This window comes from Candidatus Nitrosocosmicus oleophilus, from assembly GCF_000802205.1.
In the GTDB taxonomy this organism is placed as follows: Archaea; Thermoproteota; Nitrososphaeria; order Nitrososphaerales; family Nitrososphaeraceae; genus Nitrosocosmicus; species Nitrosocosmicus oleophilus.
The window spans coordinates 2,537,546-2,595,216 of the sequence record NZ_CP012850.1; the positions used below are offsets into that span (position 1 = coordinate 2,537,546).

General features: G+C 33.9%; 48 protein-coding genes and 2 pseudogenes (2 of these 50 running past the window's edge). 26 read left to right on the forward strand and 24 right to left on the reverse strand.

All coding sequences use genetic code 11. The features are described 5' to 3' along the window. Positions 1-758: the 5' portion of a hypothetical protein gene (locus NMY3_RS12220; protein WP_196816127.1), read on the reverse strand. It extends 772 nt beyond the left edge of the window; 758 of the gene's 1,530 nt are visible here — the first part of the coding sequence; it begins with the start codon at positions 756-758; its stop codon lies off the left edge, out of view. A 521-nt stretch (positions 759-1,279) separates the two neighbouring features. Beyond that, positions 1,280-1,669: a VOC family protein gene (locus NMY3_RS12225; protein WP_196816128.1), complete on the reverse strand. Its 390-nt coding sequence runs from the start codon at positions 1,667-1,669 to the stop codon at positions 1,280-1,282. 265 nt (positions 1,670-1,934) lie between these two features. Here NMY3_RS12225 and NMY3_RS12230 point away from each other — a divergent pair, with 265 nt between their 5' ends. Both NMY3_RS12230 and NMY3_RS12235 read left to right on the forward strand, forming a co-directional pair. After that, a complete protein-coding gene (locus tag NMY3_RS12230) occupies positions 1,935-4,982 on the forward strand; it encodes a sensor histidine kinase (RefSeq protein ID WP_196816129.1) in 3,048 nt (1,015 codons plus the stop codon). Positions 4,983-5,001: 19 nt separating this feature from the next. Further along, on the forward strand, positions 5,002-5,376 hold the full coding sequence (locus tag NMY3_RS12235) for a response regulator (protein WP_196816130.1): 375 nt from the start codon (positions 5,002-5,004) through the stop codon (positions 5,374-5,376). 265 nt (positions 5,377-5,641) lie between these two features. Here the strand turns inward: NMY3_RS12235 and NMY3_RS12240 are convergent, their stop codons facing one another. After that, positions 5,642-6,097 carry a cupredoxin domain-containing protein gene (locus NMY3_RS12240; RefSeq protein ID WP_196816131.1) on the reverse strand — a complete coding sequence of 152 codons (456 nt, stop codon included), beginning with the start codon at positions 6,095-6,097 and terminating at the stop codon, positions 5,642-5,644. A gap of 321 nt (positions 6,098-6,418) precedes the next feature. Here NMY3_RS12240 and NMY3_RS12245 point away from each other — a divergent pair, with 321 nt between their 5' ends. After that, entirely contained in the window at positions 6,419-7,417 is a 999-nt protein-coding gene (locus NMY3_RS12245) for an EamA family transporter (protein WP_196816132.1), read from the forward strand. Positions 7,418-8,068: 651 nt separating this feature from the next. Next, positions 8,069-8,446 carry a hypothetical protein gene (locus tag NMY3_RS12250; protein WP_231100051.1) on the forward strand — a complete coding sequence of 126 codons (378 nt, stop codon included), beginning with the start codon at positions 8,069-8,071 and terminating at the stop codon, positions 8,444-8,446. A gap of 619 nt (positions 8,447-9,065) precedes the next feature. Here the strand turns inward: NMY3_RS12250 and NMY3_RS12255 are convergent. Together NMY3_RS12255 and NMY3_RS12260 are read right to left on the reverse strand one after the other, a co-directional pair. Then, entirely contained in the window at positions 9,066-9,551 is a 486-nt protein-coding gene (locus NMY3_RS12255; RefSeq protein ID WP_196816134.1) for a hypothetical protein, read from the reverse strand. A gap of 1,675 nt (positions 9,552-11,226) precedes the next feature. Continuing rightward, positions 11,227-11,799 carry a hypothetical protein gene (locus NMY3_RS12260; protein WP_231100052.1) on the reverse strand — a complete coding sequence of 191 codons (573 nt, stop codon included), beginning with the start codon at positions 11,797-11,799 and terminating at the stop codon, positions 11,227-11,229. 215 nt (positions 11,800-12,014) lie between these two features. On the opposite strand from NMY3_RS12260, the gene NMY3_RS12265 reads away from it, so the two are divergent. Further along, on the forward strand, positions 12,015-12,773 hold the full coding sequence (locus NMY3_RS12265; protein ID WP_196816136.1) for an SDR family NAD(P)-dependent oxidoreductase: 759 nt from the start codon (positions 12,015-12,017) through the stop codon (positions 12,771-12,773). 326 nt (positions 12,774-13,099) lie between these two features. Then, the gene (locus NMY3_RS12270; RefSeq protein WP_196816137.1) at positions 13,100-13,696 is read left to right on the forward strand and encodes a hemerythrin domain-containing protein; all 597 of its coding nucleotides are present in this window, start codon (positions 13,100-13,102) and stop codon (positions 13,694-13,696) included. Between the two features lie 239 nt (positions 13,697-13,935). Here NMY3_RS12270 and NMY3_RS12275 read toward each other — a convergent pair whose 3' ends face one another. Both NMY3_RS12275 and NMY3_RS12280 read right to left on the reverse strand, forming a co-directional pair. Continuing rightward, entirely contained in the window at positions 13,936-14,130 is a 195-nt protein-coding gene (locus NMY3_RS12275) for a hypothetical protein (protein ID WP_196816138.1), read from the reverse strand. Then, the gene (locus tag NMY3_RS12280) at positions 14,100-14,825 is read right to left on the reverse strand and encodes a hypothetical protein (RefSeq protein WP_196816139.1); all 726 of its coding nucleotides are present in this window, start codon (positions 14,823-14,825) and stop codon (positions 14,100-14,102) included. The genes NMY3_RS12275 and NMY3_RS12280 overlap by 31 nt, the downstream gene beginning before the upstream one ends. A gap of 299 nt (positions 14,826-15,124) precedes the next feature. Here NMY3_RS12280 and NMY3_RS12285 point away from each other — a divergent pair, with 299 nt between their 5' ends. Beyond that, on the forward strand, positions 15,125-15,373 hold the full coding sequence (locus NMY3_RS12285; protein ID WP_196816140.1) for a hypothetical protein: 249 nt from the start codon (positions 15,125-15,127) through the stop codon (positions 15,371-15,373). Between the two features lie 1,191 nt (positions 15,374-16,564). Continuing rightward, on the forward strand, positions 16,565-17,029 hold the full coding sequence (locus tag NMY3_RS12290) for a hypothetical protein (RefSeq protein ID WP_196816141.1): 465 nt from the start codon (positions 16,565-16,567) through the stop codon (positions 17,027-17,029). 221 nt (positions 17,030-17,250) lie between these two features. On the opposite strand, the gene NMY3_RS12295 is transcribed toward NMY3_RS12290, so the two are convergent. From NMY3_RS12295 to NMY3_RS12305, 3 genes are all read right to left on the reverse strand, one after another. After that, the gene (locus NMY3_RS12295) at positions 17,251-17,550 is read right to left on the reverse strand and encodes a hypothetical protein (protein ID WP_196816142.1); all 300 of its coding nucleotides are present in this window, start codon (positions 17,548-17,550) and stop codon (positions 17,251-17,253) included. A 355-nt stretch (positions 17,551-17,905) separates the two neighbouring features. Continuing rightward, on the reverse strand, positions 17,906-18,313 hold the full coding sequence (locus NMY3_RS12300) for an NADPH-dependent FMN reductase (RefSeq protein WP_196816143.1): 408 nt from the start codon (positions 18,311-18,313) through the stop codon (positions 17,906-17,908). 362 nt (positions 18,314-18,675) lie between these two features. Further along, positions 18,676-19,569 carry an IS5-like element ISThar1 family transposase gene (locus NMY3_RS12305; RefSeq protein WP_196815659.1) on the reverse strand — a complete coding sequence of 298 codons (894 nt, stop codon included), beginning with the start codon at positions 19,567-19,569 and terminating at the stop codon, positions 18,676-18,678. A gap of 276 nt (positions 19,570-19,845) precedes the next feature. Here NMY3_RS12305 and NMY3_RS12310 point away from each other — a divergent pair, with 276 nt between their 5' ends. Further along, positions 19,846-20,109, forward strand: a complete 264-nt coding sequence (locus NMY3_RS12310; protein ID WP_196816144.1) for a zf-TFIIB domain-containing protein — start codon at positions 19,846-19,848, stop codon at positions 20,107-20,109. An 873-nt stretch (positions 20,110-20,982) separates the two neighbouring features. Beyond that, complete coding sequence (locus NMY3_RS12315) at positions 20,983-21,183, forward strand: hypothetical protein (protein WP_196816145.1); 201 nt, start codon at positions 20,983-20,985, stop codon at positions 21,181-21,183. 740 nt (positions 21,184-21,923) lie between these two features. On the opposite strand, the gene NMY3_RS12320 is transcribed toward NMY3_RS12315, so the two are convergent. Both NMY3_RS12320 and NMY3_RS12325 read right to left on the reverse strand, forming a co-directional pair. Further along, a complete protein-coding gene (locus NMY3_RS12320; protein WP_196816146.1) occupies positions 21,924-22,250 on the reverse strand; it encodes a hypothetical protein in 327 nt (108 codons plus the stop codon). 571 nt (positions 22,251-22,821) lie between these two features. Continuing rightward, complete coding sequence (locus NMY3_RS12325) at positions 22,822-23,049, reverse strand: hypothetical protein (RefSeq protein ID WP_196816147.1); 228 nt, start codon at positions 23,047-23,049, stop codon at positions 22,822-22,824. 137 nt (positions 23,050-23,186) lie between these two features. On the opposite strand from NMY3_RS12325, the gene NMY3_RS12330 reads away from it, so the two are divergent. The 3 genes and pseudogenes from NMY3_RS12330 (at position 23,187) to NMY3_RS12345 (ending at position 25,736) form a co-directional block, all read left to right on the forward strand. Further along, entirely contained in the window at positions 23,187-23,672 is a 486-nt protein-coding gene (locus tag NMY3_RS12330) for a hypothetical protein (protein ID WP_196816148.1), read from the forward strand. A gap of 160 nt (positions 23,673-23,832) precedes the next feature. Further along, positions 23,833-24,441: pseudogene (locus tag NMY3_RS16720) on the forward strand (Coq4 family protein). Positions 24,442-25,184: 743 nt separating this feature from the next. Then, entirely contained in the window at positions 25,185-25,736 is a 552-nt protein-coding gene (locus tag NMY3_RS12345) for a hypothetical protein (protein ID WP_196816151.1), read from the forward strand. A 578-nt stretch (positions 25,737-26,314) separates the two neighbouring features. On the opposite strand, the gene NMY3_RS12350 is transcribed toward NMY3_RS12345, so the two are convergent. Continuing rightward, a complete protein-coding gene (locus NMY3_RS12350; protein ID WP_196816152.1) occupies positions 26,315-26,602 on the reverse strand; it encodes a hypothetical protein in 288 nt (95 codons plus the stop codon). Positions 26,603-27,754: 1,152 nt separating this feature from the next. Between NMY3_RS12350 and NMY3_RS12355 the strand changes: the two genes are divergently transcribed. Further along, positions 27,755-28,201, forward strand: coding sequence for an NUDIX domain-containing protein (locus NMY3_RS12355; protein WP_196816153.1), 447 nt, complete (start codon positions 27,755-27,757; stop codon positions 28,199-28,201). 411 nt (positions 28,202-28,612) lie between these two features. Here NMY3_RS12355 and NMY3_RS12360 read toward each other — a convergent pair whose 3' ends face one another. Next, positions 28,613-30,997, reverse strand: a complete 2,385-nt coding sequence (locus NMY3_RS12360; protein ID WP_196816154.1) for a DNA polymerase domain-containing protein — start codon at positions 30,995-30,997, stop codon at positions 28,613-28,615. Positions 30,998-31,903: 906 nt separating this feature from the next. Continuing rightward, a complete protein-coding gene (locus tag NMY3_RS12365) occupies positions 31,904-32,245 on the reverse strand; it encodes a hypothetical protein (protein WP_196816155.1) in 342 nt (113 codons plus the stop codon). A 799-nt stretch (positions 32,246-33,044) separates the two neighbouring features. On the opposite strand from NMY3_RS12365, the gene NMY3_RS12370 reads away from it, so the two are divergent. Together NMY3_RS12370 and NMY3_RS12375 are read left to right on the forward strand one after the other, a co-directional pair. Next, positions 33,045-33,272, forward strand: coding sequence for a hypothetical protein (locus tag NMY3_RS12370; RefSeq protein WP_196816156.1), 228 nt, complete (start codon positions 33,045-33,047; stop codon positions 33,270-33,272). Positions 33,273-33,861: 589 nt separating this feature from the next. Next, on the forward strand, positions 33,862-34,128 hold the full coding sequence (locus tag NMY3_RS12375) for a hypothetical protein (protein WP_196816157.1): 267 nt from the start codon (positions 33,862-33,864) through the stop codon (positions 34,126-34,128). A gap of 732 nt (positions 34,129-34,860) precedes the next feature. Here NMY3_RS12375 and NMY3_RS12380 read toward each other — a convergent pair. Further along, positions 34,861-35,412 (reverse strand): hypothetical protein, encoded by a 552-nt coding sequence (locus NMY3_RS12380; RefSeq protein ID WP_196816158.1) that lies wholly within the window; start codon positions 35,410-35,412, stop codon positions 34,861-34,863. Between the two features lie 565 nt (positions 35,413-35,977). Next, entirely contained in the window at positions 35,978-36,427 is a 450-nt protein-coding gene (locus NMY3_RS12385) for a hypothetical protein (RefSeq protein WP_231100053.1), read from the reverse strand. 971 nt (positions 36,428-37,398) lie between these two features. Here NMY3_RS12385 and NMY3_RS12390 point away from each other — a divergent pair. From NMY3_RS12390 to NMY3_RS12400, 3 genes are all read left to right on the forward strand, one after another. Beyond that, positions 37,399-37,923 carry a hypothetical protein gene (locus NMY3_RS12390; RefSeq protein WP_196816160.1) on the forward strand — a complete coding sequence of 175 codons (525 nt, stop codon included), beginning with the start codon at positions 37,399-37,401 and terminating at the stop codon, positions 37,921-37,923. A gap of 728 nt (positions 37,924-38,651) precedes the next feature. After that, the gene (locus NMY3_RS12395; RefSeq protein ID WP_196816161.1) at positions 38,652-39,515 is read left to right on the forward strand and encodes an SDR family oxidoreductase; all 864 of its coding nucleotides are present in this window, start codon (positions 38,652-38,654) and stop codon (positions 39,513-39,515) included. Between the two features lie 571 nt (positions 39,516-40,086). Further along, a complete protein-coding gene (locus NMY3_RS12400; protein WP_196816162.1) occupies positions 40,087-41,556 on the forward strand; it encodes a patatin-like phospholipase family protein in 1,470 nt (489 codons plus the stop codon). 495 nt (positions 41,557-42,051) lie between these two features. On the opposite strand, the gene NMY3_RS12405 is transcribed toward NMY3_RS12400, so the two are convergent. Then, a complete protein-coding gene (locus NMY3_RS12405) occupies positions 42,052-42,657 on the reverse strand; it encodes a mechanosensitive ion channel family protein (protein WP_196816163.1) in 606 nt (201 codons plus the stop codon). A 1,010-nt stretch (positions 42,658-43,667) separates the two neighbouring features. Continuing rightward, entirely contained in the window at positions 43,668-43,832 is a 165-nt protein-coding gene (locus NMY3_RS12410) for a hypothetical protein (RefSeq protein WP_196816164.1), read from the reverse strand. A gap of 757 nt (positions 43,833-44,589) precedes the next feature. Between NMY3_RS12410 and NMY3_RS12415 the strand changes: the two genes are divergently transcribed. Both NMY3_RS12415 and NMY3_RS12420 read left to right on the forward strand, forming a co-directional pair. Next, complete coding sequence (locus NMY3_RS12415; RefSeq protein WP_196816165.1) at positions 44,590-44,736, forward strand: hypothetical protein; 147 nt, start codon at positions 44,590-44,592, stop codon at positions 44,734-44,736. Positions 44,737-44,799: 63 nt separating this feature from the next. Next, positions 44,800-45,096: a hypothetical protein gene (locus NMY3_RS12420; protein WP_196816166.1), complete on the forward strand. Its 297-nt coding sequence runs from the start codon at positions 44,800-44,802 to the stop codon at positions 45,094-45,096. Positions 45,097-45,665: 569 nt separating this feature from the next. On the opposite strand, the gene NMY3_RS12425 is transcribed toward NMY3_RS12420, so the two are convergent. Further along, positions 45,666-46,502, reverse strand: a complete 837-nt coding sequence (locus NMY3_RS12425; RefSeq protein WP_196816167.1) for a hypothetical protein — start codon at positions 46,500-46,502, stop codon at positions 45,666-45,668. A gap of 486 nt (positions 46,503-46,988) precedes the next feature. On the opposite strand from NMY3_RS12425, the gene NMY3_RS12430 reads away from it, so the two are divergent. Continuing rightward, entirely contained in the window at positions 46,989-47,291 is a 303-nt protein-coding gene (locus NMY3_RS12430; RefSeq protein WP_196816168.1) for a SemiSWEET family sugar transporter, read from the forward strand. A gap of 1,420 nt (positions 47,292-48,711) precedes the next feature. On the opposite strand, the pseudogene NMY3_RS12435 reads toward NMY3_RS12430, so the two are convergent. Next, positions 48,712-49,605 (reverse strand): annotated as a pseudogene (locus NMY3_RS12435) (IS5-like element ISThar1 family transposase). A 38-nt stretch (positions 49,606-49,643) separates the two neighbouring features. After that, a complete protein-coding gene (locus tag NMY3_RS12440; protein ID WP_196816169.1) occupies positions 49,644-49,850 on the reverse strand; it encodes a hypothetical protein in 207 nt (68 codons plus the stop codon). Positions 49,851-50,119: 269 nt separating this feature from the next. On the opposite strand from NMY3_RS12440, the gene NMY3_RS12445 reads away from it, so the two are divergent. Further along, complete coding sequence (locus tag NMY3_RS12445) at positions 50,120-50,686, forward strand: potassium channel family protein (RefSeq protein ID WP_196816170.1); 567 nt, start codon at positions 50,120-50,122, stop codon at positions 50,684-50,686. Between the two features lie 671 nt (positions 50,687-51,357). On the opposite strand, the gene NMY3_RS12450 is transcribed toward NMY3_RS12445, so the two are convergent. Further along, on the reverse strand, positions 51,358-52,197 hold the full coding sequence (locus NMY3_RS12450; RefSeq protein ID WP_196816171.1) for a hypothetical protein: 840 nt from the start codon (positions 52,195-52,197) through the stop codon (positions 51,358-51,360). Between the two features lie 872 nt (positions 52,198-53,069). Between NMY3_RS12450 and NMY3_RS12455 the strand changes: the two genes are divergently transcribed. From NMY3_RS12455 to NMY3_RS12470, 3 genes are all read left to right on the forward strand, one after another. After that, entirely contained in the window at positions 53,070-54,245 is a 1,176-nt protein-coding gene (locus NMY3_RS12455) for an ArsA family ATPase (RefSeq protein ID WP_196816172.1), read from the forward strand. Between the two features lie 766 nt (positions 54,246-55,011). Further along, positions 55,012-55,290 (forward strand): hypothetical protein, encoded by a 279-nt coding sequence (locus tag NMY3_RS12465; protein ID WP_196816173.1) that lies wholly within the window; start codon positions 55,012-55,014, stop codon positions 55,288-55,290. A gap of 588 nt (positions 55,291-55,878) precedes the next feature. Then, on the forward strand, positions 55,879-56,451 hold the full coding sequence (locus tag NMY3_RS12470; protein ID WP_196816174.1) for a flavin reductase family protein: 573 nt from the start codon (positions 55,879-55,881) through the stop codon (positions 56,449-56,451). 436 nt (positions 56,452-56,887) lie between these two features. On the opposite strand, the gene NMY3_RS12475 is transcribed toward NMY3_RS12470, so the two are convergent. After that, positions 56,888-57,671, reverse strand: the 3' portion of a protein-coding gene (locus NMY3_RS12475) for a CAP family protein (protein ID WP_196816175.1). Its footprint extends 5 nt past the window's final position; 784 of the gene's 789 nt are visible here — the last part of the coding sequence; its start codon lies beyond the right edge, outside the window — the gene reads right to left on this strand; it ends in the stop codon at positions 56,888-56,890.

Below are 57,671 nucleotides of genomic sequence, written 5' to 3' on the forward strand. Positions count from 1 at the left end.
CTAGCGTGTTCATAATTTCCCAACGCGTATCCAGCTATTCGCTCCGACACTGAAAGAAACCATCCTAAACTTCGAAAACGTTCTCTTGTCTTGAGATCACTAGTGGAAATTCCAGCTTCAACGAATAATTCATCAATCTTCTGATTCGCATATTGCTCAATTTCTCCTTTGAATGGATAAGCCGTCCTATGAATCAGGATCATTACTAAGTCTATATTTAGATTTGCCTTTGCGATAAATTCTCTAATTTTAGGATCATGTCTAATGAAAAATTCAACTGAATCCTCATTAGGTTTATCAAATTCCTTAAGTGGATCATAGTCATGAAATAACGCAGCTACAAATAAATAAGTAGTTTCTTCCTGAGATATTTTGAAATTTTCTATTTTGTTAATCCCAGAAATCGATAATAGCGTAAAGTAAACAGCTTCTAGTTCGTGTTGAATATTATGATAACCATAATAATCGGTGCCCAAGCCCTTTTTTGAAAATTCAGAAATGGTGTGACGCAGGATATCTTTTATCCATCTATCCTCAAAGCCCAAGGATTTGCCCAAGTCTATAATATTATTCTTGAGGTTTGATTCGGCCGTTTGTCCTTTGTGAAATTGTAGCCACCAAGGAAATAATTTTATTCTATTATAGAATTCAAACCCAATTAGGGTTAACCTACCAGGCAACCTATCTGTCGTCAACCCATTATTATTGTTTAGATCATCCTTTTCACTATCAGACGTATATTTCGATGATCTAACCACATTTCTAGAATTAGAAATCCGCGATATAAAATTTGCTTTTATGAGTACTGATCTTTATAATTAATCAAATAAATCATGGTTTTAGGCTCAAAGTATGAAATATTTTATTCGTAAGCGCAAAAATTAATATCTATCATATGGCCACCCCCAAGTATTTTATCACCGGAGATATAGAGTCTTAGGTGTATCGATATAACAGAAAAATAAACTCGATTTGACTGGTAGCTTTATTATCAGAATATTCTTCCCTACGACCAATCAATCATAGCGGATTTGTTGAGAAGATGATCAATAATACGAGAAAGTAAATTATATGTATGTAAAGTAATCAAATCCGGGATTTTCGCCTAAAGGATTCACCTTCGTGTGCTATGCTTATTCTTATATTATGTTTTCTCCCAATCAAAACACCCAACAAGAACAGCTTAGATATTTACCTATCCTTAATATCAGTAAAGATCTTGAATAATCAGACAAGGCGGAGGGATCTTAGCTCCAATAATCTATAATCACAAAATTTTTTAAATATTGGAATTAAATGTTGCAACTAGCCAAGTAATTCCAAACGGGTCCAATATTTTAGCCACTTTATCCACCTCGTATTTGTGTGTTGGTGTTTGAATTGATTTGCAACCTGCTTTCAATGCTTTATCATAAGTAACGTCAACATCTTTAACATAGATCCACAAGGAAAGTAAACTAGGGTGACTACTCTTCCGATTTTCCTCCAACATAATACAAGTATCACCGATTTTAACTTCCGCATAAAATCCTTTTTCTTCTTCAATTCGTTTAACAACAACTGCATTAAAGACCAATTCTGAAAATTTGATAAATTCCGATATATCTCCAATTACTAGATATGGATTTATCGTATGGTAACCCGGAGGGAATGGGTCTAATTCTCTCATGGTATTGTCATTAAATTGACCAAATATTTTAGTATATCGACTAGAACCATATTACCAATAATTTGAACATATCAATATTCTTACCTCAATTAACCAGATTACAGTAAATTGATGCTTTTTCCTATAGAATAATAATGCTGTTGCATGGTAAAAATTGGAAAAATCGTTACGTTTATTAGCATTTTTTACAACATTTCGGCATATACCAAATAATTAGAAAGTCAAAAGATAAAGGCCTAATACGATCTTCTTCTTAGCACGAATATTGAACCTCAGGATAGCCAATGTTATTAGTGAACCACTAGCTAATAGCAAGATTCCCATTGCAATGGGAATATCGATAATAGTGATTGTAATTATTTCGCTGTTGATGACTCGCCAATTATTGGACTACAATCACATAACTGGGAATATCATGTTCATTACGACTATTGTCGTATGTTATGGAATCGGCTCTTTTGTTCTCCTGAGCTTCGCTCACAGGGTAAGCAAAGAATTGAGGAGTAAATCACGTCTAAGCAACATTATGCACTGGACAGTGATTATTGTACAATTCGGAATTTTGATAACTTTGGTATTCATGTTAGTTTTCGGTAATCCAGAATATGTTTTATCAAAGTCGATATTTGCAGCCACTTCAATACTTGCCACGGTGATCATGTTGGTAATAACTTTTAAATTTTTTTCATGGTACAGGGCCAGTAAGTACAAGAATCCCATAGTTTTGTTCTATGCTCTTGCTGCATTAACCCTTGCTTGTTCTATTTTTGAAGACGCCAGTACAAAATTACTAATGGTCCAAATCATTTATGATGAATCTATACCAGATAATCAGATAATAGGATCATCATTTCAATACAAGGGGTCAGAGAAATATGATGGACAAGTCGTATTTGTCGAAACAAAGACGGATGAAACGGCCCTATTCATAATCCCTCAATCATATTTAGATTTATACAATTATCTTAACTCTATAATTCTGCCAGTGGGATTTATTTTCAGATGGATAGCCTCTACAATGCTATTACGGAATGTTTATAAGAAAATTGGCCCATTTCCAGTATATCTTTGGATTATAATATCTCTACCCCTTGTGCTCTATTTGATTGGTAAGATGCCAGGCTTCTTTTCAGGTGAAAGTCTTGCCGGGATTGACGAGGCATATCGATACTATTTTCGAATATTATTTAGAGTGGGAACGATAGCTGGGAACATATTATTTGGTTTAGCGTTCTTCATCGTTGCGAAGAAATTGAAATCGTCAAAGGTTAGAGATTATCTTATCTTAGCTGGTCTTGGTGATACAATAGTTGGGATTGCTCTATCTACTTCAGCAATAGAACCAACTTTCGGCGTTGCTGCACATTCATTAGTTCTTCTATCCACATATCTATTTACACTTGGTTTGTATGCTTCAGCTATTACGGTTTCCCAGGAAATGAAGTTACGACAATCAATAAGAGACTCGGCCATTGAAGAATCAAAACTTTTATCTAGTATAGGATCTGCACAAATGCTACAAGAAATAGAAAAAAAAGTTTTTGCAGTCGTAGAAAAGGAAAAAGCAGAATTTACAAGACATACGGGATTACAACCGTCGTTTACTGACCTAGACACTAGAGAGTATTTGGATACAGTACTCAAAGAGATAAAAATAATTCAAAATATTGACGATATTATTTCAAAAAGCAAAAATATCCTATCTGATTCTAAGGAATTTATTCTGTGCACTAGACCTTCTGGTTTAAGATTAGCATTTAATAACTATTTTGAAATTTATCAGCAGATCAGTGGAAATAGAAAAAACCACCCACACAATGGAATCAAGATCATAACATCAATTACAAATAGTAACGATATCGAAATAGTAAACAAGTTTTTGGATTTAGGAATAAGTATGAAACATGTAAAAAATCTACCCCCTATCAACTTTGCTGCATCAGAAAATGAAATGATTGCAACGATACAAAAAACAGAAGGGGGACAAATCCTTCAAAATCTGCTTACAACTAATGAACCAGCATATATTGAGCATTTTAATTCAATTTTTGATGAATTATGGGAAAATGGAATTGATATTAAAAATAGGATTAATGATATCGAGACGGGAGTAGACAATGAAGGGATAGAAATAATTCAAAATCCCGAAACGTTTGAAAATTTATTCTACAGTCTAATCATATCCGCAAAGGAAGATATTGTTGGAATATTTTCAACACCAAATGCATTTAGACGTCAAAAGCATGCTGGGACCCTTGATTTGATAAGAGAAAGACTAGAAACAAAATCCTTAAATGTAAGAATTCTGGTCCCTGAGGACAAATTGATTTATCAGACCATAAACGAATTTGAAGATCAAGGTATTTCAGACAGAATTAAAATTAGACTAATGGAACCAAGCATGCAAACCAAAGTGTCAATAGTGGTAATTGATAAGAAATACTCACTTGCAGTAGAACTAAAAGATGACTCTAAGGATACCGTAGCTGAGGCTATTGGATTAGTAACATATTCTAATAGTAAATCAACGGTGTTATCTTATTATTCGATCTTTGAAAGCTTGTGGAAACAAACAGAACTATACAAACAGTTGAAATTAAACGAGAGAATGCATAAGGAATTTATCAACACAGCTGCACATGAACTGAGGACACCAATTCAGCCAATCCTTGGGGCGGCAGATATTCTTAAAAATAACACACCTAGTTCCAGGGAAAAAGAGCTTGTAGAAATCGTAAGTCGTAATGCTAGAAGATTGAAAAAACTCGCTGAGGACATACTTGATGTAACCAAAATGGAAGGATACGCCTTAAACCTAAATATGGAAAAATTTAGAATTAGAGATATCATACTCGAAGATATTCACAATTGTGAAGCAAATTTTGAAAAAAGTAAGATAGAAATCAAGTATGATGAAATAGACGACTTACAGATTTTTGCAGACAAGGAGGGCATTAGTCGAGTTATCTCTAATTTGATTAACAATTCAACAAAGTTCTTGCCCAGCACGGGAGGTATTATCTTAATCACGGTTAAACTGATAAAGTTCCAAAATGATGACAAATCCCTTGATATGGTGCAAATAAGCATAACTGACAACGGAAGTGGTATAGATAATGAAATGTTACCAAAGCTGTTCACAAAATTTGCAACTAAATCATTTCACGGAATTGGCCTTGGATTGTTTATTTCAAAGAGCATAATAGAGGCGCATGGCGGGAAGATATGGGCCGAGAATAATCAGAAAGGACAAGGGGCAACATTTTCATTTGTATTACCATTTGACAATTCTGAACAGGGTAACAGCAAATAAGCGTAGTTGGGTTTGCGTATTGACCAAAAGAAAAATATTAATAGTTGATGACGAATTTGACATCACTTTTGTCTTTAAAATTATACTCGAAGAAAGAGGCTTTGCTACTGATATTTACAATGACCCAACCATTGCTTTATCGACGTATAAGCCATACTATTATGATTTAGTAATGGTTGATCTAAAGTTACCTGGAATGACGGGTTTTGAGTTATATAATCAAATCAGGATGATTGATAATAAGACCAAAATATGCTTTTTGACTTCTAGTGAGCAGTTTCACCAGCAATATCGTAGCAATGAATTTCAAGATTTCGACCCAGATCTTTTCATTCAAAAGCCAGTTGAGAATGAAGTATTGATCAATAAAATCAACAGAATTATTGAAATGTGATCTACTGAAAGGATATTCACTTAAATTCTACGATTAAGCCGCAATCTTTTATTCCTAATAATATGCATAGAATCAGACATAATTCCTATATTTTGATAACTGTTTATCATTCCCCCAAGTCAGCAAGCAATGGTTGTATAGTATCGACTCTTACTGACTTGATTACTCCGCTATTTGGTTCTAACAAATACAATAGATTTTAACCAATGACACCCCTCAGGTAATGAAATTTTATGAAATACAGGATCTAAAGGGGTGATTATGTTTAAATAACAATCACTTTTCCCACCATGCCCGGATGTAATATACAATAATATGGATATTCACCTGCTATTTCAAATTTGTATTCGTAACTTTTACCGGTACTAGATAGTGCTGTTGGACCTGCCAACCCGGAATCGAATATCTGAGATGCATCAGCGTTTCCCAAGCCCCCTGAAGTAACAGTATGAAATGAAAAATCGTCATTTGTCCACAGAACAGTCTGGCCAACGTTTACCATTATAGGATTTGGATTATAAGCAGTGTCTGTTAGAAATGTCGCTCCAGGTACAATTGATACTAATGTTTTATCTGTATTGGGTATTGTGACATTCCTGGGCACCGGGGATATCATATCACCTACTTTTTGAGCATTTACATATTGAAAATGTACTTGAAGGGAAACTAGAACTGCAGCCAGGGTTAACACAACCATAAAAGTAAGTGGGATTATTTTCATCAGTGGATATAAGTAAATTGATCCTTAATATTTCATATTAAATCATATTTGAGTCAAGTGCATTTTCGTAACATTCACTCACAATGTTCAGATTATTTTGATTTAGGGATTCTCGGACTAATCGAGGCACTTGCGCTCATTATTTCTTCCATAAAATCAAGCATGATTCGCAGATCTTTAGGTACGAGGCTGATTGAATATCTGTTTCGGTTTATAATTATTATACAATTATTTAAATAAACATTTATTTCCTCACCTCTAGCTTTCAGTAAATATCAAAAGAAAATGAATTTGAATCACCAAACCAAAATATGGTTAATTTTGATTTCCCTTTGGGTAATTAATGGTTCCAGCTTCCTTGCAATTAAAGTGGCCATCGATACGATCCCTCCTCTTTTGAGTGCCGGTTTGCGTTTTAGTATAGCTGGCGCAATATTATTCACAATTTATTTCCTTCAAGTAAATAGACGTAGATTGTGGGAACACCACGACCTAGATCATTCACAGAAAATACCTGAAGTAGGACAAAATATACGAGCTCAGGTAAAGGTGCCTAGAGAGAAGATTACACTCCAACAATGGAAGGACAGTCTTATTTTAGGTGTTACCTTATTTTTAGGGGGACAAGGATTGTTAACCTGGGGAGCCCAATACTTATCTTCAGGCATGACAGGATTGCTGAACTCTACTATTCCTTTATGGGTAGCGATTATAGGCTATTTGTTGTATAGATGGTTTAAGAAAGACACCCTTGGCAACAAAATGAATAAAGGAACTATGTTAGGTTTAGTCGCTGGTTTTGGGGGATTGATGCTCCTAGTGGGCCCTTCAATTGGTTCAGGAGACCTTGATCCTATTGGAACAGTAGCGTTAATAATTAGTTCAATCTCATGGGCCATTGGATCTATTTATTCAACCAGAGCCCAACTCCCAGTGAGCATATTGGCTTCTGCAGGTATGATAATGATCACTGGAGGCTTGATGCTTACTGGTGTGAGTTTCATATTTGGGGAGTATAGAGATTTGGATCTGACGCAGATCTCAATCCAGTCTATAGTAGCGCAAATATACTTGATAGGAATAATTACGGTTGTAGGGTTTACTGATTTTTACTGGCTCCTAAGGGTGACATCTGCCTCCCTCGCAAATACATTTGCCTACGTTAGTCCGGTGATAGCAGTGCTTCTAGGGGTGGTAGTATTGCATGAAAACATAACTCTAATTACCGTAATAGCTATGGTTATAATTCTGGCAGGAGTCGCATTGATGGTGACAAAAAAGAAGGCACCAAGCAAATCAAAACAGATCGAGTCTAGTTGACAAGGATATCAAAGATCCTCTGTTTTGAAAGTATTACGCTGGGGTTAAATTTAGTCGACCCACTTAGTGTGAGTCAAATTTTATACACCTATAATAAATTACTATTACCTTGTCTCTTGTTTTTTCATACTGAGATAAGACACTATCCCATCTAGACAAACCAGTTCTTATCACCTTCATCCAATTTATTCCACCTTCTTATCTCTATGGAATAATTTGACACTTTTAACAAAGAGGTGGACAATTTTGTGATATTCCATAAACGTTATATACATTGGGGTTCCTATTAATGGTAAGAAAATTCAAGTTGATCTAGCAAGAAATTACAGATTTGAAAGAATAATACATCAACAATAAATTATCAAGACAAGTAGGATTTCTTAGTGTTCAATTAGAGTTAGATTTGTTATTAGGGTTAATTAGAGTAGAAATTGAAGATCGAATAAATATCAAAATTCATGAAGGTATATTTCAATCCATTTTGCAATCGTATGCATCAAATCATGCTGTTAAATCATTATCATATTTCTGTTAGAATAATGGTTCGTCTAAAGGTAAGAAAGAATAGTTAAAAAGAACACATCCAATTAACTTCTATTGGCTGTGTATATAGACTTGGAAAATATTGATGCCGATACGAGGTCCGTCTTATTGAGAGACATGGAATTAGAGTTTTTCCCAAACGACAATAATCTTACACATTATTACAGTATCATAAATTTAGAAGACACTAATAATGGAGAAATTGGAGGTAGGGTTAGCTATGACCCAGCCACTGTTAAAGGGGTAGAGCTAGCCGAGAATCTAGACCACATAAATGATATCAAACATAAAATTAGAGATATAATGCTAAGAAATTCAATTACTGAATATGTCGCAACTAGAGATAGGCAATCTACCAATACGATACTCGTAATGAAACGAACTAGTGGAGAATCTATAGGGATCTTTCATTGTAGGCATTGTGCCATGGAATTTGATGACGAAATCCAGCTCAGTAGTCATCTGCGCATGCACTATCTCATTTAATATCCTAAATCAACTTATTACATCATAAAGTGACACGAACAGTGACTCTCTATTTCGGAAATAAGAGGCCTTTAGAGAAAACTTGAGATAATTGTTCATAAACTTTGTACGATCTTGATATCAATAAAAAAGAATGAATGAATAACAAATATTGCATGATTCAGTACTATACATCATGATGGTACGAGGACATTCATTCTGTTCCTTCTAGCAGACAATATCTGAATTACATTTTATTATAGGATAATAGAATATACGGGTTAATAAAAAAAATACTACCACTATATTCTGTAAGATATTGTTATAATAACGAAATCAAAAAATTGAGAATTGTGCAATTTGATCCCAAATCAAATACAAAATTAGTTTCCCATTGGCAGTTCACCAGGGTTGTGACCAAAAAGATTGTTTTGCTTGATTTGTTAAATCGCAAGAGTCACTGAAATAAACCGAGATAAACCGTGACCATCCAGATTGAAAAATTGTAATACAAACCCACTAATCTTTAGTGCCAATCAAAGAATTACATATAGTAACGAAGACATAGAAAGGCTCAACGAACAAACCTTCCTAAATAGTAGTATAATTCTTAATACCGTAAATTTAATTAATTTTGGTATTACTTATCCCTTTTTGGAAATAGATCTCCTATGAATTCATAAAATGTAAGTTCAATTAAATACATCGCATTTGACATTTCAATTACGCTATCCCATAGATATTGTTTACATTCTATGGAATTTACATCTACAAATAAATACTTCTCTACACTAATCACTGAATTTTCAATCTTGCAAAGCAATCTTATTGGCGATAGTATCTTGTGTATCCGGATAAAAAGATTGTTTTGAACCTCTTCCTTCAGATGTTCAAAGTCGCTTCTATCTTTTGGGTTAAATGCTACGCTCATTCGCAGTAGAAACCCATCCTTAAGATCAGCGTCTGAGACAATTTCAAAAAATTTAATATCCTGGTTTGGTGGAAATACCTTGGCATAGTACTCTGAAGAACTAGTTCTCATGTTCTCGTCCTTTATGGTATAACTATAATCCCTCAACCATTGAAGAATCGTGTTATAAACTAGATCCTTGTTACTATCAGTCAATATGTTGTGTTGCTAGATCAAATATTTAAAGAGATTGAATCTATATTGCCACCCAGTAATATGATCATACCAGCTAAATTCCATTTTGAGTAAATAACAGAGTATTAGGAGTAATTGTTTTAAGAAAGAAAACAAGACATGAATCCAAAATCGGTATTAACCCTATATAGAACCCTCATTTACGAATTGCAATCAAGAGTCATTGATCAATGATCAATGATCAAAGAATCCCAATCTGTTAGTAGGCCCATTAAAGTACTGGAATCATATGATAATCCTATATTAAAGTTTAAAAGTAAAATTTCTGAAATGAATCAATAATTGAAACGAATTCAAATACCCGGGATGATTGTTTTACTATTCCCTGTTTGGTATTAACCATACGATATCTACCCTTCGTCACTTTTTCTTTAGATTATCATACTGGCTATCAAGATTCCGGGATTTAAGAAAATCTGCAATAAAGAAAATTCACATCCTCACATGTATATGAAAAGTCAATGGTTGATTGCCCCGGTCTCTATTTGAATTATTGTTATCAATAGTTAGCAACTAGTTTCAATTGTGACGAATGTTTTACCACATTGATTATGTTCATTTCATTTTTCCAATTCGTAAATAAAACGAAGGACCTATTAGACTTGAATATAATTTTGTTAGATATTTTTTTTACTACATATTTTGGATCAGATCACCTTTTGATTATCCGGTAAATGATGCTAATTAGAACAATATAATTTAGGCAGAGTATCCGGCCTAGATTAGATGTTCGGGTGACGAAACTTGAATTTCCGTAGTAGGAATGCGCATATGAACGTTTATTCATTCGCGTAGTAACCATAATGAAATAACACAGTATGCAGATTTCATCCAGAGCTCGCCGGCAGTTACTCTAATTTTTAGGTTATCCTTTTCCCATCTACATTAAAACTAATATTGATCTTGCAGTATACAAATTACAAAATTAGGCACATGTGAGAACCAACAAATCAAATATCCATAAACGGGACTTTTAAAATAAAAAAGAATGAATGAATAACAAATATTGCATGATTCAGTACTATACATCATGATGGTACGAGGACATTCATTCTGTTCCTTCTAGCAGACAATATCTGAATTACATTTTATTATAGGATAATAGAATATACGGGTTAATAAAAAAAATACTACCACTATATTCTGTAAGATTCCTAAATGAAAACAAAATGAGGTACAGCTTATTCCAAATCCAAAAAACAAGCATTGAAATTCTAGACCACTGCTTCTAGATTCGATCAGAATCACACTCATTGGTAGACAATTTTGTTGTTTGATACAGCGATCTTAGTTTATACTTACCTTAGAATTTACCATTCATACTAGATATGACAAAATTTAGTCGCAAATCAGGTAGATGGTGGTTTGTTTTCGGATCTATATTGATTATTATGGGAATCATATTTCAGTTACAGAGCATTTCATTGATTGGCCCCTCTTCCTCATTTATGTACTCGAATCATGACTGGACACTTAATGGCTATATAATTATAGGGACTGGAATCATTGTCCTAGTAATCGGAATCTATGTAAAGACAGTAAGGTATAAAAAACTTTAAAATTCTTGAATATCGTAAATATCATTCTGGCTCGAATTCTACTTCTTACAACTAGTAAAAAGCTCTTCGGGCTAATTTCAATTGTTGGTCAAAAATAATGTAAGAATTTTGATTCTCTCTTGATCGTTACTAAATAAATCTATATACGTAGAAGTATAATTGGGAGGTACTCCTTCAACTATGTTATTTACACAAAACCCTAAATCGGTAAAAGTGGCAATAATCCACTCTTTCCAATTCATGTATTCATCACATATGACCGGTGAAAAGAGCTCATCGGTGTACTCAGTTATTAATAGCAGATGACCATTTTTCTTAATTTTATGTAATAAAGTTTTGTATAATGGTTTCCAGAATATCTCATTTTCACGATCAATATATTTTGGATGCGGTAGCACAGACAAGATTTCATCTACTGAATAATCTGGTAATTCGTCAATTACCTTTTCAAACGGACTATTTACAAATAACAAATTATCCTTCCTATTCGAGAATAGTAGGCAAGATTTCCTATGCTGAGAAGGATCTATCTCTATTCCAAGATGAAAGGTATTCCGGTTCTCATCCTTGTTCGATAATTGATATAGAAATTTCCCATCGCCACAGCCCAGTTCAACTATCAGTTTATCATAATTGGTCAAAAATGACACGTTAATAGTATGGTCCATCTGATCAAGAAATATACTAGATTTAAATAAATTCATTCACATTATTTGCAATTTTGTAGTTCATGACCAGTTAGTTGATTCAGATATTATGGCTGAGAAGACTATATTGATTCTATCAAAATTTGGTGTATAGGCAGAGCATTCATTTTAAAAGAGGAATGGAAAAGTAAATTCATAACTAGGTATAATGTAAACCAATGGATCGTGATTTTTATGATCAAGTGATATTGGTTACTGGTGGCACAGGTGCATTAGGTTCTAAAGTATCAGAATCGTTTATGAACTTTTCTCCAAAAGCTATCATCATAACTTATAGATCTGAAACCGAAATGCAAGAATCGAAGACAAAAATCCTTGATGGAAGTAGTAAGAAACAAAAAGAGAATCACCATACACAAGTGGAATTCGTGAAGGCTGATATTACTCATGAAGACGAAGTCAAAACACTAATCTCAGGTATACTTGAAAAATTTGGACAAGTCCACGTTTTAGCAAATGTAGTTGGAGGGTATATTGGTGGTAAAAGTGTAAGTGAAACAAGTGAAGAAGAATGGGATAAGATGATGTTGATTAATTTGAAATCTGCGTTCCTCATAAGTAAACATGTTATGAATTCTATGAAGACGAAAAAGTTTGGAAAGATTGTTCATATATCTTCAGCAACCGGTGCAAAAGCCAGTGGTAATGATTCAGCGTACGCAGCTTCAAAGGCGGGATTAATAAGACTTGTTGAATCAATGGCTGAGGAGACAAATGGTCTAAATATAACCATTAATTGCATTCTTCCAACCATAATAGATACGGAATCAAATAGAAAAGCCATGCCTAAGTCCAATTTCTCAACATGGATAGCACCCGCGGACTTGGCTAAGGTAATTTGCTTTTTAGCTTCAGAAGATTCCAAAATAATTAATGGGGTCGCACTCCCAACGCGCGGAAACTCTTATGGTTCATAATTCTCTGTACGGATTAGCCATACAAGACAAATCACAGATTATTCCAAAATTATTCGACTGAATCGACATGGGTTCAACCATATTTGATAAAACTGAGATGATTATTATGAAAATCCATCTAATAATATTGGTTTTGGTTGTACTTTATTGATCGATGACGAGATTGAATAATTTTCAAAATATTATTAAGATTTACTTTTATAGGTTGACCTATAACCCAATGGACACTACAAGAATAAGAAGCGACCAATCATATGTGAATAATTGCCATCCTATCCGGGCACTTGAATTAGAGGATTTATTTATTAACAAATTACTATACTTAATTGTCAAAATTGAAATCAACTCAAGATCTTAAGCATGATCACATTACCATAAGAAGAATTAAAGATGTCGCTTTGACATGCTCAAAGAAACTATACGAGGCTAAATATGTTCCTATAGAAGATATAGAAATTATTTCAGTAGTAATTGAGGAATTTGTTGATCATTTTCACCATGGGAAAGAAGAAACTGCCTACTTTCCTGAAACTAAAGTAAATAGTGAATTTTCAGAAGAAATACGCAAATTTCTGATTGAGCATGAGTTTGGAAGAAGAATAGCCATCATGCTCAGGAGAGCAGTAAATGAATGGAAATCGAAAATCAAAGAGGTCGATAATAATGAAGAACAAAGGATACTTCTCGTAGAACCTATTGCAAGATTCTTGAAAGCATACGCCATTTTTATCGATGACCATACTGGAAAAGAAGATAACTTCTTTGATAGTGTTGAAGAAGGTAAGATTATATCCGAGAGTGAAGACGAATGGCTGTTAAAGCATTACGAATCATGCATGAATCAAGTAGGCGGGAAAATAAGGATTGAACAAATGATTAAGTTAATAAATTATCTTGAGACTAGAGAATGGATGAAGGATTGATGCTGTTTACTCGAGAACTCTAGTTTAGGAAGAAAGCAGAAATCAAGATTTCGTAGCTAGGGATCAACTTTGAGACCCTAAAATTGATTTCAATATAAAAGGATGACAATTCCAGTCACTCTTATCCGGGATTTCGTTTTTTCTAATTTAATCCCATATAAAAGCAGGGCTAAGATCTTCCCACCTCATAAAGTATAAAAAGAAGGAATAGTTTTGTCTGAATTCATAAAAAATGATTATCAGTTAAAACTAAAATCAATTCCCACAGATCTCATCGTATCTTCGACGTCGTCAAATATTCCGCCCAAACCTGAGCTGGATGATCCTGAACCTTCGTTGTCGTTGTCGTATCCGTTTTCGTTGTCGTATCCGTTTTCGTTGTCGTATCCAAAGTCAGAGTCATCTATACTGTTTGAGAAGCTGAATCGATCCATAAAACTGTCGTCGTCATTGCTGCTGCTACTGCTACTGCTTGAATCGCCGTCGTCGTCATTGCTACTGCTACTGCTACTGCTTGAATCGCCGTCGTCGTCATTGCTACTGCTACTGCTACTGCTTGAATCGCCGTCGTCGTCATTGCTACTGCTACTGCTTGAATCGCCGTCGTCGTCATTGCTACTGCTACTGCTTGAATCGCCGTCGTCGTCATTGCTACTGCTACTGCTACTGCTTGAATCGCCGTCGTCGTCATTGCTACTGCTACTGCTACTGCTACTGCTACTGCTTGAATCGCCGTCGTCGTCATTGCTACTGCTACTGCTACTGCTTGAATCGCCGTCGTCGTCATTGCTACTGCTTGAATCGCCGTCGTCGTCATTGCTACTGCTTGAATCGCCGTCGTCGTCATTGCTACTGCTACTGCTACTGCTACTGCTTGAATCGCCGTCGTCGTCATTGCTACTGCTACTGCTACTGCTTGAATCGCCGTCGTCGTCATTGCTACTGCTACTGCTTGAATCGCCGTCGTCGTCATTGCTACTGCTACTGCTACTGCTTGAATCGCCGTCGTCGTCATTGCTACTGCTACTGCTTGAGCTGCCAATTCCCGATCCTGGAGAACTACTTGCAGTTGTCTTACAACAGATTGGGCCATTTCCTGTATCTTGATTGAATTGTTGGATTTGTGCAAAAGGCTGTAATCCGCCTGATACCTGACTCATATTACCAGTATTTGTTGAATTTGAAGACTCTAACATCGTGTTGTAGCTAGATAACTGTGCTTGTGTAAAGTTAGAAGCTGTAACATTTACAGAGTAATAGGCTTGTAATGTTTGAGGACCTTCTAAACAAAGAATCTTTGATGTTATTTTGTTGCTTCCTTCATTGATGTTTGTATAATTACTTGATACTGTGTATTGCCAGTTAGAATAATCGCTATCTCCTTGACTGCCTGTAGGTTTAACTTTCTGATATGGTTTTACATTATTTATGATAACAGAAACATCACAATCTGATGTTACATTATCCTTTGAGACTCCTTTAATTACTAGCGAATTGTTTGAATTTAATGGGACTAGATCTCCTTTATCTGGAGAAATTATCTTTACTCCGCCAGTAAGCTTTGTAATATTTGATACTGTGTCAGAAGCAATGGGAACAGAAGTAATAGGAACAGATGTGTTTGTAGTACTTGCAGTAGTATTTTGCTGTGCTAATACTTGGATGTTTGCATTATGATTGATGTTTGATAATAATAATACTATCAATAGTCCTGCAAAAATAATACCAAGTCTTTTTACCATAATTGATTTTGCTATTTATATATATATTAAAGTTTGAATAGATTTTTCTATATGATAAAACCAGTTATATGTTCCTGCCTGACTTGATTGTTACGATGCACCCACAAACGTAGGGTTTTGGATCTGGTAAGATATCCCACAACACGACAGATTCAAAAATCGAAAGATTATTTTAGCCTAATTCTGCCACGTTCCCATATATTGGATTATTCCCCTGAGTGATGTTTGAGGCCAAAATTTGAAACCAAAATGCCATTTTCGAATATTTCAAATAATAGCTTCTATAACCATGGGGTTTTTTGTGGTATTTTTTATTTATATCAGCACATGTTTGGATATGATTTCAAATGAAATCAAAAATTAAAACATAACGAACTCTTATCCTGAATAAGTTGGCTAAAATTCTATCATCCAATCTATAGGATTCAAGAAAAATGATGCCCGACGATTTATCTTGAAAGGAAGAAACAGAGTACTTATCAAGGAAATTGATAAGGAAATATGAATAAATCTAATTATAGTCTTCAATATGCATTGGTAATTCTAAGTTAATGCTACATCTTCTAAATGCACAGTTAAGGTAGCGTATCATATGGGTATTCTACCCATTATCTTCATTAAATTCACCTATGAGATATGAGAATTGTATGCCTCAATGTGGATCTATGAGGCTATTAACAGAAGTTGCTCACCCCAGGTAGTTGACATTGACAAGTGTCTTGCTATACTAGAGGACCAATAACTGATCTGATTTCCGTTTGATGTCTTGATGAAGATGTCCAGATGAAGATCGTTATGTTCCCGTAGCGCCAATATTGTACCATACACTGTTTTCCGATGATGGAAAACCAGTAATTCCTACTACTAGGATATCCACGGAAAGAGTTTGTTAAGCGCTATAAAACCGTACAATTTGAGGTATCGCTTCCTTATGAATTAGTTATAGTGATTAATAAAATGTAAGAATAATATTTTTGTAGCATAAATTACTTCACGATACTTATGTAACATGTTAAGGTATAAGCATACCATTTCCTTTGCATATTAGAATCAGTTTAACATGTCACAATAATATTATTTTACTAAAACAATTAGGTTAAATAATTCCAGAAATATATTTATGAAAATGACTGACGATAATAAGGAGATTATCTTTAACAATATTACTAAATGGTTAAGAGACTCTAATTTTGTGATGAGCGAGGAAAAGATAACAGTCGTCACGTCAGAATTTTATGCCAAAGCGTATCTCCAGTCAGATCATGAATATATTCTTGAAATAATGTCCGCCACTGGTATTGAGACACGGTTCGCACTGCGGATCAGATTACCAGTATCTGAACAACAACTAGAAAATTATGAGAACCTCGAGCCGAAGGAAAAGCTAATCTTCGATGATAAAATGAATGCCGTGATTTTTCCACAACGCCAATCAATCAATATCAAGGAAAAATCAGCTTTCTTGGAGAAAACAATCTCGATTGATCCAAAATCAATTGATGCTAAGCAAGAAGTCATGCAAAATATTTCAAACCTATTGGGATCAGCAAAAAAATTGGAGATCAGTTTTGATGAACTTTTGTCAAACTAAAGGAGATAAGAACTAAACAAAAGGTGGCTTGCATAAAGCGCATAGTATCTAAGTACCACAAAGATAAATTACTATTCTTGATCTCTTTCTAAATCAGTTCATTGTGCTTTGATTGTGTTACTATTTCCCTACCATTGAATAGATCAAAGGAAAAGATAGGATTTTCAATAATTTTTTCTTGAACGTCCTTGCCCATCTATGACCGCTTTAGTGAGGTATTATTAATCCAATAGATCTAACGGGTCATCCATTACATCAGTTTCTGGATCTAATAAATATTCTTCTCCCAAATTACATTTCAAGTCTGAACAAAGCAAAGAATCTGATTCATCCTCATTCGTAGTTGAGGTAGTGGAAGTTGCGGTATTGGAGTGAGTATTATACTGTTCATGACAAGATATATTTGGATCATCTATTTCACTACAAATTGCGAATGCTGCTCCATTATTGTTCAGCGTCGTAAATAATGCAGTCACGCTCAAAACTGAAAATATAACAACTATCTTTAATAATGTTCTCATATTGAAGTATATTACTGCAAATAATATTAGAATTTTTCATCTATATACTGTAAGAATTTTTGGTATTTTTCTACTGCTATCCTTAAGAATACTTCTCCATTTCAAGCATTGTGAGCTTTAAAGAGACTTGTGAAGACCACTATCACCAATGATCGAATATTATACGATAATCTGTGTAGTGTAGCCGATTAAAGTATTGTCATTGAAACAAGGAGTATGGAATTGTTTTATTAGCTGTTCTTTACCTAAGATCAAAAAAAATGGTCTTACCAGATTGCTTAGTTTCATGGATGAAAGTAAAGGTATCGGAAAAATTGGGACTAAAATGTCAAATGATAATTGAGCAGAACCATTTCTAATATGGTACACCTATTTTTCGTTGGTTCTCAAGAATTTCAATAAACCACTTAAATTCCTCAAAGAATCTGACTACTCTTCTATCATAAGATTCATCGAGTAAAATCCGATCATTACCATATACTGTGTGCACACGAGGAATTGTAAAGGAAGATGGAATGGACGGCGCTCCTAACTCGGCAAACTCAAGTCGAAGTTGTTGGGTTGCATTGATCCCGCCAAAAGATCCTGGTGGATATGAAACAATTGTTGACGGTTTGAAATAATATTCTTCTAAAAAATAGTCCAGTGTATTTTTCATTGCACTTGACGTACTTCTATTATATTCCGGAGGGATTGGAAGATAACCGTCGGCATCTTTAATTTGATTTCTAAAAGCTTGGATCATTTCTGATGGATGAGACATTTCCTTTTACATTAGATCCGACAAGGGCAATTTTAATTCTAAAGGACCGATAAAAAATATGGTGTGATTTCAGCTTAAAAATTTTTTCTATCCATCTTGCCACCCTTATTCCCAGTCTTTCACTTCTAACTGATCCCAAGATTACAGCGATCTTTGCCATTGAGACTGTTATATTTGATCACATAAATGCATAGATCTATTGTGAAATTGACTATCAAAGTCTTCAGTCGACAACGGTAACAGAATATTGTTCGTCAACAAATGGACTATATGACCTTAACGCTGAATTGGAGTCGCGCAGGAGATTAGAACTGCTTTGTTGCATAATTCCTTATTCTCCGGTTATCATCATGATCATCATGTTATATTCTTCTAAAAATGTTATACAATGATACTTTTATCATGATCTCCTTTACCATGTTTTGAAACCTGTTTGCTGATGTGTATTCACCAAACATTCTCTTTATAGCTGAGAACACAGTTTCAGATATCCATCTCTGTCCGTATTTTCTTTTTGTCTTCCATTTCAACAGATCCTTTGCTTGTAACTTTACTTCGTTGTTCCTTAACCTATTGTTTTTAGGAGAAACAATAGAGTTCCTTCTTACCTTTATACCTGGATTGATCTTTTTGTCCTCAAGATACACAAAGTTTGGATTTGAATCATAGGCTCCATCAGCTAGTACCGATTTTATCTTTACAGTGTTTGGTTCTCTCGAATCCAAAACATGATTGACTAGTTTCTTTAGCATTTTCCCATCATGTACCTTCTCATCTGTCACTTCCAAAGCAATGATTTTCCTGGTCTTTATGTCTACAGCAACGTGGATCTTGAGATATCCTTTTCTATTTTGTGTATTCCATTTCTCATCCATCCACTGACCTCTGTTAGTAATCTTGATACCTGTACTGTCTATTGATATTATTAGGTCATCATCGTCATCCATCTTGTCTCTTTTAATATCGATGTTTAGCTTGTTGATTCGTTTACAGATGTGACCATAACTTGGTGGATTAGCAGGTAACCTTTTTCCTGTGGCCTTAATTATACCTTGGGTTTGTCTGTATGGTAGGTGAAATAAATAGCGAATGTAACCAATGGCCAAGATGAAAGAATCTGGAAATACAAATGGTTTACCCTTTTTGTTTATATTCATATTCTCTATCTCTGAACCCCAACCATCAAGGAAATCATACGAGAAGAGGATCTCACCGCGTTGAACTAATGAGCGATTGTAAGAGGGCCAGTCTATCACAAATAATCAATCTGTTCATTCCAGCTAAATATGTTGAGTTAGGCGACAAAGCAGATTAGAACATAAAAATCAAGAGAAGAAGGAAAATAGATAACATTTTAACGTGTATGTAGACATATCCTAAATTAAGTAACAACAAAATTACTTTAGTGCTGACTGTATCATATGAAAGAGAGGCTTTGGGAGGTCATATTTTTCAGATATTCAGTAATCTTTTTAGCCTGCCAAAATCCTTGATCTTATATTTATAAATAGTTTTAATTAAATAATAAGCTAATGAGCTTAAGATGTCCTAATTGCGAATCGGAAATGAGGTTAAGCAGCAAATATGGAGTTGAGATTGACTACTGTCCACGATGTCGCGGAGTTTGGCTTGATAGAGGAGAGTTGGAAAAAGTTGCCAATATGCAGAATCAATATGAAGATGACCATTATCAAAAATATCATTATGGGAAAGATCATGATGATGATGATGATTATTATAATAAAAGAAAGCACAAGAAAAAAGGTTTTTTCGGTGACATGTTTGATTTTGACTAGATAATTATCGGTTATTTGGTAAAGCAAATGAGTATCATTTTTCTTTATTTTTTATCTGTTGTTTCTGAATGTACCTCAACTTGGAATTTAATCGGCTAACCGTTTTAGTGTTATAACCATTCTTAACTGTTTAGTCTATTTCCATATGTTGATTTTATTGGTACTTACCGAATCATATTTCCCTTCAATTAGATTATCCCAGAAATTTTGTGAATGTATGATTTTCTTTGATTAGTCCAAAATGCAGATCGGCAAATCTTTCTTATTAGAATGAACGAAATACAAATACTTAATCTTTGTCGTAGCCGAGGAATTTTGTACATGAACATAGGTAACAATGATGGTCTTTTGATTGTTTTGAAATGTATTTGTGAGAAATCCTCAGGTGACCGCAGTCTCTGCAAATATGATATTTACGAGAATCCATCTTGCAATAGTATTCATGATTTTGCTATATAAGAATCATATCGTAAAACATTTGATCTTTTGACCTTCAAAATACTCTAAATCCTTTGCTAGCGACCAGTAGTGATAGTTGAAAGTCGGAGGTGAATAAATCGAATTTCATGTTACAGTTTACACAGATGTTGGAAATAAAAAAAATTTCATAAACCTAATAGGTCTTAAGACAGGTAATTTGAGAGGAAATTCCCTATACAAACTCCTAATATTGTATAAACTAACGGGCTTAGGAAAGGACCCTCAGATTTTTTCTCAGGAAATCTAATCATAATTGAATTTTAATAAACCCATCCAAAAGTTTTTGCCTATATCCTCCAGTTCTTAAAGAAGGAAATCTCAGTGTGGATTTAACGAAGTAGTTTTTGGAACTAGTTACATTCTTTTCTCATATCAGAGCACAAGGTCATTGGTTTGGTCAATACTCCAGATTTCGAAAGGGATGGATCAAAACGTTGGAAAGAAATAATTTTTAGTGTTCATATTATTATTAAATACTTTGTTATATACTCAGTTCTAATGTCAGAAGAAAATAAAAAGAAATTCGACTGCAGATGCGGTGCTGCTTTTGATACCGTTGAAGAACTAGATAAGCATAATCATGAGGCACATTAGACAAACAGTGGGTCATAGCACTAAACAAGCCCTTAATTGACCCGGCAGCAATAAATCATTTTTCTTTAATATCTTGCTTGATCCTGTTCAATTAACATAATTATCATGGAACTCAGCCTATCTACCACGTCTGTAATCCTTCACTACCCTACATTCATTCGTCTGGGTGATTTACATTTATAAACTCTGAATGTATAGTTATTTTTCTTCCCAAGCGGGCCATGAACATGCAACCTTATTTTTAGTAACTACTAGACTTCTGCCTTAGATATACTGTATAGTTTTATTTTTAGGATTATTTCTTCCAATTAAACTTCGTAAAAGGAATATCAAAAAAAGAAAAACGTAATAACAGATGATGTCAAACTATGTAATATATTGTTGATATTGAATACAGTTAAGATATTAAATCATATGATGACAGAAGGAAAAATGAGATCCGTCAATCTCGGTTCCGAAATATTTCCACAAATTATTCAAAACGGAAAATGATCCTTTTTCTTGGAATTAAAATTAAGAATTTAATTTATTGAGTAGAACCTTACCATAATTTTCATTTTGTTCATATTCTAATATCATAGTGTCATAATAAATATAATTACCCAGCATACGTGTATTAGTTGGATAGTTAATAACATAGTAGATAATAGTGTATTCGTGAACCTACTAAATAACATCTTCAAAGTCCAAACCCACTTTGCTCTACCGTCTAGTGACAATTTATGATCGACTTATCCATGCTAATAAAAATAATGGGCCCTCTCGTGTATGTACTTCCCTTCTTCACTGTTGAAAAATGCTTCACAAAAATCGCAAAAATAAATACCCAATTGTCCTAAATCCCCAGTTTTTAACAAGGTGAATGTGTTTTCCTTTAGAGAGTCTCGTGTTACTACATAATCTAGAATAGAGTTCTTTTCCAACGACGAGTGCAAAGCATCTTCAAAATCATTTATGGAGCCAGAAAATTCAAACTCGACATATTGTGGAAGTGCTACTGAGTTAATTTCTTGAGAACCAATCAGACGGTGAGGTATCTGATTTATCGCATTAAAGATTTCGTTCATCTGTAGAACAGGGACAAACGATAAATCCATGTAAAATCTCTTGATTTACATAAGATCACACAAAGTAGATTTAATAGTGTATCACAAATTATTAATATCTAGTGGATCAAAGATTTGATTTGTTTTCAAGGATTTGGTCACTTGTAGATTACCATCCCATTTCAATTAATAATAATAACGACAATCATCTAGATTCAACAACAAGAGGGTTCTAACTGTTATCGATTCAACAGAAATATCAAGTACAGAAATCACATTAGGAAGATCATGAGATGGATTTAAAAGTCGTAATAGTGATGTTTAGTGTGTTGAATCAACCTTTTGAACAAATAAAGGTAGATATATTTAGAATTTTGCATTCAATTAAATATTTCCACTTTCCTTCATATTTAGGAAATTGGTTGGAATATTTTTATCACATATAATTGCAGAACTTTCTTTAAAGAGAATTGGTTTTAAACGTTTGAAAATAGGGTGGTTTTGGCTTATTGAAATCCTACTATCCGTGATAATAATAAAATACATTGAAAATATTATAGAATCGATCGTCCATTTAACTACTGGGACTTGGTCACCCGGTCAAGCACTTGAAGGAATTACTGGGATCCTCGCCATTGTTAGCGCAGTCATAGTAGGATTGATTCTTTTTTTTATACGCTGGCAAGATAAAAGTTGATGATAAGAATTCAAGCCTTAATTTTTTTGAAATGGTTACTATGAAGGATTCACAAATAGAATCACTACTAGAGGGCTTCAGAAAAGAAATAATAATAATTTGTGGACCTTCGACTAATTTCATCACTACGATTATGGAATGCATCTCTAAATCTAAAGAGATATCGCTATTGAAAAGCTTTGTATTTTAGGCCAAGACTTTGAATTCACAACTCATTTCGATGGCCCAATGAAGCCAAAGAGCAAGAAGCCAAAGGAACGTTGACACCGCTTTTAAAGAAATCCGAGGAGAAATCTACTAGAAGTGATCCCTTTTCGAATCATTACTCCAAGTTGCTCTCCTATGTGGATGAAACATTCAGGCAAAAATATTCAGGAGTCATAGATTTCCGAATAAGTAAGGAACCGATTTACAACTCAGTAGTTCTTATTGTCTCTTATGATTCCAATAAACAGAATCGATATACAGAATTATACACTGGACCTTTTATCTTGATGGGGATGGATCACCAACAAATAGTTTACAAATTTAGATCCACCTCAAAATCAAAAAAAATTGACGAAAAGACAAAGTACGATCTTGTTAAACTAGAGTATTCAAATTTTCTTAAATTTTGGGAATCAACCGCTGATATCCAAAAAGTCACGATGGAAAAAAAGCTAAAATCTGACAGATCATTCAATCAAAATCTGCCTGATAGTTCGGACAAACAATGCTTATTCAGTTTGAAACTAAATGCATCTTAGGATGCAGATGTTTCCAGTGTTCAATATGGGATATATGGACTTAATGAGTAAGGTGGATAATATAGAACTGCTTGGAGGTATGATAAGACACTTGGTTACAAATCGTGGTAAATTGGATACAGTCTTTGATCTTAAGGACGGGTTCCGGGATACGATTTGGATGAAGAATTGTATAGAAAGATTAAGAGAAGATCCTGAATCTACAAAGATGTTTGAAGAAAGATACATGGGGCCAGAATATGAACTGGATGAAATGTTGAAATCACCAAAGGGTTCTCTGGGTTATACTTACGCATTTTTGATGAAAACGATGGGTTTTGAGCCTCATTTTTATCAATCAAGAGACAGGCCGTCTTTGGATAACGATACAGATCATGTAACAATGAGAGTTAGAAAGACGCATGACATGTATCACATAGTTAGCGGGTTTAATATGGCCATAGGAGAAATTGGAGTAATACCACTAAATGTGACTCAATATTCTTATCCTGCTTTTATGCTAATTGACCTAGTTGCGGTAGGATCAGCATGTTTTCCAGGATTAGCAAGCATTCCTAATTCTGAAAAAATTCATTCATCTACAATTTTTGGGAATTTATCAAAAGGAATCTAAATGGCACAAGAATGCAAACCACTGTTTCCAGTAAAATTTGAAGAGATGCTTGAAAAGCCACTTGATGAAGTTAGAAAGGAGTTGAATATCACGCCTCTCAAAGAAGGTCCAAGTTGGTATCAATATCCAAAGATAAAAGAGGCGGGTATCTACTAGTTTTTCGGTACAACCACTTAATTTTTTAGTGTCTCCAAATATTGATCATTTTAAATTCAATAACGTTTGTTTGTTTGTCAACCTCAAATAATTTGTTACTACATGACAGTGAAATCCAATTTGACTCCGGCTCCGCCTTTTGTGTTGATAATCGATGTAATCTATCTAACCCTTGATAAGATGTCATTGACTTCCAAACTCGTTGGTATGATATCCACTTATAATCCAAGGATGATATTGACAGTAAATTAAGGCGAAAACTTTACTATATTTGCTACATGCTCAATTCAGGAGACTCGAAGGGCTTTCCTTAAAGAATTTGTTAGAAACATTTTGATCAAGCAAATTGTACGAAAATAAAAAGAATATTATGGCTCAATAATTTCAATGTCTTTCCAACATCTCATGAACGAGGGAAATACATAATAATTACTTAAAGAGTCTGCTTGCAGACAGTACTATTATGTTTTATAATCGGTTAGTAGCTCTCAGCAACATATCCAAGCTAAAGGTTCAAAGTCTAAGCGATGTATTTGAGTAGTATCATCAAGAAAATTTTCGTTATCTACTGATCCCAATTTCCAAAGTAGGTGGCCAGGTTAATCTGAAGATAAAGGTCAAATATATCAATGAAACTATCGTCTCAAAATCAATGCAAGGCTATAATCAAAGTAGATTTAGTTTTTAGACAATTTTGATTCAAGATCTTATTTGTTTTTATATCTTATTAGAATGTAACTCTCATGAATAGGGAAGAGATAGCTCTTAACATAATTTCTAAAGCTATAAAGCATGTCCAAAGCAATCCTCAAGTTGTAAGAGAAAATGGATGTGCGGCTTGCCATGTTTTGTTTGTACTTGCTGAAGAAATGAATGTAAGCGAGCAAGACGCTTCAGATTTGCTCTCAGAAGTTTTGAGCAAATCATCAAATCTAGACGATGAGTTTATCGCAATGGTAGAAAACATACATATGAAAAAAAGAATGATGGGAAATGTATTTGCGATTAAGACCAGAGAATCTAAGGACAAATACATAGATTCTAATTTTAAGAATACTATCGCTGAAATACATTCTGATTTGATAAATTACGGTCCAGATGTTACGCTCCGAAAATTATTAATTTCATTGATATCATTGGAAATAGCAAAGAATATTGGAACAGACTATCACGCATCAACTGAAGAACTCTATCATTATATGAGAAGAAATCATCAAGATACAAATAAAGAATTGATGGTATTTATCAATCAACTCTATCAAATAATTATTAGGGTGAAAATCAATTACGATTAAGAACCTTTTTGGTCTACATTGCTATTAAACTAGTTAAATCGGGTCATAAAGAGAATGTCTCTAAATCATATTCTCAACTCATTTAAATGTAGACATTACCACTACAAAACTACCATAAATAGTAGAATGTCAATTTTTTCGAAAAAGATCGTAAGTACATGAGACCATGAGATTCATAATAGAAATAATTTGGTTTCAAATTAGACAAAAGCTAATTAGAGTTTTGAATTTTATCAAGAAAGTTGCAAATATTTTAGATAAATATTTTATTTACAACTTGGTATCTTGGAGGTATGGGGGAATGAAATCGAAAGGTGTCAGATCATCTAGATGATGATTGCCTCAAACCGAAGTCAGCAGACTCATATTAATATTGCATTTAATAAACGATTCTAAATTAGCACCTTATTTTAGACTAATAACAAATTTTCAGCTCGTATCTAGTTCATACTAAAAATGTTAACCTGATATGATGAGATGCTCTCATTTTATCCTATTCATATAGAATATTACTCAAATACGTCTGGGCAAGGCATCTTATTACCCCGCTTATCGCTCCTTAAGTCAGGGATATTTATCTAATAGAGTACGCCTTCACCAGTTCGTCTTATATGTTCATCAATTCCATTCATTGTAATTTTATATTCGGTATCCCCTATTCGGGAAACAAACCCTCCTACTATCAGATTTTCAAGGGCAATTTCAAAATTTGAAGAACCCATTGTGTCTGTCAATATTTCCCGCAATTCACTATCATTTGTCACAGGAGTTTGTTGGTTTGATTGCGTAAATAATTTTTCTAATATTTTATCCTCAAAATTAGGAATAGATGAATCGTTATTCACAGGATTTTCCGCCTTATCCATATGAATGGAAATATCCTATCTATTCATATAATTGCTTTTAACTACCAAAACGATTTTCATTTTTCATTTACAATGACACTTTCAAACATTCAAAAATTACACTTTTTTGAAAGTATCAAGGTAATAGTGTGAGGTAGTAGGATGTAGAGTGGATTACAGATACAGTATCAATGAATGTCGAATTAAACATAAGATATATTATTTAAAATGTTTATGGGAAGAGATTATCTGGCCCTCGTATTGGATTTGTAAAATAGAGATTCCTGTACTTATCAACATGTCTAAAGATAAATAAACAAACACAAACAAAAAAAGAAAAAGGATTATAAATTCATTCAACAGATAATAATCAGATATTTTAGAGTAGAGATATTACCTTCTTTTATGCACTATAAAAGGCCCCCTCTAGATCAACCTGCGCTGGTATTCAATCGTTTTCTATAGATAGTTCTATTTATGATAGTAGTAAAATTTGGAGTCAAAAGATTTTACTTTACCTTTAGTCTATTTTTTTATTCATTGATACCTAAATCTAAATTTCCGACTAATAATTCGAAAGTAAAACTTTTATACTAGAATCACGATAATGTTAATATGTGTATAAAATGTGAATTATTGGATACTATTTACAATATGACAAAAAATCAAAATAAAGAGTCTCCCGCATCGGTGAAGATACCATACGATCGGCCAAAATCAAATAGACCCAAAAGTATTTGAGTACAATCTCATAAATTGAACAGCATATGGGGAAAGACAACCAAATAAGTTAGAAAAAATTCTGATAATACGAAAACCTTTGTAGACAAATCTAAAAAAAATTAGTTTTACCATATGATTTACAATTCCTGGAATGATAGCATAACTTATAACATTTAGCAACGGTATACTTTGGATCATTTCCAAATTTTATATAAGTAAGAAAGCAATCTGTCCAGCAATTACTATTAATAACATGATCTTTTCACATTCTTGTCTCTTTACCTGTCTTGATTAAATGTGCATCAGGACTAAAGATTTAACCATTTCAAAGGGTTTAACCAGGAGACTTTGCTGATTGAAATTTCATCTTAAAGATACCTAACTTTGCTTATCAACCATGCACTTTAATTTGATTAATGTAATTTGAACCGTGTGAACGTAGGAAAACAAATGCATAAAAATCCAACCCCTACTGTGGATACCATAATTCAAAAAGGTTCCAAAGTCCTTTTGGTCGAAAGAAAAAAGGATCCATTTAAACAAACGATGGTATTGCCTGGTGGTTTTATAAATGAGGGCGAATTTGCAGAAGAGGCAGCAATACGTGAAGTAAAAGAAGAGACTTCTCTAGATATAGAACTCGAAAATATACTGGGAGTATATTCTGATCCCTCCAGAGACCCAAGGGGTCACATAATGTCTACGGTATTTATTGGAAAAATATCTGATAAGAGTGATAATAAAGAGCCGATCGCAGGAGATGACGCAGCCACAACAAAGTGGGTAGATCTTGAATCTATAGAAGAAGAAACCTTGGGGTTTGATCATCAGAAAATTTTGATGGATTTCAAGGAATGGAAACAGTCTAGGCAAACTTATTGGTCATCAAAAAAATAAAATAAAGATTAATTTCATAGAGGAACTTAATAAATATGTCATCATCTAGTTCTATAACCAAGATTATAGAGCCATTTGGAAATTCTAAATAAGGAAGTTTAGTCGTCTTGCAAACGCCTTATGTTTTTGATTCATTATAACCTTTATTTTTCAATTTGAAGTATCCATAAAAAACCTGGATGAATGAGGAATATCCTTTTTTAGATATAGATGAAAACTTTGTAATAATATTTAGGTGCTAATATTACCAACTAATCGAATTGATATAAACAAATGACTTTTGTGATATATTAGCCATTTCTTAATAAAATTGTAAGTATTCTAAAAAAGATTGTGGATAAAATCAAACCTGGTAACAGGTTGATGATAAGATTTTGCACATCTATTTTATGAATGAATTCAGTGAGTCCATCAATCAAATTTAGGAATTTGAGAATAGAAAAATTTAGTTACGGAATCATAAGTTTCTTTCAATAATTCTAAATATCTTTTCGTATCGTATTTGATATCGTTTTCATCAATTAGTTCAATTGGTATAGCCCTTTCCAGAAAATTCTCATGATAAAAATTCGTAATTATGTATTTAATTTCTTCTCCAGCATTCAAGGATTTCCCATTGTTAGTTAGTTGTTTTAAAACGCAGTTTTCAATTGTATCTCTATCTGCATACTCATTACTTGCTTTTGACATCCTTTTGGTAAATATCAGATCGGTGTATGAAATTTTTTTAGTGCATATTAAATTTATATATTTTTTATATATACTCTCTAAAATCGGCAAACATTTAGTGATTTCATGAATGTTGCTGTAGGCAGACATTATTTTCATTAACTCCTCTTGAAAATAGACAAAGAGTTCAGGAGTATCATGTCTTCTCGTTTCAATTCCCCTCATCTTTATGGTCCCATCTTCAAAAACGCCAAAGTATCTATTTAAGGCTGGTAAGTCAGGATTGATCTTAGATGAATCGAAAACGATCCATTTGTACACTCCTTCAAAAGATATGGAAAAACCTGTTTGTTCCTCTATATCTTTTTTTAAATTAATATATCGGTGAGCAGAATCGGCTACCGATAATGAATATTCTATATTATCTATTTTGCTTATCCAGATGGAGTCCACAATACCATGAATTACATCAAATCCGTGTTTCTCTGCTATTTTAGACGTTTTCATCAGTATATCTCTAGCAAAGGCACATACAGTGATGTGAGCATCTATCCTACCAAACTTTGAGTTACTGAATCCAAGATATCCAAAGGAAGTAACTAGGATCCATTTTAAAGCAGTTTGTCTGTTGTCATAACAGTTTTTTAAATACTCATCATTCTTAGATATACACAGATTTTTTCTTTTTTTGTATTCTAATCGTCTATCTAGAACTGTTTTAAGAGATAAAGGTACTATTCCTATCCTTTTTTTGCACAAGTGATAAAGATGTTCAAGCTCTGGTACTTTGTTATCCGTTGCCGATTTACAGCATGCACAATTGATTGTGTCTGAAGAAATATTTTTCCTTAGCATGATATTTGGATAAAGAGATATAAAATCAAATTCTGCTACATTGTCATATGCTCCAGGTTTGGACTCAAAGACAAAGCCCCCTTTATCTACCTTTAATAAATCAGAAAATGACTTGAAGATTTCCGAAGTTATAGGCTTCCAGGGTATCAATATATCCTTTTTATGAGCATTATAAAAATACAAACTGCTTAGACATTTTCCTATAGTAGATCTTGATGCTAGTTGCAATGGAATTCTGCAAACTCGGGATAATTCTGCTAATCCTTCCAATCCATTGTCCCTATAAATAAATGAATTGTTAATGTCGATGTGAATTCGGCCGTATAAAAAAAACGGTTGTGGTTTGAAATACACTTTTCCGTAAGAGATGTACGATGTTGAGGACAGGTCATTAGATCCGATACTTTTATTTGAAAACAATTTATTTTTCTTTAGTAAATATTCTATGTTCGATTCGCGATTCAAATTTATCAATAACTGATTCTCAATCTTGTTGGCTTTGGCTCTGTGAAATAAATGTGGAAACAAAAATTGGTCTCCACCTTTAGTTATAATAATATCAGGATCTATTCTATTAATTTCATAAGCGAATTCCAATATTGTTTCAAGTTCATTTTCTTCAGATATCGAAAAGTCTTCCTTGATCACATTATCCTTTTCAAAAGAGATAATCTTTATCTTTAGAATCCTGTCTTCTAAATCATTTCTTATTGATTTTCTCTCCGAAATTAATTCAAATGATAGAAATTTAAAATTTGGAACAATATATTCAAATGAGTCAATATCGTCGTTCTTATCGTTAACTACTTGATATATGTTAGTTTGTACTGATTCCGTGGATCTTATTTCTTCTATGTTGTATAATCCCAGTGGATAGAGATCCTTTTCGTACAAGAAAGACTGTTCAGGTGATATATCTACGTTGTATAGTCGATAGTGTCCAAATCTAATAGAAAGTCTTTCAATTCGTTTTGCTAAATTTAATATATGTATTGAATCGGACAAAGTTAGTCTCAGAGTTACATTCCTTTTACACTTATCAACAATAACGGAAGAAGGATGTTCAAATTTGTATTCAAATTGATATTCCTTAATTGAGGAAGAAATTTTGCTATTCCCTACCAAGTCTACTAACTCAGATTTTAGATCTGACGTTACATATATTGAAGGGGACCATAAATACTCTAGTCTTTTTACATTACCCTTTCTTTCTTTTATCCATAAAATCATTCTATCCTTTTGATAATATATGTCAAATAGCCAACCATTCATGGTTATCAGCAAGTCAACCATAAATCGATGAGGCTAATAGAAAAATTTGAATATACTTAATCAAATTAGTTTGTATTTGGTGATGTAAGTATTGATCCATACTTAACGAAATAATCTTACCCAAATAGGAATAGAATTCTATTTTGCTATTAGGATGATTATACAAATGAGAAGATATGGTTGAGATTATCGCCATATTGATAAATGTTAGAACATGTTTATATCTATTACGCTGTGTATACTATAATTACGCTATGTAATATTAATTACCAGTAGTAAGTAATTATATCCGATCAAACACTAACGCATTCTTAATTCGATGAATTGGATTTAATTGACACCCACCAAGTTAATATTGTGTGTTAAATGAACCCAAATTCATCATTTCTAGGAATTGGGTAATAGAATTAAGATATTCTATGCTATCTCAGGATCATTGTCAGCTTGAACAATCTTATAATCTTCCATAAAAGAAACGGCTTCAAGTGTTAATCTGGCAGAAACTAATTTCAAGAAGATATTTTATTGTAATTTTCTCATTATTGGAATTCCATCTTACAATCAGGACAAATTAAAGGTTTATATTTCTTCAGTATGAAAGGTTACCAACGATTTAACCAGGAGCCATTACATATACCTACATATGGAACTTAAGAATTGGAAGTTGTCATAAAAAATTCATAGATAGCTTCGACAAGAGGTTTCAGTCATTCATGTAAGTTATCTTGAATGTTTTATCGTATGAAAAGATAAATGATATTAGTTGCAGCGAAGCTAAATAAAGGAACACCTTTTAATATTATAATATTAAATATTCTACTTCATGATTTATGTTTTGTATTTAAAAGAAATTGTATGAAGATGATTTCAAAAAAGGTCATAGATTCAATAAAGGTATAGGTGTATTTATTTTCCAAAATACGCCTTTACATTTGGTTGGAATAGATAGTATATGATAATACCATTGATTATTACGGGGATAACTGCGCCAACATTTCCCACGATGATTGATCCAAGCCCTGAGATAAATGCTATTACAGTAACTATTAACGTTATGATCCAAGCCCATTTTAGTCCTTTCCACAATCCATAAGCAACACCAAAATATGCTAAGCCGATTATAATGAGAACTGCACCAAGGATTGGTATTATGGCAACCAGAGCAATCCCGCCTACTAAGGAACCTATACCTCCAAGAATAGCAAGTATAGCAATTATTGTAACACCTAAAGGTCTATTGTTTTGCATTTACTTTGTTAAATGACATTAACTTATTAAACTTACATCAAAATAGAATAATTTCTTTTAATACTAGTATTTTATTTAATGAATGATATATTTCAATTGCGGATTTTGAGATATATTCCAGATAAAATGTTTCATGGTTTCCATCATTTTTCAATCAATTTAATAAACTGATTGAAGTGGCAGTGCTTAAATAATGTAAACCCTTGGGTAAACAAGCGAGCAAACATAATATTGTGAATGGGATCCATAAAACAACCATTGCTTTTAAATTTATCGATATTGATATTAGTATCTGTTCTTAGTTTAAAGAAAAGTTTAGAACGCTGGCGCAGAGAATTGCATAGAAGATATTTTATTCGGGTAAATGACATGCACAGTATTTTCATAAAAAGGTACTAATTCTGAGATTTTCGACGATAAATATCACTATTGTTGAATATCAAAACCATTCATTCTGAGACTTACAGCATGCTACTACCCATATAATCTTTAGAAGAGTGGGTTTTATTTTCTTAGAAAATGGTGACCAGCTAATTTAACATCGATAAAATGTAAGTTCGGTAACCACAAATACCACATCTTATGAACTCAGAATTTTGCCATTAGACATTAAGTATTTACTGCCAGGACTCTGCTTTACTTGATGTACAGCGCTGGACAAGTTGTTGACATCGATGACAACTTGGGATGGATAATATTTCAGTAGGTCAAAACAAAACCCAGAATTAAGATCTTGATGACCATTTCTATAGTATTGTTGAATTGACCAAGACTGAAAACTTATTGAGTTGATATGGTCTTGTCTACCATGATATTTGGTGAGCGAAGAGTTCATAAGAAAATTGATTCTTCAAATGTGATCAAATTTCATGAGCGTTCGCGGACAGGAAATACAATTACTGTAATTGCAGACAGTGAATTCAAGTATGGACAAAGTCTTGAATCAAAAAACATTGATTCCCAAGACAAGTATCCTAATACGCATAAAAGCAATGAAGCAAAGATAAATCCTTCATTGTCACCATGAAAATTAGAATCTTTGAGAAGACATCAGATGTTGATGAGATGTCAAATTCCTTTTCTAAAAAATGCATTTTTTCCTATGAGGAATTCCAAATTTTTAAGGTCCTCTTACCTAAGGGACTCTTAGTCACAGAATTACATATTCAATTCAATGAACTATCGATTCACTTTCTTATTGCTTACAAACTCTTATGGGCCGGTCCTGTTCGCTTTTGAAAAAATAGTTTGGTTCAGACAATGACGATGGATAAACCAGTAAGTAAACGGAAATTCTCATTCTTAAAACAAAAATTGTATTGTCATAAGGTTCAAACAGATCATTTGTCAGAGGAAAAAGAAAGCTATATCCTTAGAGGCATTAGGTAGGGATTCCATTGAGAGAGAAGCAATCTTAGAAATAGAGATGATTGAACTTTGATATATCAATCGGGTCCATTCTTGAGAGTTCTAGTTGTCACTCTTTACATTTACGAGAGTTCACACACTCGGCGAACTGGGATAAGAAACTGTAATTATTATTAGACTCATTAAAATATTATACGCCAATATTTTTGGATCCACACCCTTTTATAGTTTGATATACATTTGACGCTATGAACTTCGGCCTAATCTTATTGCCCGTACTCTTCATATCTGTCGTGCAAGTCGCTCATGCTCAGAGTCTTTCTGATTCAATAAATAATGCAGTAACTAATGACATAGAGAACACATTTGACTCGATAGATAGTAATTCCAATAGTACAAGTAATTCTCCTTCTGGAAATGATACAGGATCCCAATCTACTACTACCACTACCACTACAAGCGGTCCTGGTAATTCCAATTCTACTACTACGACAATGAAAACTAACAGTCAGTAATAGATTGAAAATTATTTGTTATTATTGTTGTATTTTTGTATAGATGCTCTATTCATGATACTTCCAAATTTTTGGATAATAAGTTCCAATCTACAACTCAATATTCCTGTTAAAACCCAAACTTATAAGAATATGAATAAACACATTCAAAAGACATATCAGAATAACAATTCATATTCCAGATTGAGAGCGGTTTGATCTTAATGCTTGAGTTCAAGAACATATTTTGATATCTAGTACCCAAACATCATTCAAAAAGCTAATCGGTCTGATTTTCTTATTTTAGTCTTTTATCAAATAACAATGTTGGACAATATAACATTGAATTAATGAATGTTGTATCGGATTTTACATGCTTACATTCATACTCTTCAACAAATATTTTCATTGTGAGGGCATGCAAAGTTATCATGACATTCCAGACATTTCATCATGGCTAATAAATGCAGAATTGATCGAATCAACCAAAATACGCTCTTAAGTTGATTAAAAGCCCCAGGATTTTATGAGATAGAAATATCCGTGATTGAAGAGCATCCAATAGATCATGGTTCATTTTGCTCAACTTTCCAAGATGCTTGGTAAGAAATAACATACCACCCACCTTCATCTAAGCTGAAACAATTAAAGTGGCATTTAGATTTACTGTGTTTGATAAATTTGATTCTATAAAAGTATTATTATATGACCCGTATCGAGTTATCTTCAAGTAATAAAATAAGAAAAAGGCTATCAATTATTTGTAAACAATACTCCGTCATCGAGGTTGACAAATGGTTCTTCAGGATTATGTCCTTTTTGGTTAGTAAATTGTTCACAAGTTTCTGCGGTGGTAAAATCAACATTTTGTGATGATGGAGTAAACACAACGCAAACAGAATAGGGAGCACCATCCTTGAATAAGCCCTGTGGAGTTACTATTTGGTTCAACACATAAGTATCAACATCATCATTTTCAGCAGCCTGCATATTTTGAAAAGGTAAATCCGAAGTTGGAATCACACAGAATGCTTGAGGATCATTAGTTGAATCGAGCGTGACGGACCCTTCATATACACAATAACTGAAAGTGCCTGCTAAGTTTTCGGTCCATTGTACCGTAGGAGTAATCTCTAGTCCCCCTCCCGTTTGAGAATGTACAGGACTAATGGAGAGAGGAAACAAGCACAGTATGGAGGCCACAGATAAGAGAAATATCGAAAATGAGATATTTTTCATCATCATTTTAGATGAATGCATATATTTAAGAATTTTAGATTCAACACCTATTATGTATTTGTCCAAAAATACGCCCGGTACAAGATTAGTCAGTCGTTTAACATATGTTACTTCGAGGATCAAAGATGCATCAAGTTTCGTTTCATCCCAGGCTAATTTTTTTATACTTTCATGGTCGAGCTCAATAAATCATTTAAGATCCGGATTACATTGTCATTTTTAATCTATGATAAGATCATATCCTCTGTTAACAGGGCTTATTTCAAGCAAACTCCAAAGTCGACATAGTTTTTTAGGGGTTTCATCCACAGAAGAAGAAAGATACTCACTACGACCGATTCTATAAAAGTCCCTGAATCTATTTATTAAGACTTTATTTGTGGTTAATTTATGGGTCAAGCCTATCAGTTTTTGATAGAAACATCATTAAAAAATATGTCCTAACAGCGTTAGGTAACATCTCTAGAATCGCTGAACTTTTTGGTTGTCATTCTTGCGGAACAATAGAAGTTTTTAGTCACCCATCCTTGGCTTCAACATTGGTTACTAGGATTATTCTCTTCAATGTAACTATCATACAAAATATCATAGATACTTCCCGTCTTACAATTCGACTATCATCTCGTTTTGCTTAACTCGCAAATCCAAATAGCGAATTGAATCTTTCAATATCACTAGGTTCGGAATTCTCGGTGGAGGATTGCGCATCAGAATTATCGGTGGAGGATTGCGCATCAGAATTATCGGTGGAGGATTGCGCATCAGAATTATCGGTGGAGGATTGCGCATCAGAATTATGAATAAACACTTCGTTGTAGCATGTAGTTACCTCATGTTTAGTTGGTTCTTTTTCAAAATATGGATCTGCTTCAACACCTTTACTCTCGTCTATTTTTTCATCAATACAATCATAAAATCCTGGAAGGCCCTTATCTAGAGTAGCATTTCCTGTTTGAATTGGTATCAAATCTACTGCCTGACCAAATGAAACATTTCCGTGGACAAAAGTCGTCGACAGCATTATGTTAAAAGTTACGTAAAGTAGTGAAAAGATTAACGAATTTTTCAACTCATTTTTCATGCAGTTTTATCGTACAGAAATAATTTAACCTATTCTACAGTTTCAACAACATATTTTTAACATAACAAACTAGAGGTACAAATTTAGTTTGCAATATTATTACGGCTTTAGCTATAGTAATGGTCTTTTATTTCATCGCAAATTATGGCTTTAAACCAGGGAAAAAACATTTCATGACATAGTTAGTAATACCTCTATATCCAAGAAAATCTGATTTCGTAATGTAGATAAACATTCAACTGTTTTTTATTAGATTCCTATTCAGTCTGATAAAAGATCCTCAATTATGTCGCATTATTGGTAATAGACACAAAGTACTTTATCTGGACAGCCGTTCCCTAAGATCGGATTAATATTTTAGCAACCAAATAAAAGCATGATAAGATCATTAAATAAGACTGGCAACAACTACTATTGAAGTGAAAAATGGTTATTGATTTGATCTGGACAATAATGGGCTAGGTCTGAAAATCTACTGTCATTATTGGACGCAGGTGCTAATAAAAAGTTAAATAGTAGAATTAAATCCTTCAATATTTAAGAGAAAAAATTTGACTCCAGTGACTCCGGCATCAAAAACAATGCATCCGGTAATATATCTATTAGCTTTCTTTAAGTATTGATTATTTGTCATTTTTGTAAGTTTGTGTGTACCTTTGATAGTTTCGTTGAAGAATAGACTGTAATAATAGAATCAATGAGCTCACACAAAATCAATTTGTCATTCACCCCACGCACATCACTTGTTTATTAGTGAATGCATCCGATAAAATTAAGCATCATGTATTCTGTTTGATATTGATAACAATGAGACCATGATCCTTTGTCAAGCGTATCATGAACTAAGCAGGATTGTATTGTTTCTATACCAAGCCCAACATGAGAGGATAAATAGTACAATAACACATAATATGTAAATTGAGAAGAAAGGAAGATATTCCAATTTTTCTTTTCTATAGGAGATTATCTTTATGCTAGACTTCTTTGAAATGGAGCGCGTAATAGAAGAACTTGCAAAAGCTTATCCTGCTCAATGTGCAACTACATGGTTTAAGATAACAAGAAATCACAAACCATCTGAGGAGGAGTATCGCAACAAAGTAGCCGAGTACATGAAAATATTTGAATATTTACTGGCCACATATCCACCTGGTCCTGATACAGATAAACTCAAAGAATTAGTCAAAAAGATTTTGGCAAAAGAAATAGAAAAGGTCCTTAAAGGGGACAATAAATATGTAGAAAAAAGACATAGACACTATGTGATCAATTCTCCTTCATCAGTTTATTCAAATGATACTTTAAAGGAAGTTTCTGAACAACAACATTCAGAAAAATCAATTGATATTGCTACCAATCCTATGATAAAAAAGAGACAAAAAAATAATGAAGGTATCACAATAGTAGGTGAAGAACAAAATCAGGAAAACCAAAATGAAAATAGCAACGAAATAATAGTTAATCGTCGGCGCAAGAAAAAGTTAATGATTTCATAAGATTAGTAATAACTATAACAATAACTATATCTTTACCTCCACTATCCACATTTTGAGATTCCCCGGTTTAGCATTTAGGCAACAAGAGTCAATAATACCACTTAATCTATTTCATCTAAGAAACTACTTAATTGAGTCATGTCAAAAGTCATCAATTGATCATCAGATTATCAAAATAAGAAATAACCGGTTTAAAAATTATGTTTAAATCAAACCAAATATCAATTTCACGTAGGTATTGGGTCTTGGTATTGAGATCTGTTATGCTATCTCAAGACCTTTATTGGCTTGCGCCAAAGCCTACAGGCTTTTATAAAAGCATACTATAATACGTGAATTGAACATAAATTATTTGCTAAACGGGTATTATTTGCCTCGATTTTCACGCTATTTATAAGTCATCTTCTTATTCTACACAAATTAAGGACGTGTTTTTCTTAAGTTATGATTGATTCAGGTGCCAATTTTTATCTATGATAAGTTAACTTCGCTTTAAGAAAAAGAGCATATGAATGGATCAATAAATAAACATAAACATGAGTGGGAAATACAGTTGAAAAACCCAATAATTATTGTTTGAAATCGCCTCCATTCATACACCTACCAGACCAACAAGTACATCATGAAAATAACAAAAGTCAATATGTAGACGTCCATTTTAGTTGCACCTAGGTATTTTCTCCAATTAGTAGACTACCAATTTATACGAATGCATTCATAATCTAAACATGAAATTGAACGAGAAGAGAGTTGCAATTGTGACAGGAAGTTCAAGTGGAATAGGATTTCAAACTGCAATCACACTTGCTAGAAATGGATATTCCACATATGCTTCGATGCGAAATATTGAAAAATCCAAAATCATAACGGAAATAGCAAAGAAAGAAAGTCTACCATTACAAGTTATTATGATTGATGTCAATGATGATGTCAATGTTAAGAATGCAATAGACAAAATAGTTAAAGACGTTAAAAGAATCGACGTATTGGTAAACAATGCTGGATATGGCCAATTTGGGGCCCTGGAGGAATTGTCCATTGAAGAGATAAAAGCACAATTTGAAACAAATTTTTTTGGGGTTGTACGGGTAACACAGGCAGTTCTTCCAATAATGAGAAATCAGAAAGGTGGCGGTACGATAGTAAACATAAGTTCAGTTGGAGGACAAGTAGGTGCACCTATTTTATCTGCGTATAATAGCACAAAGTTCGCTTTGGAAGGCCTCAGTGAATCAATATCACATGAATTGAGACCATTCGGAATAAGGGTAATCATAATAGAACCAGGTTTTATAAAAACCAACATCATGAATTCCAGTGTTCTTGCCAAAAAGGCCTCAGGACATAAATCTCCATACTATCCCTATACTCAAAGCATACAAGGTTATTTTAGATCGATGATGGACAATCCAGAATCATCAAACCCTGAAGAAGTAGCCAAGGTAATACTACACGCAGTAACATCAGAAAATCCACAACTAAGATTTACAGTTGGTAATGATGCGTCAGCCATAATTCAAGCAAAAAGAAAAATGTCAGAACTAGATTTTATCAATTTAATAAGACAACAACTATTGCCTGAATCACAATGATTAGTATGATAGATTGTTATAATTCAGAATTCAACTCTATTTCATGTGTGATCACTTTGATACTGCTGGCATGAATACGATTGGTCTTTAAAAAGTAATTAATATCTTAACTAATCCCTTAACCAATCTATCAGCCTAAAACTGTTTGGGCTTACAATATATTTTTTTCATCTTTGCCGATTACTGATACTGATTAATGAAATATGTAAATTCGATCGATTTGAAGTATTGATCAAGGTATTATGAGTACTAGTTTTCAGGATTTAAAGAAAAATTCCAAAAATGAATTCGTGATTTATTGGATCGATAAAAGGCATGAAAACAGTAACTAATATGGGTCTGGGGAGAAGAACGAGAGACTCTAAAAAATAAAATCTTATCGTGAGCAGGCCGTAGTATCTAAATATACATTCATGGATAGACTTTGCAAGTATATAATGAATAAACCCATTTAATTTGACGGTTTGATTCTTCACAACCCATAATTAAATCAATCAGCAAGATCGGTCATGAATAGCATATATGATGAAACTTTTAAAAGTAGCCATTTCCCTACTGCAATGTTGAAAGATTGAATACATCTACTCACTTTCAAAGGGCATTGATATTCCAAGGAGGAGGTTCATTAGGAGCTTATGAGGCTGGCGTTTACAAGGCCACTTATGAGTTGCTATCTGAAAGGGATATAAAACTGGGTAGGCAAGGAATGCCGATTTTTCATATTGTGGCTGGGACTTCAATAGGCGCAATGAATGCGGCCGTCTTAGTCAGTTATGTGAAAGAAAACAAGAGCTGGAAGGGATCTGCTGATAGACTGATTGAGTTCTGGGAGCATATGTCAACAGAATCTTTTATGGATTCAATTCCAAGTTTTAATGCATGGTGGAATTATTGGCACTATTTTAATAAAGACTTGGCGTCAAGCGAATCAGCAAGAAGATACTATGACACAAAGCAGTTCATGTTTAGAGGAGTACCAAATGTATTTAGCCTTTCTAAAACATTAGAAGATAGGAGGTTTTTGGATCCTATTAATACACAGTACCTCTATAGTAATGAACCATTAAAAAGGAGCCTCGAGAAATTTGCAAAGTTTCCAGTAGCAACAAGTTACCAGAATAATGAACCCAGGCTACTCCTGGTGAGCGTCGACGTCCAGGAGGGAAGCACGGTAGTATTTGACAGCTACGAAAAGGAGGATGGTACTCGGAAAACTGAATATGGTCGGTACGGTCCCGAATACGCTAGAGGACCTAATTATCAAGAAGGATTTGAGTACATTATTAATCATAATGATGGGATAGAAGTTGACTTTGTTCTTGCAAGTGGTTCAGTACCTGTTAACTACGAATATACGAAGTTAAAAGTCGAAGATACTAATGGTAGTAATCGAACTAAAAGCGGTAATGAAAAACAAGAAGAAGAAGAAGAAGATGGAAATAAGATAAATACTGCTAAGCAAGTCCGCTATTTCTGGGATGGTGGCATCATAGCAAATACACCTCTTAGGGAGGCCGTAATAGAACACCGCAGGTATTGGGATTTAGTAAGAAAATCTGAAGTGCCTCCACTCCGCGTTTTCATAGTAAACGTACATCCAATTAGACAAGATTCTCTGCCTGCAGATCATGATGCACTTGTGGATAGGAAAAATGACTTGACTTATCACGATAGGACATTATTTGATGAAAGGATGGCTTTAATGATGACTGATTACGTTAAAATCGCGAATAGTCTCATCAAGCTTGCCGAAGATAACAATGTTAAAAGGTCTCTAATAGAGGGCATCCTAAAGAAGCAAGCCGATACGAGAAACTTTAGCACTGGGAAGCACTTAAAATATGCCGATCTGATTGAACATATGGTATCGGTAGAACAGGTAATTAGAATAGAACGAAAAAATGACAAGCACACAATATCAAATAAAACTTTTGATTTCTCAAACACTACAGTAAAAAATCTAATACAAGATGGCTATGAAGAAACACTCGAACAGGAAGCCAATATACTTCAGGTATGGGACTCGGAGCACCCAAGATAAGTTAACGTTAATGGTTATGAGCACAGATCATCCATAACTTGGAAATTTCTCCATGCTGTAAAACCCTTTTAGGCTACTGAACATTCAAGCATACTAATATTTTCTAACAACAATATACTGAAATCATAGGCATATTCTTGCAGATCACAAAATGACTCCTCTTATTTACCCTGTTGCGTTGCCTAAAATGGGTTTGATATAATTTTGGAGTGCTCAAATGAACTAATAGAAAAAAATAGCGTTACTGTATGTATCAGGCGACAATAAATAGATATAGTCTGAAGAATTTCCATGGTACTTCTGAACCGAACCTAATTTTAGATTTGGCTTCATTAACCATTTCATTGATGCGGCATTAGTGTCGATCAACCTAATATTGGTAGCTTGCACAGTGAAAACGCATGGCTTTTGTTTTTTTGATTTTTCGAGTAGTCAATATGTAAGTGGAACCTATTGCCGTATGTTACTAAACCATAACAAATTTTATCTACGTTCCTAGTGAGTGTTCTTACTCCTTATTATTACTGGAGATGTCAATAATGATGAACTGGGTGCTCTCATAATATCGCCGTTTGACATCAATAGCTCACAGTTTAACAGACCTATGTCAAGGACCTTTCCACTATTTCCAAATACGGTAATAACATCGTCTATCTTAAAGGGTCTCGTCAATGATAGATACATGTCTGCTATCATATTTCCCAAAAGATTCTGCGAAGCAAAGCCGATTACAAGTGCAGATAAGGTGCCGATAGATGCTGCTACTGCAGCGTTTTGACTTAGAAATGATAACACGATGGCAGCAACCACGATTCCTCCGAGAATCCTTATGAGGCTCCTCAATGAATTGGCTGTCTGGTCAGATTGCTGAGCCGTAATCACTAGTCGAAACGCCGTATTGGCTATTATTTCTATAACAAGGTATCCTGCAATACCCACCTGCAAACTTTGAAAATAGATCAAGTATTCTACAGGTAACAACCATATGCTTAGACTCAAAGTTACTGCCAAAATTGCTCCTAAAACGACCAACCTCTTCATAACCGATCGTTTGGCGTTGTTAACTATTCGACTATTTCCTGTTCTATCGGATTCAGACATGTTTATATTCTATCGCGACAGGTTTATACATCAGTTGCTATAGTTTTGAACAGCAGTAAAATATTGAATCATGATAGCAAATTATAATAGAAGAATCCAACTTATGAAAGAAGGATAGTGTTGTTCAAGATATGATTATTTAGAACTAAACAATCGAACCCTCTGAAACATTATTAACAAACAAGTAAGAGCTGCTGCCCATTTTGTTTTCTTTGGTCATAGTAGAATCGAAATGAGATCCATCTACAAAAAACGACTTTTGAGAATGAAAAGATAGTTAAACGTTAAAACAACAAAAATTTGGTAGATTTGATTGCTAGAAAATAAGGATGTGAGCTAGTGTTTTGGTATAGGGCAAATGATCAAGGATATTTTTTATTGGACCTTTATCAACAATTTCTCAAAGACACAATCATTGCCAAAAAAAAATTAGTTGTAAGGTAGAAGACCATTCTCTCAGGTTCATCCGCTGTTCAAGCCTATCATAACAAAGAATCCAATAAATGCAATTAATGATGCAGTTCCTATTATCGATATTGCCCAATCTAACTTAGACAATACTTGTATACCTCTCTTTTTACTAAATCCATCATTACTTTTGTGCGATATACTCTAACCTCATACCGCTTTAAAGCCCTTCTCCTCCTTTCGACTTTCTCTTTTATAGCCACCAATCTAAAGAATATCTCATCAATTCCTTATTAATATTGATTCTGAACTTGAGGAAACCATTTCTAGATTTTCTTCTTCTCTATTATCACATTTAATTTATTATTTTTGGGAATCGTATGTCAAAAATCTAAAATGTACTAAGTTTGAAAATCATTTCTATTTGCATGCTTGACCAACCAAAACCAAATCCTCTATTTAAGTATGTTCAAAGTAGGTGCTAGCTCTCATCTATGATGATCAAGTTGCCTGTTGCAGTAAAGTTGTAATGCATTTCACAAAATCAAAGATATATCAAAAGTAAAATCATATAACCTGTTCTAACTCGACATTTGAGAGGTTTAGTCAACACCCATATTTCCTCCACACGCACAAAAATAAAATTCATCTATACGAGAATTACAAAAAGGACATATTCCAACACTGTCATAATCAACATCAATAGCATCCTTACCATAGAGCACAAAGTGATCGTTTATTTCATCTGCTATTTCTTTAATGCTCATTATTAGACATAATATAGGTTTAGTCTTTCTTTAATATGTTTATATTATTACTTAATTAAATTTATATTTTCCTTAATTTAATTAAAAAATTACATATTTTAATTAAGGACAATATAAAATTATTAATATAAAAACAATGAGTTGTAAAATTCCTGAGTAAGAACATTGAGTGGAACTAATGGAGGATTTCAATGAAAAAAGATACAATCATACTAGACATGAGAATGTAAACTAAGAATGTGATTACGATTTATCAATTGTAGGTGTTAAATCTTGGTATCGTTTAGTGATGCTATCTCAAGACATTTATTGGCTGTAACAAGCCTATATCCTCATGCAGAATGAGCACATATATCGCTAAAATATGATAAACTATTTGCCAAAGGGGAAATAATTACCTTGATTTTCACCGTATTGATAAGTCTAGATCATTGATCAAGACTATTTAAGGATGTTTTTCTAGTAAAATTAGAGAAGCTGCTGTCAATCTTATTTGTTATCAAGTCGTTTCAAGGAACAAGGAGAGTGGTTGCTCTGCTTGCCAGACTATTCAGACCTAACGCTTGAAAATAAATAATATAGTCCCAGTTTTATAGGAACCGATTACTGAAGTATAGATACCAGTCAAAGGAATCCCATAAAGGTATCGAGAATGATCCCCATAAGGACGAAATGATCCTTGATTATTTTTTTTTCAAAGATAGATGACAAAATATACATCTAATGGAAAATCTTCAACATTCCGTTGTGAAAAGACTTGATTTTTGAAGAACTTAATTCAAACAATATATTTATCAATACTCTAATTCCAGAAATGGTCAAAATTGATGACGATGACAATAATGCTGAAAAGCATCTAGATCCATTTACTGTAATCGTCCTACGTATTGCAAAAAAAAGATAAATTTGAAGAATTTGAGGATGGCTTTCAGGAATTTCTAAGGAGTTAACTAGATAAGATGGAATTATGGGTATTGACATAATTGGACCAACTAATAATAAATCTAAATCTGAAAACGTCACAATATTTAGGCGTAACAAGTATGATATTCTTGCAAATTGGAAAAAATCCTCAATTCGAAATGAGTGGTTACAAAAAGGTAGGAAATTCCCAGAACTCGATTTTGAGGTACAAAAACTGACAGGGCTAGAGTTTTGGTTTACACCATATCTAAGAGAACCTCCACTTGGGATTCAGCTAAAAGCTCCACCTCGGTACAAGATGGCACGCGTTACCATTTCAGTTATTTCTATTCTGCTCTAGACATTAGTTCCTCAAATTCATGTTTTAACAAAAATACTACTAATTCCTTATGCAATAAGACTTGTTATCGCTATTGCGATAACAGTTCTGTTAATGACCTATTTATTAATGCCCCCTTCTAACGAAAGTATAAGTCTTGGTTATTCAATTCTGAGCAAAAATATTGATCTCAATGTAGCAAATTATTTTATTTATTAGAGAAGTAAAAGGATTTGTCTCCTTAAAATCATGGGATCCTAAACGGGTTTACTATGTTTTAGATTGCCAATATGGTATAAATATGAATAGCCGAAAAGATTTCAACTGCGGTTATATCTGCAATTCCAATAACTTAGCCATGGTATTGAATCTATTACTAATAAAACTTCAACCTAACACCCAGTCTAGATTTGCGCGATTAAATTCCATGATTATGGCAGGTCACATGTATTATATCGTTTTTTATAAATTTTAGACTCTACCCCCGTCCGAATATTAATACGATTTGAGTACAATTTATGACAAAAAGTGACAATTTCTGAACTAGCTACTGTTCAGAAACCTGAATTGCACAAAGAAAATATCCATATTTATTTTGAAAAAATTGATAGAATATTTGGCGGAAGAGGTTCCATTCCCATGGAAGGAACAACCATCACCGTAACAAATTCATTTGGTGCCGTTGAGAATGAAGATGCTAAGCCGCCTGGTGTTTGTACGGTTATCTTTTGAGAATTATCCAAACTACTTAGACTCGTACTTGCAACTCCTGATTGCAAATTCTTTATTAAATCTAATGAATTTAGTGCAAGATTAAGAGTATCAGGTGTTAATTTGGTCTTTTCAATTAAAGATTCCACGGATCCTGAACCACTTGATAATGTTGACGCCATCTTTGAAGATTCCGCAGCAAAAATGACTAATTTAGTAAGATTTTCAACAGGCAGCTTGGTTACGATTACAGTTACGGGTAATGGACTTTTTCCTGTATCATTTTGAGTAGCCTGATAATTTAATGTAGCAGTCACATTATTTTCTCCTACCACTATATCATTTACTTTAATCCCGTTCACCATACTCATTCCTACCGTATTGGTAAGAGAATAAATGTTCTCCAACTTTTTGATTGCAGCCTGATCGATTGCCCCCGTTGAGTTGTTACTGGCCTGCCCAGTTTTATCCCTTAGTGCATTATTAGCTTGATCGATTATGTTCAAAGGAGAGTTTTTGAGTGCATTATTAGCTTGATCGATTATGTTCAAAGGAGAGTTTTTGAGTGCATTATTAGCTTGATCGATTATGTTCAAAGGAGAGTTTTTGAGTGCATTATTAGCTTGATCGATTATGTTCATCGAGTTGTTACTGGCCTGACTAGTTTGATTTTTGAGTGCATCTGTGAACCCGAATCCGGCCCCATCTTTACTCAAAGAAGGAAGTAACTGGGCAAAAACCTGATTAGAGAAAGATGTAAAAGCAATACCAAAAGATAGTATTGATAATGTACAAAATAGGATAAACAATTGCTTATTCATTAACCTTTTTACCAGGATGTTAGTTATTAACATATATAAAGTAAAATATATAAATTAAATATTTCTAAACATGGTCGGAGAGATAGAAATGCAGTGCATTTTCCCAAACGGACACTAATTTGATTTATTTAAGAGGTAATCATCCTAACTTCTATTTTCGTATTGTAAAATTATATTCAATTTTTGTGTAGGAAGATTTTCACTATGATTTTCCCATGCTAAAGATTTCGTATTTTTTATTTGAAAACATAATCCTTACTGAAATGATTTTGAGAATCAACGGTTAGTATGGCAAAATATTAGAGCAAATTTGTCAATAGAGGGCCAAATCGATGAGTGAAGGCTTGAAATTTTTTGCAAATGTACTAGTCAATAAAAAATATGTTAAACATTGCAGGGTGGATGGTAGATACGCTATTAACTTTAATAGGACTTTTGGCCACTGCATTTTCGGTTGCAAGTACTTTACCTCAGATCAGAAAGGCATTAAAAACAAGGGATACTGAGGATGTTTCTATTCGTTTTCTTGCTGTATTGATAGTTGGCCTTTTTCTGTGGGCCATATATGGACTCGGAAGAGCAGATAATGTCATCATTATTGGCAATACCATTGGTTTAATACTAAACATTTGTATGCTAGCACTTAAGATAATGTATTCAAGAAAACCATTGGAGGAAGGTTGAAATTTGTGTGTGAGAACTATTCGTAGTCATTTCTTCAATACTTTATTTCTCTTAATTCCTAATAATAGATAGTAAAGATGAAAACCATGTTTTGGGTACGACGTCAAATATTGGGAAAGGTACATTGATTCGGTTTACATATTTATGTTCTACTAGTATAGTACTTTAACACATTTATGTAATCCTGATTCTCTTCATTTCCATAGACTCTGATTCTAGTCTTCATATAGACCTCCTTTATCCCTTCATCTAGGAGATCCACCCTTCGCCTGAAATATGTAGAAATAAAATAATCATGTATGTTTGTTTTTCTTGATTGATGTGTTATCTGAATTTGTGGGCCATCGCTTAAATCATGTAAATGGAATGGTAGTACATTAGTCAGAACAGCTGTTTTGACGTAGCAAAATTTAAGAACATTTCGAACAGTACTAATACATTAGTAACTCATTTCAATATGGTCATTTCAAACTAATGGATGTATGAGGATAATCAACCCTCATATAAGCGGATAAATTGATGAAAACAGTAACTTTCTATTTTGAGTGAAAGAGGTTTACCACCGATATTGATGTTTTAAAAGGATTCTATTGGTATAGGGCACGAAAAAAACATAAAGAATATAGTATATCCTGAAAGGAGGATAATTCAAAGAACATATTTAGAGACAGTCAGCGTATCTTAATTTACCAAAATTTGCTGTTGCACATCTAATGTCAAGAATACTAATCTGTAGTTATTATTCTTCCTCTTCTAATTTGTCTCTTATTTCCTTCTCTTCTTTTTCATGTTCTTCTTTTAGTTCCTCTACATCCTGATCGCTTTCCATAATTATCTTTAGGTGATATGATCTTGTAAAGCTTTTTACTAATTGTTCTTAATTTAATAAAACAATATTGCAAATTGGATTCGGTAAATCTCTTGCTTAATTAGCGAAATCATATTTTTTATATTTGCGGTGTGAAAAAGTCATTTTTTTTGACCAAGGAGACTGTGCAGAAAAGTTTGCCAACTCATTTGAGATTTTATTTATTTTCCATTGGTTTACTCATCCTTAGACTTGAATACTTAGTCTGTCTTTGGTCATTACATCAGTGTAGATAATTTTATAGGTTTGAGAGTTTTAGATCCCGCTATATTGGAATGTCTTTGCAATACCCGTTGGTAAATCAAAATATGTATGAGAATAATAAACGTGCAAGAAATACAAACAATAACAATGACTATTTTCAACCAACAATGGATAAAAAATTTCTTAGTAGATTATACAAATTCATACTATCAGTGTAATCCGAATTGGATATGATGTTGACTTGGCTTGCGTCCTTGCAATTCTTGTCATATTACAAGGTAATTGATTATGTAATATCTGCTTTGTTGCATAATTCCTTATTCTCCGGTTATCATCATGATCATCATGTTATATTCTTCTAAAAATGTTATACAATGATACTTTTATCATGATCTCCTTTACCATGTTTTGAAACCTGTTTGCTGATGTGTATTCACCAAACATTCTCTTTATAGCTGAGAACACAGTTTCAGATATCCATCTCTGTCCGTATTTTCTTTTTGTCTTCCATTTCAACAGATCCTTTGCTTGTAACTTTACTTCGTTGTTCCTTAACCTATTGTTTTTAGGAGAAACAATAGAGTTCCTTCTTACCTTTATACCTGGATTGATCTTTTTGTCCTCAAGATACACAAAGTTTGGATTTGAATCATAGGCTCCATCAGCTAGTACCGATTTTATCTTTACAGTGTTTGGTTCTCTCGAATCCAAAACATGATTGACTAGTTTCTTTAGCATTTTCCCATCATGTACCTTCTCATCTGTCACTTCCAAAGCAATGATTTTCCTGGTCTTTATGTCTACAGCAACGTGGATCTTGAGATATCCTTTTCTATTTTGTGTATTCCATTTCTCATCCATCTACTGACCTCTGTTAGTAATCTTGATACCTGTACTGTCTATTGATATTATTAGGTCATCATCGTCATCCATCTTGTCTCTTTTAATATCGATGTTTAGCTTGTTGATTCGTTTACAGATGTGACCATAACTTGGTGGATTAGCAGGTAACCTTTTTCCTGTGGCCTTAATTATACCTTGGGTTTGTCTGTATGGTAGGTGAAATAAATAGCGAATGTAACCAATGGCCAAGATGAAAGAATCTGGAAATACAAATGGTTTACCCTTTTTGTTTATATTCATATTCTCTATCTCTGAACCCCAACCATCAAGGAAATCATACGAGAAGAGGATCTCACCGCGTTGAACTAATGAGCGATTGTAAGAGGGCCAGTCTATCACAAATAATCAATCTGTTCATTCCAGCTAAATATGTTGAGTTAGGCGACAAAGCATGTAATATCTAAAAAGTTGACCAAGTTTATCATTATCAGATTGCTATGCCCGTTCGACGAGGAGGCCACACGGTTTACTAAGCTATGAGTCCCTTTTATTGGATACAGATCAATAAGACAATCATTACCCAAGTCCTCATCAAATTCCTTGGCTCTCATTAAAGACAAGCAGGATATTTTTTTCTTCTTCATTATTTGTGCAAAGCCAATCGCATTGACATACTAATCAAGATTACAATACCATTTATTCCCTTGGTAATTGGTCTTATTCTAAGGATATCTCCATAGTGAGAAATGCTGTTTACTGTTTTGATCTCATTTGGGAAAAAAAAGAAAACGCTGATAAAACTCTAAGAGATAAAATGCACTCTGAACTCTTGTTTGATTTACTCTCCCATGATATTCTTTTCTGCCTCTAAATTGACGGTACGTATTTAAACATCCTTAGAAAAGTGTTACTTATGAGAAGTGACCGCCTTTATAGAATCCTAGAAAAGTACCCTGTTGTTGCACCTACCATTGTAGCATCATTTATCATATTTTTTGGAGGTATTGGGGTATATCTAGTCGAACACGATCATCCGGGCACTAATATAACTAACTTAGGCGACGCCTTTTGGTGGGCCATAGTTACAATCACAACTGTAGGATATGGCGAATATTTTCCTCTCACCTTTGTTGGCCGAGTGATAGGTGTATTAGTAATGCTCTCAGGAATCGGGACTGCAGTGATGATAGTAACTATTATTTCAGAAAGAAGACTAAAGCATTTAGAGGCAAGGTTAAAACCAAAGACTGATGGACATCTAGGATTATTTGGTACAGATACAAAGACAGATATAAAAATCAAAATTGACGGGATAGAAAAGTTATCCGAGGAGGATTTTAACAACCTGATCACCATGATGAAAAGTCTGCGTCTTACCTTACTCGAAGAGTCCAAGAACTTATTCAAATGTTCCCGGTGTAGTAACATTTCTTATGACAAACCTAAATTTTGCAGTAACTGTGGCCTTGAGATTACTTAGAATAGCCTTTGTATGTTCGCCTCTTTGAAATGTATCCGCTTATTCTACATGTTAACTAATGAATCCCTTCATGTCTGTATCTTGGTTAGACCTACTAGATTATGTTCAGAACAATGCGTTCCTAGATCGAGGTCTATATGCCTTGTTGTATAAAACTTTGTTCTTCAATCTGATGTTTTTGATACTTAATATCAAGCTAAAAAGTTTATGCCAGAAATCTATATCATATACTATATAAGTTCTTAATCTAGGTAGCTTAAGTATGCTCGACAAACATTCAAAAAATGTGTAATCTAATCCTGTATTTGCCTTTATATACCAGTTAATTAAGAACAAAAGGATAAAGTTCCGGGATATTTATGACCTCACCTTCATTCTAAATTCTATTAATTTCATCTTTTAATCCAAATTTCTGCAGGAACTACATTAAAAAGCCATTTTTGTAGTTATTCCATGGGATTTGGGATGTAAACGTAAGAGTTCAATAACCTTGTTAGAGCATCTGTGTCTATTAAAATCCAAATCAAAACTTTAAGCAAAAATTATGAAATGGCTAATCACAAGTAACGAATCTTGAGGTTGAGTATTACAATTTCGACTCTAGGTTTTTAGACAAATGAAGTCTTTTTTAATTATGCTTTTATTTTGCTATCATGACTTAAATCAAAATATCAATGGTGACTTCCCCATTCACTAATGAAGTTGCCGTTGCTGTCAAACTTTTGGACACGATGATTTTCATCGTCAGTTACATACACAAAGGCTGAAGCATCCACGGCTACCCCTTTGGGAAACTTGAACTCCCCCTTGTCCGAGCCTTTGTTTCCCCATTCACTAATGAAGTTGCCGTTGCTGTCAAACTTTTGGATACGGCAGTTGCCATCATCAGCTACATATAAGTGGCCTGCAGCATCCACGGCTACCCCTTTGGGAAACTTGAACTCCCCCTTGTCCGAGCCTTTGTTTCCCCATTCACTAATGAAGTTGCCGTTGCTGTCAAACTTTTGGATGCGATGATTTGCATCGTCGGCTACGTATACATGGTCATTGGAGTCCACTGCAATACCATAAGGGTGCTTCATTTGACCATCTCTCGAACCTTCTGAACCCCACGCTGTAATATAGTTGCCGTTGCTGTCAAACTTTTGGACACGATGATTTTCATCGTCAGTTACATACACAAAGGCTGAAGCATCCACGGCTACCCCTTTGGGAAACTTGAACTCCCCCTTGTCCGAGCCTTTGTTTCCCCATTCACTAATGAAGTTGCCGTTGCTGTCAAACTTTTGGATACGGCAGTTGCCATCATCAGCTACATATAAGTGGCCTGAAGCATCCACGGCTACCCCTTTGGGAAACTTGAACTCCCCCTTGTCCGAGCCTTCTTCTCCCCATTCCTTTCTAAAATTTCCAATACAATCAGATTTTTGAATGCGATGATTTGCATCGTCGGCTACATACACATAGCCTGAAACATCCACGGCTACCCCTTTGGGAAACTTGTACTGCATTGCCAACCTTGGAGACTTCATTCAATAAAAAAATATCTATTGTTCATGTTTACAAACCAAATTATCCTTTAAGAATGGGAACTCATCACGTTTGATTAGACAGGTATTTGTCAAATTTAGCCTCGATTCAACTTTTAAACAGTACCGATATTGTGCAAGTATAATCACAGGTTATGTTCACTTTTGGTTCTTTATCCTTTGAAAATATAATTGTCTGTTTTTATCTGTCTCTGATCAGGGTCTTCTTCTGGACGTGTGAATATAGATTATAAAAATTCTAAATTATCATCTTTGGTGTTAATGGCTTCCAAATACGTTGGGAAATTGAAAAAGGATTAGACAAAAATCGACTTCCAGTTACCGAGTGGGTGTGATCTGGTGTACTACATACGTTCATATCTTCACGAAATTCAAGCATTATTTTGCTGTTTTCAGAATTCTTAATATTTTAATCTTATCTGTCACGATCTATAGTTTCATTGAAAAACAATTTGAAGCCTTCTTAGTCTAAACCTTCTTACTTTTTCGAGTCAAAGTAATTGTTGGTGCTACAGGTATATGAGTCTAGATGGCTAATAAAGTCAAGGGGTTTAAGCATGATAGATGAAGAGGGTCAATAATACCGCAGATTTTAACTTTTATTGTATTCTTTTTAGTTCAAAATAATCATTTACCTGATAGAGGAATCTTATAGTCATGCTAATATAAAATTATGAAGTATTTTTGATAAAGTCTTAAAGTTAATTATTTCGAAAATTATTTGTCAAACTTCGGCCATTTTTGGTTCACCTTTTCCTATAGGTAAAACGTTTTCAATTTCCTTCGTCCCTCTGCTTGAGCATACTTTTAAAACATTTTGCAATAAGTTGATTGTGAGATTAATAATTTATACCGGAAAGGGTGGTACAGGAAAGACAGTTAATTCATGCTCTACTGCTATAAAACTTGCAGATCTAAACCATAAAACTTTGATAATATCTTCAGATCCTGCGCATACTTTAGAAGATGCATTTGTGGTAAGTGCTGTAGGAAATAAGCCCATTAAGGTATTGGATGGTCTGTACGCATTACAAGTAGACCCAGTCCTTGAATTGGCAGAAAATTATGGTGCTATTTTATCCTATGTTGCATCGATATTCTCTAGAAGAGGATTAGATGAAACCTTATCCTATGAGATAGCAATGCTTCCTGGAATGACACAACTATTTTCGTTGCTAAGAATTGAAGAATTCATACGTCATGATAAATTTGATTGTATAGTTTTGGATATGCCTGCTTCTGGGGAAGCTTTGAGATATTTGTATTTTCCTAAACTTGTTGGAAATATTGGAGAAAAACTGTTAGGCTTTACTGGAGTCTTTAGTGGATTTGCAAAAATGTTCCAACCCTTCTCTTCTTTTGCGCAGATTCCTCCTGATGTGATTCAAGTGGAGATAAATTTACTTAAACGACTTGAACTTTTATCAAAAATAATAATTGATCCTAAAATTACGAGCTTGAGACTAATAGTTAACCCAGATACATTTAGTATCGAAAATGCAAAGAGGGCTCTTATGTCTGCAAATCTGTATGGTATTAATGTTGATGTTGTAATAATTAATAAGATATTTCCTAGTGATGTTCCTAATAGCTATTTTACTAGGTGGATAGAATATCAAAGTAGAAAAATTCAAGAGGCAAAAACCAGTTTCTATCCATTGCATATCATAGAAGAAAGGTTTTATGAAAAAGAACTTAAAGGAATTGAGATGTTAAGGGAAAATGCAGAAGCAATTTTTGATAATGAAGATCCATCAAGAGTCTTTTACTCCGATAAGGTTTTTGAATTCGTAAAAAGTGGCTCGACTTTAATCTTGAGGTTAAAGGCCCCATTCACAAACAAAGACAATTTTGAGATAAATCGATATGGCGACAATCTTGCAATTAAAGTTCTAGGTGCCACAGGTTATATTGTCAATGTTATCCCATTACCTGTAGCTACTATAACCATGAAACTTTTTGAAGTGAAGATCCATGATGGTATAATTGAAGTAACCTTTAAAGAATAAATTCCGACCGTAAATATACATTAATCAACCTAACGTTAGTGGTTTGGAAAAACTGAGGAATAACTTAATTACCTGATGTAGGAACAAAGATGAGTGGACTGTATTCACAATCAAAAAACCAAAACGAGTAGTTCTGTTTAGAGCCCCTCCCAAAATTATCTTTCTGTGTAAGATTAAGTGAGATGAGAACAGAATCATTCCAAGATAGTTTTTTGATTTTTTTCTCATATCTTGTGAAAAGTTTTCTAGACCTGTAGTGCCAGAAGTTGACACGTTCTACAACCCATTTCTCGGGATGGTCTTTATTACGATTTGATTTCATTTTTGGTTTTAGTTCATTATCTTCCAGTTCTTCTCTTTTATTCTTGATTGGTATACCCAGTATGCTTTGTAGCCAAACTCAACATATTTAGCTTGGTTCGAAGCCTGCATTCTAAATAGATGTAGTGCATAAAGGATAAAATAAAATGGTTCGGTACATATTTTCCTTGTGGATTCGAGAACTATATGTTAAAGCATATAATAAACCGGTTGAACCTGGATATCGATTGTAGTAACAAGGAATTTTGACCTGTTTAACTTATTAGAGTAAAGTATAATTAAAGATGGAATCTATTTGATGTTTCTAGTCACTTAAGATATGTGACAAATACTGCATAAACCAAGTGTGGACTTAAAAAATGGTCTGTACTGTAGTGTTAAGTCTCTTTCGAATAGTACAATGTTCAATAAGAATATATAGTAAGAGTTCTCTATTTTCTATTGATTGCAAAGCCATACAAAAACAGGGATGGTAGAACAAACCAGTACCAATGGAGAAAAAGTAGATTTAGTATCAAGTACTCGAGAGCAGATTATGGATTGGTATTATCTCAAATACCAACATGATCATAGTTTTGTGATCGGAGATAATAAGTTAAAGCGTAATGTTGAAGTTATGACTGGTAAGCATGCTCTATATTGTTCATTTCATGATACTCGCAATGTAGAACACGGCTGCGAACATATTAGATTTATCAAAATGTTAATTGAAAGACAAAATTAAGCTGTTGGGTTTTTTGCTACAACCTTGAATATTTTGAACCCTTGCACCTTTTTAATTTATTCATAAAATGAATTTTCCGACTTTTTGGATTTACAGAAATTCTCCGTGACAACTGGTTATTGGAAAACAAGTTATATGTAGAACTGGTATAGAAATGGATTCAAGGTCTATATACCGCTTAACCTAGATCATTTAGAAAAAATCTTTGAGTTCAATAAGATTGTTGATTCCTTTAATTTTACTGGATTTACTCCTACCAATAACACTCTAAATTCTGAATTTGGATCATCTTACTCTACATCTGATACCACTCAGTCAATGGATCCTTATACTCAAGTTTTTGGAATCTATATGGATTGTGCCAAGCTAATTAATACAAACTTGATGCAAATCTTGGATTATGTTTATGTAGATGGTAATTTTTTGATAATAATCTATGAATTCAATGAACATTTTGACCTGAAGTCGACCTTTTTGTGTCCACCATATCTAAAACTAGTATTTTACCTCAAGTACGTTGGTTTACGTGATGGAGCAATGAGCCTAATGTTGATTAGGCTTTATTAAATCTGCTTTGTAATTTGATTTATGGATTTACCTTGGGGTGATCCCCGTTCAAATAAATTCGCTACATCAATAGGTTTGATAACATCGAATGGCCCTCATGGTCATGATATCATGGCTTGTGAATGGACTCATCATCTTTCCTATAGACCTGGGCTTATAGCGGTTTCTTTAGGACCCACAAAGGCCACAGTCGAAAACATCAGAACCTTAAAAGAATTTGGAATTAACTTATGTGCGACTGATCAAACAATACTTGCTAGTGTGGCTGGAGGATATAGTGGAAGAGACTATGACAAAATTAATGCTTTAAAGGATTTAGGGTTTCAGTTCTATCAAGCAGACACTATAGATGTATTGATGGTGAGGGGGGCTTCATTAAGTGTTGAATGCAAATTATTCAAAGAGGTCAAATTTGGCGATCATGTAATGTTAATAGGAGAGGTATCAGAGGCAATACATGATTCTGAAAAAGAATCATTAATCTACAATAATGGAAAATATTGGTCTCTACAAGAAATAGATAAACCTCATAAAGACACACGTCAAAATATTAGAGATATTCTAAAAAAACATAGCAAACACTCTCAACAATAATGATGAAGTTTAGTAAATCAATTATTCAAGTTCTTAACTTTTGGAGATGATATAAAAATTGAATATATTTAGGAGTCGATTATAATTTTTTATGGGGAATGTACCTTAATGACAAATTAAAATCTCCGAGAGATATTTTTGACCTACCAATGACTTTCCTGTATTCGACAATATAATGAGTGTTTATCCATCGTCATCAATTGGCCCAAGAGGCTTACCTCCGATATCGGTTCTAATAAATAGAATCCAGCATTATAGATATTTAGAAAAATATACAAAGTTCTCAGAGACTGTATGAATTGGGCCGAAAGTTGCGTAATACAAATTTGGTGCAAAGACTGGATCCTTCTTCCAGGATGTTTGTTGTAAAGTCACTGTCAGTGGTAATGTCACATATTGATAGTGGAGCACTTACAGTCGTTGGGAGGAGGCACTCCTAATACGGTGCTTTCCCAACGGAGTTGCCAGTGGGACTGTAATGGCATACTAAATAGTCATTGACACTGGCTGACGCTACACCACAACCGACCTGTTTTGTGTCCTTCCATACCATCTGCGTGTAATGACCTACCATAGGTGCATTCTCCTCTGTCAATACGCCACCATGCCAATTCTCCTTTTCGACGGCCCAACTCTCGACCATTTTGGTCAAAGTATCTAGGTTCCCTGGAGAATTCCCATGGCTCTGCCCAGCTATGTTCTCGCCATATGAAAAGTCGTCCGAGTGGACCATTTGATCGATCGTCGCCATATGTTCGGCCCAAGTCTGGGCGCTGGCGGCGAGGCTATCACTCCAGGTTAGTGGTGGAACTCCAACGTCAGCACGGTCGCGGTTATGGATCCCCAAGATAGTGTTGACGATATCCGCTGCATTTCCGGTATTGTTACTCAACGTAGATTCAGTGGGGATAGAGGGATTATTTTCCGAAATTGTCGTTGATAAATCAGCATTATTATCAGTAGACCCGCTATCTGATGCGTCACTATTATCAGTAGACCCGCTATCTGATGCGTCACTATTATCAGTAGACCCGCTATCTGATGCGTCACTATTATCAGTAGACCCGCTATCTGATGCGTCACTATTATCAGTAGACCCGCTATCTGATGCGTCACTATTATCATCGGGGTTAGTCCTGGCCCCACTAGCATACATGATTGCTGAAGTAGGTAAAACCATTGAAATCATGATTAAGAATATCAATGAAATACTTATTTGA

What these genes read in the sequence shown, in the direction of transcription:
- NMY3_RS12225 (WP_196816128.1), bottom strand. Translation starts at nt 1,669, where the DNA reads ATGAGAGAATTAGACCCATTCCCTCCGGGTTACCATACGATAAATCCA.
- NMY3_RS12240 (WP_196816131.1), bottom strand. Translation starts at nt 6,097, where the DNA reads ATGAAAATAATCCCACTTACTTTTATGGTTGTGTTAACCCTGGCTGCA.
- NMY3_RS12265 (WP_196816136.1), top strand. Translation starts at nt 12,015, where the DNA reads ATGGATCGTGATTTTTATGATCAAGTGATATTGGTTACTGGTGGCACA.
- NMY3_RS12275 (WP_196816138.1), bottom strand. Translation starts at nt 14,130, where the DNA reads ATGGATCGATTCAGCTTCTCAAACAGTATAGATGACTCTGACTTTGGA.
- NMY3_RS12285 (WP_196816140.1), top strand. Translation starts at nt 15,125, where the DNA reads ATGATAACAGAAACATCACAATCTGATGTTACATTATCCTTTGAGACT.
- NMY3_RS12290 (WP_196816141.1), top strand. Translation starts at nt 16,565, where the DNA reads ATGACTGACGATAATAAGGAGATTATCTTTAACAATATTACTAAATGG.
- NMY3_RS12295 (WP_196816142.1), bottom strand. Translation starts at nt 17,550, where the DNA reads ATGAGAACATTATTAAAGATAGTTGTTATATTTTCAGTTTTGAGCGTG.
- NMY3_RS12300 (WP_196816143.1), bottom strand. Translation starts at nt 18,313, where the DNA reads ATGTCTCATCCATCAGAAATGATCCAAGCTTTTAGAAATCAAATTAAA.
- NMY3_RS12310 (WP_196816144.1), top strand. Translation starts at nt 19,846, where the DNA reads ATGAGCTTAAGATGTCCTAATTGCGAATCGGAAATGAGGTTAAGCAGC.
- NMY3_RS12320 (WP_196816146.1), bottom strand. Translation starts at nt 22,250, where the DNA reads ATGAACGAAATCTTTAATGCGATAAATCAGATACCTCACCGTCTGATT.
- NMY3_RS12325 (WP_196816147.1), bottom strand. Translation starts at nt 23,049, where the DNA reads ATGAAATTAGTCGAAGGTCCACAAATTATTATTATTTCTTTTCTGAAG.
- NMY3_RS12345 (WP_196816151.1), top strand. Translation starts at nt 25,185, where the DNA reads ATGAATAGGGAAGAGATAGCTCTTAACATAATTTCTAAAGCTATAAAG.
- NMY3_RS12350 (WP_196816152.1), bottom strand. Translation starts at nt 26,602, where the DNA reads ATGGATAAGGCGGAAAATCCTGTGAATAACGATTCATCTATTCCTAAT.
- NMY3_RS12355 (WP_196816153.1), top strand. Translation starts at nt 27,755, where the DNA reads ATGCATAAAAATCCAACCCCTACTGTGGATACCATAATTCAAAAAGGT.
- NMY3_RS12360 (WP_196816154.1), bottom strand. Translation starts at nt 30,997, where the DNA reads ATGAATGGTTGGCTATTTGACATATATTATCAAAAGGATAGAATGATT.
- NMY3_RS12365 (WP_196816155.1), bottom strand. Translation starts at nt 32,245, where the DNA reads ATGCAAAACAATAGACCTTTAGGTGTTACAATAATTGCTATACTTGCT.
- NMY3_RS12375 (WP_196816157.1), top strand. Translation starts at nt 33,862, where the DNA reads ATGAACTTCGGCCTAATCTTATTGCCCGTACTCTTCATATCTGTCGTG.
- NMY3_RS12385 (WP_231100053.1), bottom strand. Translation starts at nt 36,427, where the DNA reads ATGAAAAATGAGTTGAAAAATTCGTTAATCTTTTCACTACTTTACGTA.
- NMY3_RS12390 (WP_196816160.1), top strand. Translation starts at nt 37,399, where the DNA reads ATGCTAGACTTCTTTGAAATGGAGCGCGTAATAGAAGAACTTGCAAAA.
- NMY3_RS12395 (WP_196816161.1), top strand. Translation starts at nt 38,652, where the DNA reads ATGAAATTGAACGAGAAGAGAGTTGCAATTGTGACAGGAAGTTCAAGT.
- NMY3_RS12405 (WP_196816163.1), bottom strand. Translation starts at nt 42,657, where the DNA reads ATGTCTGAATCCGATAGAACAGGAAATAGTCGAATAGTTAACAACGCC.
- NMY3_RS12410 (WP_196816164.1), bottom strand. Translation starts at nt 43,832, where the DNA reads ATGAGCATTAAAGAAATAGCAGATGAAATAAACGATCACTTTGTGCTC.
- NMY3_RS12420 (WP_196816166.1), top strand. Translation starts at nt 44,800, where the DNA reads ATGGGTATTGACATAATTGGACCAACTAATAATAAATCTAAATCTGAA.
- NMY3_RS12430 (WP_196816168.1), top strand. Translation starts at nt 46,989, where the DNA reads ATGTTAAACATTGCAGGGTGGATGGTAGATACGCTATTAACTTTAATA.
- NMY3_RS12440 (WP_196816169.1), bottom strand. Translation starts at nt 49,850, where the DNA reads ATGAAGAAGAAAAAAATATCCTGCTTGTCTTTAATGAGAGCCAAGGAA.
- NMY3_RS12445 (WP_196816170.1), top strand. Translation starts at nt 50,120, where the DNA reads ATGAGAAGTGACCGCCTTTATAGAATCCTAGAAAAGTACCCTGTTGTT.
- NMY3_RS12450 (WP_196816171.1), bottom strand. Translation starts at nt 52,197, where the DNA reads ATGCAGTACAAGTTTCCCAAAGGGGTAGCCGTGGATGTTTCAGGCTAT.
- NMY3_RS12470 (WP_196816174.1), top strand. Translation starts at nt 55,879, where the DNA reads ATGGATTTACCTTGGGGTGATCCCCGTTCAAATAAATTCGCTACATCA.